This window comes from Bacillus sp. JJ1566 (assembly GCF_036962685.1).
Classification (GTDB): Bacteria; Bacillota; Bacilli; order Bacillales; family Bacillaceae_L; genus Ferdinandcohnia.
In genome coordinates this window covers 1-57,671 of record NZ_JBALOP010000029.1, presented here as the reverse complement: position 1 = coordinate 57,671, position 57,671 = coordinate 1, and the positions used below count along the sequence as shown (strand labels likewise).

The window sequence follows — 57,671 nt, the reverse complement described above, 5'->3', positions numbered from 1 at the left end:
TGTGGAAAAACCGAAACTACCGACATTCGTAGCTGAAAAGGAAGGTACGAAGGAAATAGATGTGATTTCTAGTCCAATCTTTGAAGTGAAGGAACTGAAAAAGTATTATCCTATTGGTTCTAGTTTCCTTAATCGTTCACCTAAATTTGTTCGTGCTGTAGATGATGTTTCTTTTACGATAGAAAAAGGTGAAACATTCGGTCTCGTCGGTGAATCAGGTAGTGGTAAGTCTACACTTGGTCGAGTCCTTCTCCAGCTAGAAAAGGCAACTGCAGGAAACGTCCAATTTGAAGGAAAAGATCTCGCTAAATTAAGTAAAAGAGAGCTACAAGCAACAAGAAGACATATGCAAATGATTTACCAAGACCCATATGGTTCTGTGAATCCACGTTGGAAAATTGGAGATATCATTGGAGAGCCTCTAACCGTCCATGAAGCATTAAGTAAACAAGAAAAAAGACAAAGGGTAGAAGAGCTCTTACAAGTTGTTGGACTTAATGCAAATGCGATTGAACGGTATCCACATGAGTTTTCAGGTGGTCAACGTCAAAGAATAGCAATTGCAAGGGCGATTGCACTCAATCCAAAATTTGTGTTAGCGGATGAAGCCGTATCCGCATTAGACGTGTCTGTTCAAGCACAGATTGTTAATTTAATGCAAGACTTACAAAGAAATCTTGGTTTAACTTATTTATTCATTGCTCATGGTCTTAATGTTGTCCGTTACATTTCAGATCGCATTGGTGTCATGTATTTAGGGAAAGTCGTAGAAATTGCTTCAAGTGAAGAACTGTTTAAACGACCATCCCATCACTATACGAAAGGATTACTAGAATCCATACCAGTAGCCAATCCTTCAGAGCGCAGGGAATTGTCAGCAATCCAAGGTGAAATTCCTTCACCAGCCAATCCACCTTCTGGATGCAGGTTCCATACACGCTGCCCTGCAGCAACAGAGCGGTGTAAACAAGAAGAGCCAGCATTTCGTGAAATAAGTAAAGGTCATTGGGTTGCTTGTCACGATCCAGCCTTTTCCTATTAATATCTTAATAATTATACGATAAGGAGAGTGCTTTTGAATGAAAACGACTGAAACGTTTAATCATGAGGTCAATTCCTATCAATCGGCGGTCCAATTAGAAGATTATGTCATTGGTCTGCGCAGAGATCTTCATCTACACCCTGAAATTGGATTACAAGAAGTCCGGACAATGAACGTTGTAACAGATGAATTAGAAAAGATGAATATCAAATATGAGATTGTGCAGAATGGTGGAATTATCGGATATATCGATGGTGAGCAAGAGGGAAAATCAATTGTATTACGTGCTGATTTGGATGCACTACCAATGAAAGAAGAAGAAACGAATTTAAATCAAAAGAAGAATGTCGTTTCTACAACTTCGAATGCCGCACATACATGCGGACATGACGGACATACTGCCATGTTATTGGGAGCAGCAAAAATTTTATCTGAAAACAAAGATAAACTAAAAGGGAAAGTGATCCTTGCCTTTGAGCAAGGGGAAGAAATGGGTGGTGGTATCTTCAACTTAATGGAACGATTGATTGAAATCGGGGCAGATGGTGTATGGGGAATCCACCTGAAATCAGATATCCCTTCTGGAAAAATCTCAGTAGACCCTGGTCCAAGAATGGCAAGTGCTATGCCGATTAATGTCATCATTAAAGGGACTGGAGGGCATGGTTCGCGTCCTGACCTCGTGAATTCGCCATTAGATTGTTTTGTGGATTTCTATAACAATATCAAACAAATGAGAATAGATTCGTTAGATCCTTTTAAACCGATTACATTATCAATTGGCACAATAAAAGCAGGTACTGTTGGAAATATTATTCCAGAAACCATTCAATTTTCTGGTAGTTTCAGATATTTGCATTATGATCAAGGAGTAAGAGCCGAAAAGGAATTTAAAAGACTACTAGAAAAAACATGTGCTTTACATGAATGTGAGTATGAATATGTAGGGAAAAACCAAGCTATGGGTCTGTTTGTATACAATCAAGAGGAGTGTGCAGAGATTGCACATGAAGCCGTTAAGAAATCGATCGGTGAAGAGGCACTTTATCAATATCCGGCATGGATGGCTTCTGAGTCCTTTAGTTTCTTCCAAAAATATTTCCCAGGGGTTTTCGCCTTTGTCGGCATTCAAAACGAGGAGAAGGGGACAGGGGCAGAGCATCATAACCCACATTTTGATATTGATGAAGATGTATTAAAACTTGGTGTCGCAGCTACTGTGCAATATACAATTGATTTTTTGAACAGTGAGAAGGAAATTAACTATGATACTGAACAAAAAAGCTTACAGGAAGTTATGAAAGAATTAGGCAATAAATAATATAAAACGGATTACTATAAGGAGGATTTTCAATGGGAGAACAAGGTTTATATCAAAGATCAAATATTCGTAGATTAGCAGAATTAGGCAAACTTACGCCAGAAACTTTTAGAGCTTTTTTAAATTTTGACAGGTTAGCCTTAGGAGAAGGACTTCTACCAAAGAAAACGAAGGAATTAATCGCCATCGCTGTTGCACATGTCACAGGTTGCCCTTATTGTATTGACGGGCATGTAACGGCGGCAAAAAAACTAGAGGTTTCGAAAGAAGAAATAATCGAGGCCGTTATGGTGGCTACTGCATTAAAAGCAGGTTCCGCATTTGCTCATGGATTCATTGCACTTAGTTCTTTTGATCAATCTACAGAAGAAGACCTATACGCACGTTCGAATACGGAGAAACGTCATGAATTAAAAGAACTACATCCGGATGCTGTTGCAGCTTTTGCAAAATTTGATGCCCAAGCAAGTAAGGCTGGCCTTTTATCTCGAAAAGAGAAGGAACTAATTGCGATTGCTGTGGCTCATGTGACGGGTTGCGCCTATTGCATCGATGCCCATGCCAAAAAGGGGAAACAATTAGGAATTTCACGTGAGGAAATGGCAGAATCCATCTTTGTTGCAACTGCATTAAAAGCAGGTTCTGCGCTTGCTCATAGTGTGAATGCTTTAAATGCATATGATGAAGTCTGATAGCTCGTCTAGGAAGGATTGTTCGATTACAAAGAACGAACTATACAGAAATAGCTCCAAAGAGCCATTGGCCTATATAAGGATGAAGGCTATCTGTAAGGATTAACGTTAATGGGGGCCAAAAGGGTGAAAATTCCAAAGACATTAGCTTCACTTGGGTATCGTGATTATCGTCTACTATGGTTTAGTTCTGCCTTAGCGAATTCAGGACAATTTGCCTTTACTATAGCGGCAAGCTGGCTTATTTTCTCGATTACCAAATCAACAGCATTAGTAGGAATTGCAATGTTTGCTACAATGATTCCCGGTGTATTATTTGGACCGATTATTGGTGTATTGGTCGACCGGATTCATCGTCGAAAATTATTATCGTTTGCCATTTTTGTAAACGCAACAAATCTGGGGACCTTGACCATCTTAAGTATAGTAGGCTTGGTCACACCTTGGGTCATAATTGCATGTGCGTTTTTATTAGGCATTTGTTTCAATATCCAAATGACGTGTACTAATGCGATGATGCCAAGTTTAATTCCTAAAGAAATTTTATTTAATGGGACTGCCTTACAAGGAACAATCTCACATGGGGCCGGTTTTTTAGGCTCAGCTATTGCAAGTCCGATTCTCGTCTTATTTGGACCCTATGCTGTATTTGGATTATGCTTTTTTCTTTATTTATCCGCTGGTATTCAATCGTTATGGGTCCACTTCTCACAATCTAGTAATCGTACTGATCGGTTAAATATCAAAAATGTGTTTAAACCTGTAATCGAAGGATTCGTTTATATTAGGAGAACTCCATTATTAGAATTAATGATTATGATGGTATTTTTCCATTGTATCCTGACAATGGCATATACCTCTCTTTTACCTGAATTTATTTCTACAGAAATAGGTGGAAATAGTGGAGTCTATGGAACATTAACGATGTTTATCGGTCTAGGTGCAATTATTGGTAACTTAAGTACAGCTGCTATTTCGACGATGCGAGGTCAAGGAATTCTTTATATTGTCATGGCAATCGCAAGTGGGCTCACTCTGTTCTTCTTAGGGTTAACCCAATCAGTCTTTATGGCATTCTTCATAGGACTTGCAGTTGGTGGCACACAAGCGGTCTTTATGGCCATTAATCTCGCATTTGTTTTACGATTTGCCAATGATGAATTTCGAGGTAGGGTCGCAAGTGTTAACTTTATTTTTGCATCAGGCGCTATGGCATTAGGTAATTTTTTATATGGAGCAATCAGTGAAGTCATCCCACCTAAACTAAATATGCTGACAACCGGAGGTCTATTTGTCATCCTAGTCGTCATTATGCTTGGGTTCTCATCAGGCTTACGTTCACTTTATCAAAAACGAGAACATTTCTCCCAGGAACAACAAATATCGGCAAATATGTAGTAAGAGAATCTACATTTAATAAAAAAGGTAGGAGGAAGAATAATGTCACAACTTCAAAAAGGTATGCAAGCACCCAACTTTTTAATTGAAACGCCGTGGGTTAAATCTAATCTTAACGATATCCTAGGTGATAAAACTACTATTCTTGTATTTTTAAGATATTATGGTTGCCCGCTATGTCAATTAGATATTCGCACATTAGCAGCTGGTTATGAAAAGATAAAAGAAAACAATGCACAGGTTCTCGTTGTCTTGCAAACTGAAGCAGATCTATTAAAAGAACAGATTGGCGATGATGAAATGCCGTTAACTCTTGTCGGCGACCCTGAACATGAAATTTTTAAACTTTATCATGTTCATCCCGGCAAGACTCAGGAAGATCTTGTTTCAGAAGAAGTACTTAAGAAAATAAATATCGCAAATGATTTGGGAATAACAAAATTGGAAAATAACGGAAAACAAAACGAATTACAGTTACCAGCGACTTTTATCATTAATTCAAATGGTGTTCTAGAATATGTACGGTATGGTACAAATGCAGCAGACATCCCAAGTATAGAAGAACTTGTTGATATAACAACCGTTACCACTCAATAAGTTGCAATAAGAAGACCAACAAGCGTGGGTCGTGTATCTTTAACTATCTCTATTACATTGACTCACGAATGATTTTAATCATTCGTGAGGAATCTGTTACAAAGCTATTTTTCGGTTTGATCAGCTATGATTTTTGATATCATAATATATTTTTGGAAATCTTCAGTTGAAAATTGTTCTAGGTTTTTGAGATGTTTTGCATATTCTCTTTTATCCAGTTCTTTATGAAAGTCATACACGACTTTTCCTTTTGGAGTTAATTCGATAATAAGCTCTCTTTTGTTATCCGGATTTTGATATTTTACAACCAATCCCTTTTTCACTAGCTTATCAACCATTTGTGAAACAGCACCTTTTGTACGATTGGTTAATTGGGCAATTTCAGTTGTTGTGGTTTGTCCTATATCGCCAATGAAATTTAGATTATGTGCTTCAACCATAAAGAGTTCATCATCAGTTCCATAAGTTCTCGGGATACTTTCATAGGAATGAATGACACGTGATATTTCATAAGCGGCTTCCATCAGATCATAAAATATTTTCTCTCTATCCATTCCTTCTTCACCTCCCTTTTTTTCCTGTTTTTTCTATTTTACCATATAAAAATGCTGATAAATGAAGAGAAGTAAAAAATTGTAAGATTTATAAAAAAAGACAATAAAAAACATTCAGAATATTATTGACAAAATAATAGTTTAGTTGCTAAACTGTTTATGAAAACGCTTAATTATTTTTTAAGAGAGGAGAAACATGATGAAATACGATTTTGATAGTATTGTCGATCGCAGAAATACGTACTCCTTAAAGTGGGATGGCGGGGAATTTATTAAGGCGGCTGGACTTACCGAAAGATATGATAATGAGACCATCCCACTATTTACAGCGGACATGGATTTGCCCATTCCACAACCTATGTTAAATGCACTTCACAGAACAGTCGATCAACGGATTTTCGGTTATTCTATTTTTCCAAATGAGTACTATGAAACGATTCAAAATTGGTTTAAGAGAAGACATGATTGGGATATTGAGAAAGAGGAAATTGTTTATAGCCCTGGTACTGTTCACGCCTTGAATATAGCGGTCCGTGCCTTAACTAAACCTGGTGATGGGATTATCATTCAACGTCCTGTTTATCCACCGTTTACAAACGTGGTTGTAAATAATGGTAGAGTCATTCGCAACAATATGTTGAATTGTGATGACGAAGGCTATTACTCTATCGACTTTGAAGATTTTGAAAGGAAGGCAAAAGAAGAAAATACAACGATGTTTATTCTTTGCAATCCGCATAATCCAGTCGGAAGAATTTTTACCAACGAAGATTTAAAGAGACTTTCAGATATATGTGCGGAAAACAACGTAATCATCGTTGCTGATGAAATCCATGGGGATTTAATTCGAAAAAATCAAACCTTTACGCCGATTGCTAAGGTGGCTAGCAGTACAGACCATATCATTACATGTACAGCTATCAATAAGACCTTTAATGTGGCAGGGCTGCACTGTACGAATGTAGTGATTACAAATCCGGAAGTGAGAAAAACCTTTAGTGAGCAAATGGGGATGCAATTGCCTTCACCATTTACGATTTCTGCTCTAATCGCTGCCTATAATGAAGGAGAAGATTGGCTAGACCAGTTAAAGGAGTATCTTGATAATCAGTTAGAATTCGTAAAGGATTTCCTAGCAAAAGAAATGCCTACTGTAAAGGTTCGAATTCCTGAAGGTACGTACGTGATGTGGCTAGATTTCAGAGGATATGGCCTCACATCGAAAGAGGTTCATGACCGAATCTATAATCAAGCAAATGTCATATTAGAAGATGGGGAAATGTTTGGTGAAGAGGGAACTGGTTATCAAAGGATCTGTATCCCATCACCTAGACCACTTATAAAGGAAGCACTAGAAAGAATTGCAGCACAATTCCAAGATGTTGAAGAAAAGTCCTATATAAAAGCAATAGACTGATAGCCAAATTGTCGTAAAAGGGGGAAAAGTAGATGGGAGAAAAACAACCTATAGTAGAGGCTCCGGTGGTAGAGAATCAGAGTTCAACAAAGGACTTAAAACGTGTTCTAGGTAGAGGGGACCTAATGGGTATTGCAGTAGGGCAAATTATTGGAGCCGGTATATTTGCCCTTACAGGTGTAGCGATTGCCATGACCGGAAAATCAGTAAACATAGCATTTATGGTAGCTGCTGTTTTTGTCATTATCATAGCCTTAACACAAATTTTAATAAGTGGAACAGTCCGACTTAGAGGTGGATTTTATACACAGGCGGCTCTTCTTGTAGGGGAGCGCTTCGCTGGATTTTGGACAATTATCTATATCGTATCGAATATTTCCATTGCGATGTACGCCTTATCGTTTGCTGATTATTTCTTAGCGCTCGTACCGGGTCTCAATTCTACACTAATAGCGGTGCTTGTCCTCACAATTTTTTACGTGATTAATTTATTTGGTGTGAAGGAAGCTGCACTCGTCCAAAATATCATGGTTATTACGATGGCATTAGCACTTACTGCCTTTATCGTTTATGGAATGCCACAGATTCAACCAGGCTATTTCTCAGGTGCTGACTTTATGCCAAGTGGAACGATGGCAATCTTCTCAGCAGCTGCTTTATTAACTTTTGCAACAGGGGGCGCCTCGGTTATTATGAACTTTGGGGCAGAGGCAAAAAATCCAACAAAGGATATCCCGTTTGTCTTAATTGTTTCCACACTAGCTGTTGCGTTAGTTTATGCTTTAATGGCTACAGTTGCTGCTGGAGTCCTTCCGATTGGTGATGTAGCTAATCAACCATTGACAGTTGTAGCTTTAGAAATTTTACCATATCCATTGTATGTATTCTTTATTGTCGGTGGTGCGATGTTTGCTTTAGCTACCACATTAAATGCCACATTTGGTTGGGTTACAAAGCCAGTTTTACAGGCGAGTATCGATGGGTGGTTGCCGAAACAATTAGGTGCTATTAATGAAAAGTTCAAAACGCCACACGTATTATTGACGATTTTCTTTGTATTAAGTTTAATTCCAGTTATAACAGGATGGGATATTAGTGGAATTGCAAACTTTGCTCTTATTTTAAATAATGTTTTACTTCTTGTTCTTTCTTTAGCTACGGTTCGATTACCAAAGGTTGTACCAGACTTATGGAATAAATCTAAATTTCGCATCTCCAATACGGCACTTTGGTTTGTCAGTATTTTGGCAACGGTCACTGCAGGCTTTCAAGTGTACTTATTAATGCAAGGTCTAACGACCACATTAGTAATTGGAAATATCGTATTATTAATCATTGGCGCTTTATATGCTTATTTCAGACATAAATCAGGTAAGGTCCAAATGGAAATTAGCTATGAAGAATCCTAAATAATAAAACGAGGAACACTGAACTAAGTACCTCGTTCTAGATAAACCGGCTCTCGTGTGAGTCGGTTTATTTTTTTGAGCAAAAACTCACTAAGTTGGGCTTAACGTCACTACCACTATTTTTGTAAGACCTTAATAAGGATATAAATCTTTGTTTTTTGTATATATATTACAAATGGTATGTTCAAGAATGTATAGAGACGGTAAGATTGACTTGAAGAATCAAATCTTATTAGAGGAGGCTTGCCATGAAAGATATCCTCATGAATTACATGGCTAAATATACATCGCTAAATGAAGCTGAACAACAGGCCATTATCGACGCTATACTAATAGAAAAGTTTGAAAAGGGGACCTATCTCATCAAACAGGGGGATACTCCAACTAAGAATTGTTACTTTGTATTGAATGGGTGTGTCAGACAATACCAAATTGATGAAGATGGAAAAGAGGTTACTTCCAATTTTTATACGGAAGATCAATTTATTCTGTTATTTAATATGGAAGAACCAGATCAATCATCCGTTTACTCATTAACATGCATAGAAGACTGTGTATTGGTTGTTGGTGACTTTAAGTCCGAACAAGAAATGTATAGTCAATATACGGAGCTTGAAACCATGACACGCCGCATGATGGAAAACTACCTTGTCCAATCTCAACATGAATTTGCAACATTTATTCGTTCTTCTCCAGAAGAACGCTATAAAACAATCATCAAAAATCGACCAGAACTCCTCAAACGTGTGCCTCAACATCAATTGGCAAGCTACCTTGGTATGACACCAGAGTCATTAAGTAGAATCAAAAAACGAATTCAATAAATAACCTTCCATCTTAACTTAAGTCAATGCCGCATTTACATTTTCCGATTACAATCATTAAAAAAGGGGTAAAAGGAGGACGGAGATGAGAGCAATTATCTCTGAAAGATATGGATCACCAGATACACTTAAACTACGTGAGGTCGCTACACCCACACCTAAGGAAAATCAAGTGCTAGTAAGGGTTAAAGCTTCATCGCTTAATTTTGGCAATCTGGTTTTATTAACAGGGAAACCAAGGTTAGCCCGGCTAGCGTTTGGGCTTATGAAACCGAAATACTCGATTCCTGGTGGTGATATGGCTGGAATAGTGGAAGCGATAGGTGAGAATGTTACCCAATTCCAGGTGGGAGATGAGGTATATGGAGACCTATCGAGCAGTGGCTTTGGCGCTTTTGCGGAATATGATGTTGTCGATGAAAAGACATTGGCTTTAAAACCTAATAATCTATCATTTGCAGAAGCAGCGGCCGTGCCCATGGCGGCTACCACCGCTTTACAAGCCATAAGGGACAAAGGGATGGTAAGGGCAGGACAGAACGTATTAATCTATGGTGCTTCAGGCGGTGTGGGAACATTTGCCGTTCAAATTGCGAAGGCATTAGGTGGCGAGGTAACAGCTGTAGTAAGTACTAGAAACGTAGATATCGCAAAGTCTATTGGTGCCGACCATGTGATTGATTATAAAAAAGAAGATTTTGCCAACCATGATCAGACTTATGATTTGATCCTTGGCGTGAATGGCGGTCAATCTATATCTACCTATAAAAGTAAGCTAAAAGAAAATGGTGTATTCATTCATGTTGGTGGCGAAATTAGTCAAATGTATCAGACGATGCTACAAAGATCTTGGTTTTCCATGACTGGAAAAAAGAAATTTAGTACGTTTTTGCAAAGGGCGAACCAAAAGGATTTAGTGGTAATGAAAGAGCTTATTGAAGAAGGAAAAGTAACACCAGTAATTGATAGACGCTATTCCTTACCTGAGGTTCCAGAAGCCTTTAGATATTTTGCAGAGGGACATTCGCAGGGGAAGGTTGTTATCACAATATAATATGGAAGCACAGAAAGTAATAATCCCCATGAATGTTGTTATATCAACATTTATGAGGATTTTTTATTTTTAATGAATATTGTTTATCGTCTTAGTTGTTGATTGGAAATTGAAACTTTTTAACGCTTGATTCGTAAATAAAATAAAGAATAGTTGGCAAGGTTCTAAGTGAACATGTAACAGTATGACAAAGAATAATCTTTACTGAGGTAGGAGGTGTTTTGTTGGAAAATCATGTTGATGATATAAAAGCGATTCTAAGAAAGCTCAGGAGTTCCATCAGTGAAGAAATTTCGAAAAAACTTAATTTAGATAAAAGTGAACGAGTGATTGAAAAGCTAGGTCCCTTATCGTCAAGCTGTGAGGAATGTCAAGAACAATTGCTTGAATTAAAGGATTCTTCCGTCCAGCTTGAAGCCAACGCAGACCGTATAGGGGATTCTGAAATTAAACACCATAAACAATTAATCACTGGGATTATTTCTCATCTCCAAAAAAAGCATCAATTCGTGACAGAGGGATTTTATCTTGGACTTTACATGTCCATAGGAATTAGCTTGGGTGTCGTGTTTGGATTGACTATTTTTGATAATATTGGGTTAGGAATACCGATTGGAATGAGTATAGGCATCGCAATCGGAGTAGGTCTCGATGCAGATGCTAAGAAAAAGGGTAAAACAATATAGCTTTATAATGAAAAGGTCATTTTTAAAATCATAAGGTATATTCAAAATCTTTTTGTAGTGGACGAAGAGAAAATAAAAGAATTTTTGAAGTACTTATAAATCGCAACGGTGGCAGGGGGGAACCTTTAAAGTTTCCAATGAATTAATGACGTTCTACCCTGATTACCGTATAGAAAAAGAGCTACATAGCATCCTAATAAAAGAAGGAACCAAGGCGGTTCCTTTTTAAATTAATGATTATTTGGGTTTTTTAGCTGAGATTTACTTCCACGCTTGGAGTTATATTCTTTTCCTTTATTATTATCCCCACTCGCCATCTCTTGACCGAATTCTGTTTCCAATTTTCCACCGCTGCTCGGAGAATTCTGGTTCTGACTACCTTTATTAACACGTTTTGTCATCATTTACACCTCCATTTCAATGCATTATTATCATGCCAAGCTTTTTATTTTTCATAACAACATCTATTGAAAAGATAGTCAGAGTAGAGACATAAAGAAAATTGATAGAAAGTAATATAGAAGCCGGAATCACATTAGTTTATAGAGAGAATTCAATCCACTAACGCGTCACTGATCCAAGAAGGATTAATGTACTTTTTTGTTGAAGTTAATATGCTAACAAGTAGGTTAGTATAACCAGTGTAGTCAAGAAGTCGAAAGGAGGATGGTTATGGTTTATATTGCTCTTCTTCGGGGAATTAATGTGGGTGGGAAAAATAAAATTGACATGAAGATGCTTAAACAAACGTTTGGACAAGCCGGGATGAATGATGTGGTGACATACATCAATACAGGTAATATTATTTTTTCATACGAAGGCCTATCCAAAACTGAACTATCACGTTTATTGGAAGAGGCAATACATAAAGATTTTGGATTACAAATTAAAGTAGTAGTGCGTAGTGTCGATGATGTTAGAGGAATCATTAACGCTATTCCTGACACGTGGAAAAATGACAAAGACATGAAAAGTGATGTTATGTTTTTATGGGATGAAATTGATGATGAATCTGTACTCGAAAATCTGGTCATTAAGACAAATATTGACACGGTAAAATATGTTCCCGGCGCAATCCTGTGGTCCGTTGATAAGAAAAATGTAACCAAAAGTGGAATGTCAAAGATCATTGGAACCAAGATATATAAGCAAGTTACGGTAAGAAATGTTAACACCGCTCGTAAAATATATGAACTGATGCAAGCGCAAAATAGTTAGTTCTAAGTAAATTTAATTGGAGGTATTATGATGAAGCCACGAATTTCAGTTATAACATTGGGTGTAGATGACTTGGAAAGGTCGTTGAAATTTTACAAGGATGGACTTGGACTACCCACAGAAGGAATAGTAGGTCAAGAATTTGAGCATGGTGCCGTTGCCTTTTTTGATTTACAATCTGGATTAAAACTTGCCATTTGGAAACGTAAGGATATCGCTCATGATACAAGCATAAACCAGACACCGGTTAGTCCAACTGAATTTACGATTGGGCATAATGTTGGGAGTAAAGAAGACGTCAATCTGGTATTGGAACAGGCAAGGAAGGCTGGTGCCACTATTACCGTACCAGCACATGATACCTTTTGGGGAGGATACTCTGGATATTTTCAAGACCCAGACGGGCATTTGTGGGAAGTAGTTTGGAATCCAGCTTGGGAATTAGCAGAATAAGAAATGATTATAAAGGGCTTAGAGAGGGAAATGGGTCAGTGGACCTGTCCCTCTGTCCCACTAGGTCAATAAATAAAAAGGAAGTCAGTCCCTTCGAACTAACTTCCTCACATATTGAAATCTATTAATAAAATCTCTTAAATCCTTCAAAATGATTTTTCCAATAAGAATCATTTACATTCGAAATAATAACGCCAGTATCTGAAGCATGAATGAATTCATTGTTGCCAATATAAATCCCAACATGAGAAATACCAGGCTTATAGGTTCCCTGGAAGAATACTAAGTCGCCGATAGTAGGTGTATTTACATAATAGGAGCGCATATGGTAGCCTTCGCTTGAATAGCGATTGGTATTTAATCCTGCTTCCTTATAAGCGAAATAAATAAACCCACTACAGTCAAATCCGTTAGGTGAAGACCCACCCCAGGCGTAGCTCGCTCCCAATTGATTCTTAGCCACTGTAATCAACTGATCAACATTATAGCTAATAGTTGTTGGTGGCGGTGTTTCAACTTTAGGAGTTTCTACTTTGACTCCATCACCGATATTTAGCTTTTGCCCAATATAAATCATATCTGATTTCAAGCTGTTCCATGTCTTAAGGTTTGCCACAGTCACTTTATATTCAAGTGCAATTCTTGACAAGGTGTCACCTGACTTAACTGTATAAATAGTAGCAGATAGAACCTGTTCTACCGGAGGCTTCTCTGTTTTCTCGGGAGTAGCGTTATTAGGTTGCTCTGTTTTCTCAGGAGTAGAGCTATTTGGTTTCTCAGTTGTACTTACAACAAACACATTTCCTGGAAAAATTAGAGTAGAATTCAAGTTGTTCCACTTCATTAGATCATTAAGTGAAATCTTATGCTTTATTGCAATGCCACTTAGTGTATCACCAGATTTTACCGTGTATGTAGATGCCTTTGATGGACTCGTATTTTGATTTTCTTTGACATGCGTAGGTTGCGTGCTGTTGTTTGTTGAATTGTTGGTGGAATTTCCTTCTGTCAGAAGAACTTGGTTCGGGAATATCATATCGCTTGTTAAATTGTTAAAGGACTTTAATTGTGTAACAGTAATATTATGCTTTTGCGCAATCTTCCACAGTGAATCACCACTCTGAACCTTGTATGTACTTGCTGCTGCAGTTTCACCCGCACCATATAATGCAGTGGCAATGAATGCAGCCGTAGTCACGGACATATATATTTTCTTATTACCCAACGTTTGTACCTCCTCACAAATCTACTATTCTAATCAATTATTATACTATAGTCTTGTCTAGATTTGTAGATTTTTGTGGAAGTAGAGGAATAGTTATCCATTCCTAAGTGTGAAAAAAATTTAAGCACAAAAAGATATTTGAAAATTTAAACAAGTGTGATAAACTAACTTTAGTTTAGAATATGAAAACTGAGTTTTATAATGTAAAACAAAATCTCCCTATTCTCCTAGTTAAGCCATACTCAAAAATCAAGCTCGATGAAGTTCCCGCATGAATTAGAAATGCAAAAACAAAGTGTTACGAAAAAATTTTATAAAAGGAGTGCGCTTATATGCAAACAGAAATGAAGGAAATAACGTACAAAAACTTTATTAACAATCAGTGGGTTGAGTCCGCATCAGAGGTAACCATCAAAAGTATAAACCCAGCAGATAAAGAAGAAATTGTCGGATATGTTCAAAGTTCCACGGTTGAGGACCTTGATAATGCTGTGAAGTCTGCACATCATGCGAAAAAGGGATGGAGGAAGCTAGGGCAGGCAGCAAGGGGGCAAATTCTATACAAAGTCGCAAATATTCTAGAAGAAAACCTAGAGGATATTGCTGAAACGATGACAAGAGAAATGGGTAAAACTCTTCCTGAGGCAAAAGGTGAAACGGCTCGTGGCGTTGCGATTCTTCGCTATTATGCTGGGGAAGGAATGCGGAAGGACGGCGATGTTATTCCATCATCTGATAAGGATGCGCTTATGTTCACCAAGCGTACCCCTCTTGGAGTGGTTGGCGTAATAACACCTTGGAATTTTCCAGTGGCTATACCAATTTGGAAAATAGCACCCGCTCTTGTGTATGGAAACACCGTTGTATTTAAATCAGCTACAGAAGCAGCAGTAACTGCCGCAAAAGTAGTCGACTGCTTTGCTAAAGCAGGACTTCCTGAAGGAGTAATAAATTTTATTACTGGTTCAGGTTCTGTCATTGGCCAGAAACTAATTGATCATCCGCTATTAAATGCTATTACCTTTACTGGTTCTGAAACTGTAGGTGAAAATGTCGCCAAATCTGCAGCAGCGAGAGGGATCAAGTTTCAGCTGGAGATGGGAGGAAAGAATCCTGTCATTGTTACAAAGGATGCCAATTTAGACAGTGCCGTAGAGGCTGTTATTAGCGGTGCCTTTCGCTCTACTGGCCAAAAATGTACGGCGTCAAGCCGTGTCATTGTTGAATCGGAGGTTTACGAAGCATTTAAAGAAAAGTTGATTCAAGAGACAGAAAAAATAACGGTTGGATCCGGATTAAAAGAAGGAATCTGGATGGGGCCATGTGCAAGTGAAAGTCAGTTCCGAACTGTAATCAAGTATATTGAACAGGGAAAAGAAGAGGGTGCTTCCTTGATTTACGGAGGAGAACCATTGACAAATGGTGAACATGCCAAGGGATATTATGTCTCACCAACGATTTTTGAACATGTAACACCGGAAATGAGTATAGCACAGGAGGAAATTTTCGGTCCGGTCATCGCTCTGTTTAAAGTAGCTAATTTAGAAGAGGCGATTGATCTTGCAAACGAGACAAAGTACGGATTAAGTGCGTCAATTTTTACCACGAATATTGGCTCATTGCTTGAGTTTATCGATGAAATCGAAGCTGGCCTTGTCCGAATTAATGCTGAAAGTGCTGGTGTAGAACTTCATGCGCCATTTGGAGGTATGAAGGCATCTAGCACCGGTTCACGTGAACAAGGAGAAGCGGCGAAAGAATTTTATACCTCCATCAAAACTGTATTTATTAAGGGGTAATCTAAACGAACAAAAGGGGGATTCTGATTATAGACCCCCCCTACGATTCATCCCCTAACGTAAAATATTAAAAATGGAAACGAGGGAATTTCAGATGAATGAATCCAGAGAGTTATTAGAAAAACTAGGTTATCCATCCACAGATTTAACAGAACTCCCTACATCCAATAAGAGATTTCCCGACGGGGCTCAATACCGAATTGAACTGCCCAGTGTGGAAGGTCCTGTTGCGTTAGAAGAAACGTTAAAGGAAATCGACCATTATGGGCTAACGATTCACCGCGTTTCACAAGGCAGCGGTATCATGTTGCAAACGGATGAGGAAATAAAGGAAATGTGCCGAATGACTGCTGAAAGAGGAATGGAGCTTAGCCTTTTTGTAGGCCCGAGGGGCACATGGGATATTAGCGCACAACCATTCACGAGTGCCGGGAAATCCATAGGTTTGCGTCATGAAGGGGCGGATCAGCTTGTCTATGCAATGGAAGATTTAAAAAGAGGAGCCAAACTTGGACTCAGAAGTGCATTAATTGCAGATGAAGGTCTATTGCTGCTGACAAAGGAAATGAAAAAATCCGGTCAACTACCAGAGGATTTTGTTGTAAAAGTGTCAGTGCAAATGGGCGCCGCCAACCCAGTTTCAGTTAAATTAATTCAGGACCTTGGGGCAGGAACATATAATGTGCCAACTGCGCTTACGCTTCATAAACTAGCTTCTATTCGTCAGACCATTGATATTCCGATTGATATCTATGTTGAGGTACCTGATAATTTCGGAGGTTTCCTTCGCTATTATGAAATTCCAGAAATCATTCGTGTATTGGCACCAGTGTATATCAAATTTGGTCTGCGTAATCATCCTGATGTCTATCCTTCTGGAAAGCAATGGGAAAGTACTAACATTTCATTAGTGAAAGAGCGTGTTCGCCGTGCAGCGCTGGGAATCCAAATGATCGAGCGCTATTACCCAGATGCTATAACATCCAAACTTGGTGCAAAAGGGCTGGGCATACCCAAAATGAATGCTGAGTCTGCAAAAATATAAAAGAATCAGTAATTTATAGTCTCACAGTCTATGATATTAAATTCTGGCACTCTCATTCCTTTAGGTACTTCTCCAGGTGTCGGTATAGGAAGGAATCTTTAAGTCTAGTTAAAAGAAGGGTCCAAATATCCATTCCTATTGAAAATATCGGAACCCTTCTACAAGATGTAAAACACAAAATTCTACCAATGAATAACTCTATTTTATCCTCCCAGTAGCATACTTCTATGGATAACAACATTTTCGATCATCTTGCAAACTATTATTCAGTCATATAAATGGGTTGATTCTGGAGGCACCATCAGAATCTATTAATAACGTAAATATGAAACGGAGGAATTCTATGAATTCTAACAACCTGGCTTATCTATTGGAATCAGGTGTTGTTGCAGTTGTCCGGAAAGTCAGTCGGGAAAAAGTCCTTCAGGTCGTATCCTCTCTTATAGCAGGGGGCATTACCGGCATTGAAATTACAATTGATTCTGAGGACGCATTGGGTGCTATTCGGGAGGTAAAAGACACATTTGGGGAAAAGGCTGTAATTGGAGCTGGCACTGTGCTCGACTCCCAGTCAGCCGAAATGGCGATTGAGGCGGGGGCAGAATTTATTTTTGCACCAACCTTAAAAAGAGAAACGATTGAGGTAACCAAAGGATACAAGAAAATAGTAATCCCTGGTGTTTTCACACCAACTGAGATTTTGCAGGCATATGAGTGGGGAGCAGATATTGTGAAGGTATTCCCGGCAAGTACATTGGGGGCAGATTTTATTAGACAAATTCGCGGACCTTTAGGTCAAATTCCAATGATGCCAACTGGGGGAATCACCCTTAAGAATACGAAGGATTTTATCACAGCGGGATCCGTTGCCGTGGGAGTAGGTGGATCGCTAGTGAGAAAAGACTTTATAGACACGGAAGAGTGGGGTGCATTAACCACACTTGCCCAGCTGTTTGTCCAAAAAGTAAAGGAAGCAAGAATAGAAAAAAATGGATAAAAATTCTACATAGATTATTGACAAGTCAGAAAATTTGAATTATATTACGTTTAGGTTAGTTTCACATTGTGGAATTTGGTTTTATATTATAAAACTAAATTGAAATTTGTTCGTTTTTTTCTTCAATATTCACAACTTAGTTTTACAATGTAAAACAATCTTAAGGGAGGTGAAAATTGGAGTTTTTGGTCATTGAACATTTTGATATCGCTTACATTTTATCCTGATTAAAAAAGGAGCTGGTAAGATGAATAAAAAATTTTCACTTATAGTAATTTTTATCCTCATTGCATCATTGTTCCTCACCGCTTGCGGAGGTACAGAAAAATCCGGTTCAGAACAAGGAACCGGCAATCAATCTAAAACGATAAAAGTAGCTCATTATTTTGCAGAAGATCATCCACAGAACATAGCCCTCAAAGAAAAATTCAAAAAAATGGTTGAAGAAGAATCGAAAGGAAGCTTGAAGGTTCAACTATTCCCGAATAGTACACTTGGTGCCGAAAAGGAGTTCTATGATGGAGTCCGAAACGGCACGATTGAAATGGGGATCCCTGGCTTAATTATGCAGGCAGACATTCCTAAAATGGCTGTCCCTGAATGGCCATTCCTGTTTAAAGATTTTGAACACGTAAAAGCTGTATTAAATGGTCCGATTGGCGAAGAATTAACGGCCGACCTTGAAAAAGAACATGGTGTAAGACCATTGGCTTGGAGTGCGAACGGCTTCAGAATGTTTTCATCAAATAAACCGATTACGAGCTTAGAGGAATTTGATGGACTTCGCTTAAGGATGCCAAATATTCCAAACTACATTACTCTTGGGCAATTGCTTGGAGCAAATGTTACACCTCTAGCGATTTCAGAAATATTTTCTGCTTTAGAACAACATGTTGTGGATGGGCAAGATAATCCGATTGCATCCCTTCGAGCATCCGGGTGGTATGAGGTACAGAGCGATGTTCTGGAATCTAAGCATATGTTCAGCCCGAATGTCTATATCATTAATAGTCAATTCTGGAACGGATTATCCAAAGAACAGCAACAAATTATTGAAAAAGCCTCAAAGGCTGCAGCAGAATATGAATTCGAATTACTGGAAAAAAGCTATGAAGAAGATAAGAAATTTCTCGAAGAAAATGGTGTCGAGTTTACGACTCCATCTGAAGAATTCTCACAGGATATGGAAAAGGCAGCCCAGCCTTTATACGATGAAATCTATCAAAAATACGATTGGGCCAAAGATTTGGTTGAAAGGATCAAAGCTGAAGCTAACTAAAGGAGGGAATTATTCATGCTACAAAAAGTCAACAAATTCAGTATAAAAGTCCTCAATGCAAGTATTTCTCTATCCTTGGCTACGATGTCTATTCTAGTTTTTGGAAATGTACTCCTCCGTTACATTTTCAATTCAGGAATTACATGGTCTGAAGAAATGTCTAGATTTCTGTTTGTGTGGATGGTATTTCTTGGTGCGATTGCCTGTCTGAAGGATAATATGCATCTTGGTGTCGATGTTGTTGTCAATGCGCTGCCGATAAAATTAAAGAAAATAGCATTCGTGATTAGTAATTTATTAGTGTTATATGTTTTATGGCTATTACTTGTAGGCAGCTGGAAAATGACATTGTTAAATATGAACAGCACCGCCCCAGCAACAGGACTTCCGCTTTCATTTATGTATGGAATAGGAGTTATTACCAGTATTGCAATGGCCTTGATTATTATCGTCAGAATGATTCAGGCATTTACGTCAAAGTCCAATTCACAATTTAGCATCATTTCTACTACTGAGGAAGTTATCAAACCTTAAAGTTACTAAACGAATAGAAATATATTTCCGAAAGGAGGCAAATGTATGGTTGCTGTTTTTCTTGGCTCGTTGTTTGGAACACTTGCACTTGGAGTGCCTATCGCCTTTGCATTAATTCTTTGTGGGGTTGCCATTATGTTTACTTTAAATATGATGGATGCACAAATTGTAGCGCAGAACCTTATCAATGGAGCAAATAACTTTTCACTTATGGCAATCCCGTTTTTTGTGCTAGCAGGGGAACTGATGAACGCGGGAGGTATTTCCAAGCGAATTGTCGAATTTGCCATGTCCTTGGTCGGCCACATTAGAGGAGGGCTTGGGTATGTAGCCATCATTGCAAGTATTTTGTTTGCCGGATTGTCCGGATCAGCAGTAGCTGATACTGCCGCACTTGGTGCCATTTCAATACCGATGATGATTGCCAGGGGTTATGATGTTAATCGCTCTACGGGACTCATTTGTGCTTCAGGAATTATTGCTCCCGTTATTCCTCCTAGTATTCCAATGATTATCTTCGGGGTAACTGCCGGTGTATCGATCACCCAGTTATTTATGGGGGGCATTGTTCCGGGTATCATGATGGGCGGGGGACTCATTATCGCATGGACTTTTATTGCCCGAAAAGATAAAAGTGAACTTCCAAAACGACAAACAACAAAAGAGATTTTAAAGTCTACAATAAAAGCAATCTGGGCTTTGTTTCTTCCTGTTATTATCATTGGCGGTTTAAGGGGAGGAATTTTTACACCTACAGAAGCGGCTGTGGTAGCTGCATTTTATGCCTTATTTGTCGGGTTTTTTATATACCGTGAATTGGAATTAAAAGATTTGCATAATGTCCTGGTTGCGGCAGCAAAGACGACTGCAGTGGTTATGTTCGTTGCAGCAGCGGCAATGGTTTCTGCTTGGATGATCACCGTAGCGGACGTCCCTGGACAAATGGCAGCAGCTCTTGGCGGGCTGATTGAAAGTCCTTTAATGTTGCTGTTATTAATTAATTTAATTTTATTGGCTATTGGACTTGTGATGGATCTTACACCCGCTATTTTAATCTTTACACCGGTATTCTTGCCCCTTGTAAAAATGGCTGGAATTGATCCTGTGTATTTCGGAATTATTATGGTCATTAACTTGTGTATTGGCTTAATTACCCCTCCAGTCGGAACGGTCTTATATGTCGGCTGCGGAATCAGTAAAATCAATATCATTGAATTGACAAAAGGAATCTGGCCGTTTGTCCTAGTTCATATTATTGTCCTTATTCTTTTGATACTATTTCCTTCTATTATTATGGTTCCGCTTGATTTCTTAACGTAATTTTATTGGAGGTGAAATTTTGGATAAGTTCAAAGTAGTGGTAACAGACTGGGAGTTTGAAGATCTTCGATTTGAGGAGGCGGTGTTATACCAAGCGCCGGAAATTGAAGTAATTGCTGCCCAATGTCGCACGGAAGAGGAAGTCATTCATGCCTGTCATGACGCAGACGGTATCATCAATCAGTATGCGCCGCTTAGTAGACGAGTGATTGAATCGTTGACAAAATGTCAGGTGATTACACGGTATGGGGTCGGAGTCAATACCATTGACTTGGAAGCGGCTACAGAGAGAGGAATCTGTGTAGCGAATGTGCCTGATTACTGTATGGATGAAGTTTCAGATCACGCCTTAGCCCTGATTTTATCATGGGTACGGAAAGTCGTAGTGGCAAATCAGCAGGTAAAAAACGGGAATTGGGACTTTAAAGTGACAAGACCGATTCATCGGCTGAATAACCAAACACTGGGCCTTGTTGGCTTTGGCAAAATTCCTCAATCCCTTGCCGAGAAAGCAAAACCACTTGGATTTAACATCATCGCTGCGGATCCTTATTTTCCGGCATCAGAGGCAAAGAGAAGGGGGGTTACCCTAGTCTCTCTTGCAACTCTTGTAGAACAGTCGGATATCATCTCTGTTCATGCCCCACTGAATCCGGCTACAAAAGGGATGCTTGGAAAAGAACAATTTGCAAGGATGAAAAAGAACCCGTTAATTATTAATACTTCCAGGGGACCTGTTATTGATGAAAGTGCTCTAATTGAGGCGCTTCAGCTAGGACAGGTAGCAGGAGCAGCTTTAGATGTAGTTGAAGAAGAGCCGATTGGAGCACAACATCCATTTCTGTCGATGGATCAAGTAATTTTAACACCACATGTTGCCTGGTATTCCGAAGAAGCCGAGGCGGAAATGAGGACAAAGGCAGCGGTGGGAATCACGGATGTGCTGATTGAAAAGAAGTACCCAAAATACCTGGTTAATATAGAAGTAAAGAATGATAAGCGTTTGAAGGAACAAGTCGGTCAAGAGACCATTCCAAATATAAAAGGAACAAGATAAGGGGGAAGTATAAATGAAAAATTGGCTTAAAAAATTGGGTGTTGGAATTATTATTCCAGGAATGTTACTGCTTAGTGCATGTGGTTCACCATCAACTGGAAACAGTGATGGAGGGAATAAGTCGGAAGGAATCCAGGAACGAACAATCAAAGCAGGAATTGGGTTGAATGAAGACCACCCGGAAGGTCTAGGATTAAAAAAGTTTAGTGAAATTGTTGCGGAAAAGAGTGGTGGAAAATTAACAGTAAAACCATTTTACAGTGCAACACTAGGCGATGACCAAAAAATGACTGAGGCACTTCAGGGGGGACTTCAGGAGATTACCATTCCATCCACATCGCCATTAGTAGGAATGATCAAGGAATTCGGTATTTTTGATTTCCCATTCCTGTTTAACACGGCAGAAGAGGCCGATGCGGTTCTTGATGGTCCAGTTGGCCAAAAGCTATTGGAGAAACTCCCGGAACACGGGCTCATTGGACTCGGGTACTGGGAAAATGGGTTCCGTCAATTGACAAACAGTAAACATCCTGTTGAAAAGGCGGAAGACTTCAAGGGGTTAAAAGTCAGAACCATGCAAAATGAAGTTCATCTTGATGCATTTAAAGAGCTCGGGGCAAATCCAACACCAATGGCTTTTTCAGAAGTTTTCACTGCACTTGAGAGCAAAACAGTAGATGGTCAAGAAAATCCGCTTGCAACTATTAAGTCAAATAAATTTAATGAGGTTCAGGATTATTTAAGTTTGACTGGGCATGTATATACGCCATTTGTATTCTTAGTTAGTAAGAAATTCTGGGATGGTCTTTCTGAGGAAGAGCAAACCATTTTAAAAGATGCCGCTGTTGAAGCAGGTAAGTATCAGCGTCAGATAAGCCGTGAAGAGGATTCTAAAGCGATTGAAGAAATAAAGGAATCAGGAACAAAGGTAAACGAAGTATCTAACGAAGAAAAGCAAAAAATGAAAGAGGTCATTCAGCCTATTATTGATGAGTACTCAGAAAAGTTTGGGCAGGACCTTGTAGACGAGATGATGAAGGAAATTGAAAAAGTACGCAAATAGGAATGAGATTCCGGGAGATGAGGGAACATGGAAATCATAAAAGAACTCCTGCGTGACATAGAAATTCCACGAATGATAAAGATAAGGCAAAATTTTCATGCTCCAGAAGTCAATAATGTTAAAGAGGCCGTTCATGAAGCGATTCGGACGGCCGGGGTACTTACTGGAGTTGACGCTGGAGACAGAGTAGCAATCGCTGTTGGTTCGAGAGGAGTCGCCAGTTTGCCTGAACTGGTTAGGGAGACTGTACATGCGGTGAAAAGTGTCGGTGGAAATCCGTTCATCGTGCCAGCGATGGGTAGCCATGGAGGGGCAACCGCCGCTGGTCAAGTGGATGTTCTTGAGCAATTGGGGGTAACAGAAGATGCAATTGGTGCCCCCATTCTAGCTACCATGGAGGTTGTAGAAATTGGAAGACTACCAAACGGTCTTCCAATTTATATGGATTATCATGCTTACAAAGCGGATAAAATCATTGTGATAAACAGGATTAAACCTCATACAGCTTTTCGCGGACCAGTAGAAAGTGGACTAATGAAAATGATTACGATTGGACTTGGAAAGCAAAAAGGGGCGGAGGCTGCACATGCATTCAGCTTCAAATACATGGCCGAGCATGTAGTGGAGATGGCGAAAATAGCTATTGAGCGTACGCCAATCATTTTTGGTCTAGGGTCGTTAGAAAATGCCTATGATCGACCTGCTAAGATTGTTGCGATTCCGGCAGAGGATCTTATCCACCGTGAGCCGGATCTCTTGATAGAAGCAAAATCATTAATGCCGACAATCATGTTTGATCCCATTGATGTTCTTGTTGTTGATGAACTTGGAAAGGACATTTCGGGAGACGGAATGGATCCAAATATAACTGGACGATACGCTACACCTTATGCGAGTGGCGGTCCTCAGGTAACTAGAATTGCAGTTTTGGGATTAACTGAGAAAACACATGGGAATGCAAATGGGATTGGGTTGGCCGATGTGTCTACTCAAAAGGTGATGGATCAAACTATTTTGGAAAAAGGGTATGCCAATGCGTTAACAAGTACAGTCACACAGGTCGTCAAGCTGCCGATGATTTTGGAAAATGAGGAATTAGCAGTAAAAGCAGCGATTAAAACCTGTAATGCTTTTGATTTAAGTAAAGCAAGGATCGTCCGGATCAAAAACACATTGGAAATTCAAGAGATATGGATATCAGAATCAATGTTGGAGGAAGCGAAAAGCTTAGATTCTATCGATATTTTATCTAATCCTGCTCCCATGAAATTGTCGATTTCAAACGTTGGTATATAAGTAGTTTAATAGAAAAATAATTCTTTTTAGGCTAATGATTTTTACCTTTCTTACATTAAATAGTTCTTTAGGGAGGGGTTTTTTATAAAAATCACATCTTTGACACTGTATAAGGTGCCTCCCCGTTGGCTATTCCTGAAGATTGATACAGACGAAGGGATTTCAGGATGGGGAGAACCGATTCTTGAAGGGCGAGCAGATACAGTAAAAGCCTGTGTGCAAGAAATCAGTGACTATCTTGTCGGAAAAGATCCATTCATGATCGAGGACCATTGGCAGGTTCTTTACAGAGGGGGATTTTACAGAGGCGGTCCGATTTTAATGAGTGCGATTTCCGGAATTGAGCAGGCGCTCTGGGATATTAAAGGGAAGTACTATCAAATTCCAGTCTACGAGATGCTTGGTGGCAAGGCTAGGGAAAAAATTAGGGTTTATTCTTGGATTGGCGGGGACCGGCCGACGGATGTGGCCAAAGCAGCCAAGGAAAAGGCGGCAGCCGGTTTTACGGCAATCAAAATGAATGCAACCGAGGAAATGGATTATATCGATACCCATACAAAGGTAGAAGCGGCCGTTCAAAGAATCGCTGCGGTGAGAGAAGCGGTGGGCAAAGAGTTTGGAATCGCACTCGACTTTCACGGCAGGGTTCATAAGAGCATGGCAAAAATTCTTGTGAAGGAATTAGAACCTTTCCGCCCAATGTTTATCGAGGAACCCGTTTTGCCAGAAAACAATGAGGCATTAAGGGAAATTGCCCGGCATACCGTTTGCCCAATTGCTACAGGCGAAAGGCAATATAGCCGATGGGGCTTTAAGCAACTTTTAATGGATGGGTATGTTGACATTATTCAGCCAGACCTTTCTCATGCCGGGGGAATCCTTGAATGCAAAAAAATTGCTGCTATGGCGGAGGCTTTTGACGTTGCAGTTGCCCCGCACTGTCCACTTGGACCGATTGCACTAGCTTCCTCTTTCCAACTGGATGCCTGTACACCAAATGTGGTGATTCAAGAACAAAGTCTGGGTATTCATTACAATCAAGGCAGTGATTTGCTTGACTACTTAACAGATCCAACTGTCTTTAAATATACAAATGGGTTTGTCGAGATTCCCGAAGGTCCAGGATTGGGCATTGATGTGAATGAAGAGGCCGTTTTGGCTGCAGCTGAAAAGGGTCATGATTGGAAAAATCCAATTTGGAGAAATGAAGATGGCAGTGTAGCTGAATGGTAAAAAAGGAGGTAGGTTTGATGTCAGTGAAATTCCCCTATATTGAGAATACGGTTAATCCTTATCGGGATAATGTTCAAGGGAAAGCAAATGAACCAATCTGTGTCGCTGGATTGTTGGACCGGTCCAAACAAATCCTGCAAACGGAATTGAAAGGGTTCCAACCGGATTGGTCGTTAGAAGAGATTTATGACCGGCTACATCATAATGCTCCAAGAATCGCGATAATAGGAGGTTCGCAGGATCATCCAGCCCATATCATGGACTTCCAAACGATTGCAAGGGCAGCCATCCGGATTTGGCAGAACGGAGGAGTTCCATTTCAATTTGCTACTCCGGTTATGTGCGATGGAACCGCCCAGAGTAACCAGGGGATGAGCTATTCCTTGCAAAGTCGTAATGCAGTGGCACAAATGGTTGTGAACCAGCTGGAAGCCCATAGCTATCACGGGGCATTTGTGATTCAGGGCTGCGACAAACAGCCACTTGGTGTCGTTAGTGCCTTGGCGCATCTAGATAGGGTTCGTAAATTCCGAAATGAAGCGCCGTTTTTTGCTACGTTTGCCCCTGCACATGTTCTTCAGGGTGGAACAATCCCAAGCGCACTTTTTACCGAGCTTGAAGAAGTGGCTCTCCTCGCAGAAGCGAAAGGAGCAGAGGACATTGCTTTTGACCTGCGCGATGCCCTTTCGTATATTTTACAATGCTCCTCAAATACAGCATTTCAAGGCGTACTTGAGCGCGCAAGGGAGCGTGGCATCATTACGAAGAATCAGCACGAGCTTTACGAAAAGAAATTGGCTGTTGCGACTTGTGATGGTCAGGGTGGTGTATGCGCTTTTAACGGGACAGGAAACAGCTCACGGCACCTGGTAGCGGGGATGGGACTTGTACATCCGGCGGTTGAACAGCTGACAGCTCCGCCAACACAGAGCGAGGTCAATGAAGCAGTCGATGCGCTTGCAGGTATGATAAATAATCCAGATTTTGGAACTTCTAACATTATGGCTGCCAATATTAGAAATGCGATTAGAATCCACAGTGCATCAGGGGGCTCCACTAACTTGATGATGCACATCGTTGCTGCGATGGTGTACGGCGGTTATAAATTTAACCTGTGGGATTATGACCAAATCCATCATGAGGTCCCTATTCCAGATTTGTTTAACTATAGCCTGACAGAGGGCAGAGATATTTTTGCGCTTGCAATGCAATGCTGCAGCGGGCAGATTAAAGGGATGGAAACACTCATCTATGAGTTGATTGAAAATGGCGTTCCAATGGATATAGATGCACCGACAGTGACCGGAACAACCTGGAGAGAGCGACTCTCGAAAACACAAGGTTTACCGGCAACTGGAGTAAAGGATAATCCTATTATTCTCTCAAAGCCAAGAAGGTCATTTAGCGGAGTAGACGTGTTAACAGGGAACTTTTTTGAAAGTGCTGTGGTAAAGATAAGCGGTATGACAACGGCTCAACTTGATAATTTTGATCAAAAGGCGTCATTTGTACTTTTCTATGATAATGAACATAGTGCCAACGAAGAACTGTTGGAAGAAAACCTATTAGAAAAAATAAAACAGAACCGAAGCTTTGATTATATAACGATGAAGGCGATGCTCAAACACAATGCACCGGAACTGTTTGAGACCGGTAGAGATATGGAATATGATCAGTTATTTGACTATATGGCTGCCGAGGGTGCATTAAAAATCTCTGTGATTGTGTCTGGGCAGGGGCCGGAAGCATTTGGAATGCCAGAAATGTTTACGCCAATGCAGCATATAAACGCGAACCGAAAGCTGAAAAGATTGGCAACGTTAATTAGTGATGGTCGCTACTCTGGAGTAACCTATGGAGCTGCTATCGGACATATGACTCCTGAGGCAAAAAATGGTGGAGGTATTCTATACCTGAAGACAGGAGATATCCTTTATCTACAGCTTCGTAACAAAAGAATCGACTATTTAGATGAAGGCGAATTCCAAAAAGGGAACCTTGTGTTTCAGTTTGAAGCTGCTAAAGAGGCTAGGTTAGAGCTGGGGGAAGCGAGACTAAAAACGATTCGCCAGCGACAGCGTTTGGTAGCTGCAAGTAACCGGATGGCAGGACATACGGATGCTGCCAATGGTGTTGTTCCACTTGAGGTGGCAGAAGATGCTGTATACGACTATCGGGCGGATTTAGCTGCTTATTCAATCAATCTTTCAGAAAAAACACATTAGAAACCAATTGGGAAAACAGGGGGCTAACGTATGGATGTAATCACATTTGGTGAAACAATGGTTTTGTTTACCCCAATAACACCCGGCCCCTTAAGGTTTACCAGCAGTTTTCAAAAAACAATTGGGGGAGCAGAATCGAATGTTGCAATCGCCTTATCGAGACTCGGTCATCAAGTCGGATGGATTGGAAGACTTGGTAAGGATGAGTTTGGCATTTACATTCGCAACTTTATTAGGGGAGAAGGCGTGGATACTTCGGGAGTCATTTTTGATGAAAATAACCCTACCGCGGTATTTTTTAAGGAAATGCGTCCAATGCAGGAACCCAATATTTTATATTACCGGAAAGGCTCTGCTGCTAGCAGGATGATTCCAGAGGATCTAAACGAAGAGCACATCAAAACGGCAACGTTCCTGCATGTAACCGGCATTACTCCTGCGTTAAGCCCATCTTGCAGGGAAACCGTCATGCATGCCATTTCATTGGCGAAAAAGAATAAAGTGAAGGTAGTCTTTGACCCGAATATCCGTCTGAAGCTTTGGAGCAAAGAAGAGGCGTACGAAATATTGAACGACATCGCCGCGCAGTCTGATATCGTTCTTCCCGGTCTGGAAGAAGGGATGATCTTAACAGGAAAGAAACAACCGGCCGAAATCGCCTCCTGTTTTTTAGAGAAAGGCGCAGAAACAGTCGTCGTAAAGTTGGGGGACAAAGGTGCTTATTTCGCAACGAAAGCAGCTGAAGGATTTGTTCCAGGCTATACGGTAAACCGAATTGTTGATCAGATTGGTGCAGGTGATGGGTTCGCAGCCGGCTTACTATCTGGATTGTTAAGAGTATGGTCATTGGAAGAAGCGGTCCGCCTTGGAAACAGGGTAGGAGCATTTGCCTTGACTACAGCAGGCGATGTAGAAGGGTACCCGTTTTGGTCTCAAATTAGTCAGGATGATTTAGATACTGAAGTTCTTCGTTAACAGCAAGAATACATATTACTAATCTACTTATTATGGTAAAATGTATTCATATTTAGGACTTTAGAAGGGTGAGAAAAATGCTTATCATTCAATCAGTAGATCGTGCCCTCCGTATCCTCGATTTATTCGATGAATACGAACAAGAAATGAAAATCACTGAAATTAGTGAGAAAATGCAACTTCATAAAAGTACAGTGCACTCCCTATTACAGACACTGAGGCAAAGAGGATATATTGAGCAAAACCCTGAAAACGGTAAATACCGCCTTGGAATGAAATTATTCGAGCGTGGCAATGTTGTTATTCGAAGACTTGATCTACGAACAGTTGCTAAGAAGTATTTAATTGAGTTGTCAGTAAAGTCGGGAAATACAGTCCATCTTGTTATTCGAGACGGCAAAGAAGGGATTTATATTGATAAGGTTGAGGGTCCTTCCGCGACAGTTCTGTACTCAAGAATTGGAAGAAGAATACCGCTGCATAGCAGTGCAGTCGGAAAGTCGCTTATTGCAAATAAATCCAGTAAAGAGCTTCAAGAAATCCTTAAAGACTATGAATACGTTCAGCAGACTGCTAATACAATCACAGATGAAACTCTGTTTTTGGCTGAACTTGATAAAGTAAGAGAAAAAGGCTATTCGATGGATAAGGAAGAAAATGAACCAGGTATCGCCTGTGTTGCAGTTCCCATCTGGGATCACTCTGGAACAGTTGTAGCAGCGATGAGTATGTCCCAGCATTCAGCAAGTATCGACCAAGAAAAACTACAGAGAACAGTTGAGATGTTAAAAGAAGCTGCGATGAAAGTTTCTAGAGAATTGGGCTATGAAATGCATTTACCGATCAAATAGCGTCAAGGATTTTTATGGCTTAGTACATAAAAATCCTCGACCTTATTCAATATGTTGCATCTGAAGTATGGTCATATTTTATCTAAATTACAAAACTGAGTTTTACATTATAAAACAGGAGGGGTATACATGAGAATTATTCGTTTTGTAAATAATCATTCAGCTGTTGTACTTGGAGCGTTAACGGATCAGGGAGACATTTATTCCTTGCCTTATTCGGATTTTATGGAATTGGTGAACCAAGCGGAATCCGCTGGGGTTTCGACACTTAGACTGGTTGAAAACTCTATAGCAGGAACGGAACCTATTAGAGAAAGTCTTGAAGAGTTAGAATTGTTAGTTCCAATCGTTGCCCCAGAGGTATGGGCTTCTGGAGTCACCTACGAGAAAAGTAGGGATGCAAGAAACTATGAAACTACAAGTGGAAACAATGACGAACAAACATGTTATGACAAAGTTTATGATGCTGAGCGGCCAGAGCTATTTTTAAAATCAACGGCTGCCAGAACCGTGGGTCCGAATACTCCCGTTTACTTAAGAAATGATTCCAATTGGCAGATTCCCGAGCCTGAGGTTGGTCTTGTCCTCACAAAGGATGGCCGGATTGTTGGCTATACAATCGGCAATGATATGAGTTGCAGGGACATCGAGGGCGATAACCCACTTTATTTACCACAAGCAAAGATTTGGAAACATTCATGTGCGATTGGACCAGCTATTCGCCTTGCAGAAACGGTAGAAGACCCGTATAATTTCCAGCTTAGCTGCCGTATTTTCAGAGACGACCAATTGGTCGTAGAGGGAACCGCGAATACAGCGCAGTTAAAACGACGATTTGATGAACTAGTCTCGTTTTTGATTCGAGACAATGAAATCTTTGAAGGTACGGTTCTATTAACAGGCACCTCAATTGTACCGCCAAACGAATTTACCCTTAAAGACAACGACCAAATCGAAATTGAGATTTCCTCAATTGGTATTTTAGCGAATCCTGTAAAAGTACAGTTACCTAGTGAACAAGTTTTGTAACCGGATTCACGTTCTCCTCCATCCAAGAGATGGGGGAGAGTTTTAAACTTCGCAAAAAGGGTGATGATGAGTGGAACGAGAAACAGGTAAGTTTCATGGGATAATCTCTCCCGTTGTCACATTATTTAATGAGGATGGGGATTTTAACTGGGAAGCCAACAAACAGTTAACAGATTTTCTCATTGATAAAGGGGTCCACGGGATCTTATTTATGGGAAGTACTGGGGAGTTTTCTTCTTTATCCATAGATATGCGTAAGCGATTCATGGAGGATATGATTCCTTATGTGAATAACCGGGTTCCTGTTCTTATTGGTACAGGGTCTACTTCTTTAGCGGATACAATCGAATTGTCCCGTCATGCGCAGGATTGCGGAGCCGATGGGGTGCTCGTCGTAAGTCCGTACTATTGGAAATTTACAGAGAATCAACTCTTTGACTATTTTACTTCTGTGTCTAAAAGTATCGATATTTCTATCTTAATTTATAATATTCCCATGTTAACAGGACAGAGTCTGTCACCACAGCTCATTGCAAGGCTTGCCGAAAGCTATGACAATATTGTTGGGATTAAGGACACGATTGATAATCTTGGACATATTAGAAAGCTCATTTTTGAGACGAAAAAAAAGAGAGAGGATTTTGCTGTTTTCGCAGCTTTCGATGATTTAGTCCTCCCAGCGCTACAAATAGGAGCAAAAGGCTCGGTCCACGGGACCTCTGTTTTCGCTCCTGAACATTCCGTTAACCTATATAATTGTTTTAAATCTGGAAAACTAGAAGAAGCACTAGATCATCATCAAAAGATAATCTCCCTTATGTCGGTTTATGAACTTAGCGAACCGCTCTTCCTAGCAATCAAAGAAACTGTACATCAAACTGTCCTTGGTTATAAAACAGCTAATCTTCCTCCAGCCTTCGCAGAGGATATTACATTAAACGAAAAGGTAGGATTATTTATTAATTCACATCTAAAGTAAGTAACAGGAACCTTCTTATTCGTCCACAACAGACTTTAATGAAGATGCCTGTGATAATTTAAAAAGCGTTCCACCGATGGGTAGTAGTTTTCATAATCAAACTGCTACCTTTTTTGTTACAAAAATATAATTATTTAAGAATAACATCAGTTTATTGACGTCACGTTTGAAGCATACATTTCAGTATCTGGTTATTCAAAAAATGGAGCTGTCGATGTGAGTTTTGAGGTGGAGGTTATACAAGGTGTGGCCTTCACACCTTTACTGGAAATAATCAATAGTTTACTAAAATAGTATTTTAATGATAAAATCCAAGTAGTTCATTTTTTATGCTTAATCTTTATTTTAGAGCGGGGGACCCAAATTTTGATGCGGAAACGTTCCGCTATTGGTGAATTCTTTATAAAGAAGGGGCTTATTGTTTCCCATAGTCCTAACCTGAAAGCTAACCTCGTAAGCAATTTAGTGGAAACGAAAGCGATAGACTAGTAGGGCACACTAGCCTTTTTTTGTGTTCTTTATCGTATTCATTTGTTTCCCTTACCTAGGCATAGGTCTAATCAAAACATCAAGAGGGTGAGGTAATTTATGAAAAAGTTCAAATTAAGTTTAGCTACTCAAATTTTTATTGGTTTAGTATTAGGTATTATCGTCGGTGGGATATTCTATGGAAATCCAACGGCACAGAATTTCTTACAGCCATTCGGTGATCTTTTTATCCGATTAATTAAAATGATTGTTGTACCAATCGTCCTTTCAAGTATTATTGTCGCCATTGCCGGTGTTGGTGATTTAAAATCTGTTGGTAAATTAGGTGGTAAATCCCTTACGTATTTTATTGGCATGACTTTGGTTGCGATTGCAGTTGGCCTTATTGCTGCCAATGTATTTCAGCCAGGTGCAGGTCTAAATATGGACAAGCTAGAGCAAAGTGACATTTCAAACTATGTCCACACATCAGAGGAACAAGAAGGCAAATCAATTGCCGACACATTACTTCATATTGTTCCAACCAATCCGATTCAAGCTATGGTTGAAGGGGATATGCTAGCGATTATCTTCTTTGCAGTTGTCTTCGGTCTAGGAATTGCAGCGATTGGCGAAAAAGGGAAACCCGTTTTACGTTTCTTTGAAGGTATGGCAAATGCCATGTTTTATGTGACGAACTTATTTATGAAGTATGCCCCAATCGGTGTGTTTGCATTAATTGGTGTAACCATTTCTAAATATGGTTTTGCATCACTTATTCCATTAGGGAAGCTAGCCCTTACTGTATACGGAACGATGATTTTCTTTGTAATTGTTGTTTTAGGACTGCTAGCAAAATTCATCGGATTAAATATCTTTAAATTATTGAAGATGATTAAAGAAGAGTTAATCTTAGCCTTTTCAACAGCAAGCTCAGAAACTGTCCTTCCGAAAATTATGGACAAAATGGAGAAAGCGGGAAGTCCAAAGCATATCGCTTCCTTCGTTATTCCAACTGGTTATTCGTTCAATCTGGATGGATCTGTTTTATATCAAGCAATTGCATCCTTATTTATTGCCCAAATGTACGGAATTCACCTAAGCATTGGTCAACAAATTACACTTATGTTAGTCTTGATGGTAACCTCTAAAGGTATGGCAGGAGTACCTGGTGTATCCTTTGTCGTGCTATTGGCGACATTCAGTACAATTGGTTTACCGGCTGAAGGATTAGCCTTTATTGCGGGTATTGACCGTATTCTAGATATGGGACGTACTGCAGTTAACGTAGTAGGAAATTCATTAGCAGCACTCGTTGTTGCAAAATGGGAAGGTCAATATAATCCTCCTGCTGAGGTCGAGACCATGAGAGAAGCGGAAGCTGTATAAAACGAAGACATCTTAAGACTTTCAACGATTATGTTGAGAGTCTTTTTTTAGCCTAAAATGTTTGGATCGAAATGACACTATTGTCATCCATAGAATGAAAAAAGAGACCGGGACTTGAAACCATGCCCCCTATATGATGGAAGGTTATCTTGCCAAAGTTCAAATGATTTTGCGAAATGAAATTCGTTCTTCCACAGAGGAACGTCTAAAACGATCATCCAAAATCGACCGAGAACCCAACTTAGCAAGTAAAGGATACGAGATAAACAAATTCATTTTTGAATAAAAACCCAAGTGCCAATTGGGACTCTAGATGATAAATCTAGAACATCATGATTAAACATTCTAATACATCCATGTGAAACACTTTTACCGATTGAGGCTGGGTTATTTGTTCCGTGAATACCGTAATGAGGTCTTGAAAGACCCATCCATAGCACTCCAAAGGGTCCTCCGGGATTACGTTGTTTATTGATAATTGTGTATGCCCTAGTGGGCGTTGGGGTTACCATTTTTCCAACGGCAATTGGGTAAACCTTTATCAGCTTGTTTCCATCAAAAAGTTTTAATTGATGTTTTGATGTAGAAATGATGATCCATTTCGCCATGTAAATCCACTCCATTTTTTGAATATCCTATGAAGTAACCCAGGCATTTGTTAATTACAGAAGCTGGCTAGATAGAGAGATTCCTTAATGATGGATTTATCAATAAATCCATAATGGGTTCCGTCGCAAGAACCAGCGTAGACGGAAAAACTCCGCTTAATTGGCAACTTTTCTCAAAAAAGGCTAATATAGAAGGAAAAATTCCGTCTATTATCGTAAAAATTGCAAAAATGGTGGATTTTTCAATGCATAGCCGGAAAACCTTCCCTTATTTACCCCGAAGCGAGCTCCATTTTGCAATTAACGGTAGAATCTCCGCTTATTTTTTTGCTGGTTACTCACTTTAGTACAAGGAGTGAGTATTAACAAAAAAAGCCAAGTGAACCTCATTTTGAAACATTATGGTGAACTAAATCATAAGTAAGGATTTTGTATTCCCGATAAAGAAAATCGCCAATTACTATGGTGAGTTTTACTTTTTTGTTTACCAATAACTATGTCAATACAACTGTCATCGGGAAGTATTTTAAGAAAAGCACCTCAAAAGGAACAGTTTATAAAATGGTAGTCACCTCTCTTTGTTTAAAAAAGCTCTATTTATTTCGTTAAACCTAAAACTAACTCTTTATAGATATCGAAGAATGCAAAGTAGTAATCCTTGTAGACATATTCGTCTGTTTTGTGTGCCATTTTTGTTTCTCCTGGACCAAACATCATGAATGGGAAGTTATCATCTTTACCTCGTAATAGGTTTGATGCATCTGTTACCCCTGGTGAACCTTTAAGAGAAATTTCTAAATCTAAATATTTTTTACTGAGTTCTTTAGCAAGAGTAACCATTTCATTCTGTCCTGAAGTGAAAACACTTGGTAATGACATTGTCACTTCAACATTGATATTAGAGCCTTCTTTATTGTATTTCTTAGCTGTTGTGTTAAATAAGTCAATCACTTCATCGTTATCAAATTCTGGAATAGTGCGCACGTTTATTTCAGCAACTGCTTTTTCTGGAATTGAGTTTACTTGGTTCCCTGCATTAAAAATTGTTGTACTCATAACCAATTTATCTAGAACCTCATTTTTACGATCATCGCCATTCAATTTTTTGTCTATTTCTAATAGATATGCCATTAATGGATTAATCGCGTTATAACCTTGGTCAGGCATAGAGCTGTGTGCTGCCTCACCAATGGACGTTACACGTAAGTTAAGTGAACCTTTGTGAGAGTATATAATCGTGTCATGAGAAGGTTCAGCTACCCATAAATAATCTACATTATCCATATAGCCTTCTTCATATAATTTTTTTGAACCTGCGCCACCGACTTCTTCTCCAGTCGTTGCCATAAAACGGACAGTACCATTTTTTAGTTCATTATTTTCTTTCAGTTCAATCATGACTAAAGCAAGGTTTACTAAACCTGCTTTCATGTCATTTGTTCCACGTCCGAATAATTTTCTGTCTCTTTCGGTCAATGTGAACGGATCTGAAGTCCACTCACTTTCATCACCAGGAGAAACGACATCCATATGTCCAGAAACGCCAATGACTGGACTTCCGCTTCCAATTTCGGCCACTAGGTTAACACGAGTGTCTGTAACTGGAACAATTTTCGATTCAATGCCGTATTCGGCAAATAAATTTTTCAAATAATCTGCAACCTCGATTTCGTTTTCATTAATTGATTTAATTGCTATAATGTCAGATAAAATCTGTATCTTTTCTTCCTCTGTAAAATGCTTCATACTAAATCCCTCCAAAATCCGTCTACCCTTAATGAGAATACAACTGTATTTTACCCAAAAGTCCATTACTGAAGTAAAAGTATGCATTTCAATAAGATAACATCTACCCACAGTGGTATGAAGTTTTTTATTTGCAAAGAAAATGGCGAGAAAATTGTGTGGAGAAATTAAATGGCATTTTTGCATTTGCATTATGGGAGCAGGGGCAAGAAAAGCTTTTAATGGCAAGATACCTGTTTGGGGTGAAGCCATTATTTTATAAGCTAACAAATCATTTTCACCACATAAAGAAATGCGAATACATTTTCGATGAGTCGCCGCCATCTACTCCGATCAACATAGATTGCACGTGACTAAAACAACAATCATTTAGAATAAAGCCTAACAAATAGTCCCAAAGTCATCACTAAGTCAATATCGTACCCCCTATCAGTCAATATTGTTGCCTGTATTATGAGGATGTACCAGTTATAATACAGGTAAGCGGTTTCAAAAGTGAGGGGGTGGTGTAAATGGAGACGAATACTGAAGTAGAACTGAAACGAAAGCCGGAACTCGGGGCCAAACGAAAGATAAAGTGGAAAAGTGTATTAACCTATGCTGCTTTTGTTGGACCTGCATTATTGTTTTTTGTGATGATTCAAATTATCCCCTTTATAATGGGGATCTATTATTCATTTACATCCTGGAACGGGATTAGCTCAGCGGTGGAATGGATTGGATTTGAGAATTATAAAAAGATTTTTACAAACGATGCAAAGTTTTTCAATTCCTTCTGGTTTACAACGAAGTTTATGTTTGCGGCTGTGATCATTAGTAATTTGATTGGATTCGGATTAGCGCTATTGTTAAATGGCGCGTTAAAGACGAGGAATATTTTACGAACGGTCTTTTTTATGCCAAATGTGATTGGTGGACTTTTACTTGGGTTTATCTGGCAGTTCATCTTTGTGAAGGGGTTTGCGTCGGTAGGGAAATATACCGATATTGGGATTTTTAAGCTTGCATGGTTAGGTGACGAGGCTACTGCCTTTTGGGGAATTGTCATTGTATTTGCTTGGCAAACGGCTGGTTATATGATGATAATCTATATCGCTGCCTTGCAGGGAGTGGAGCAATCCTATATTGAGGCTGCCAGAATTGATGGGGCTTCGAATTGGGATGTATTAACGAAGATTATTATGCCGTTAATTCTACCAGCGTTTACGATTTGTTTCTTTTTAACAATCTCGATGGCATTTAAGATTTTCGACATTAATATCTCGTTGACAAACGGGGGCCCGTTCAACTCAACAGAGTCTGTTGCGATTAATATTTATCGGGAAGCATTTCAGTATAATAATTTCGGTCTAGGTACCGCTAAAGCAGTCTTGTTCTTTGTGATTGTGGCAGTCTTTACGACTGTTCAAGTTGTAATGACGAAGAAAAAGGAGGTTGAGGCATAATGAACCGAAAATATACAAAGAGGACCTTTCTTTTAGAGATATTTGGAATTTTGCTAGGTCTCATTTTTCTCATCCCATTTTACTTTGTCATCATTAATTCTATGAAAGCTTTTTCTGAGATTTTAATAGATGCGGCTGCATGGCCAAAGGAATTTCTATTTACGAATTTTGTGAAGGTATGGGACATTATTCATTTTCCAAGAGCGTTTTGGAACTCATTGATTATTACAGTTGCCAGTAATATTGGAATTGTCGTGATTAGCTCGATGGCAGCGTGGAAATTGGTCAGAACCGGTGGAAGGTTTAGTAACTTCCTATTTATCTTTTTTGTCGCGGCGATGGTAATTCCCTTCCAATCTGTCATGATACCGCTCATGAAGCTTGGTGGAATGTTAGGAATCGTCAATAGTATTCCAGGGATTGTGATCATGTATTTTGGATTTGGCGTACCACTGTCCTTATTCCTTTTTCACGGATTTGTGAAGACAGTACCAGTTGAAATAGAGGAAGCAGCGAGAATAGATGGTTGTTCGCAGTTTGGCGTCTTTTGGAGAATTGTTTTTCCATTATTAAAACCAATAACTGTGACGGTGATTATTTTAAACACATTATGGATTTGGAATGACTACTTACTGCCTTTACTTGTGTTAACAGATGCAGAGCTACGAACCATTCCATTAGCAACAAGCTCTTTCTTTGCTCAGTATACAAAACAATGGGATATGGGATTAGCAGCGCTTGTTCTCGGTATCACACCGATTATCATTTTCTTCTTGTTTTTACAAAGGCATATTATTAAGGGAATTGCTTCAGGGTCTATTAAATAGGGTTATACGTTTTTGTATAATATAAAATTTCACATGATAAAGGGGGAAACAAGTTAATGAAACGCAAATTGCTTTTGTTAACAATGGCTTTGTTTTTAACTATCCTTGGCGCTTGTTCGGATAAGGAGAAGACAACTGGTAAGGGCGATGGAGGAAAAGAAGGGGAGACCGTTACTCTAAACCTGATGCAGTTCAAGGTTGAGATTGCCGATCAGCTACAAGCGATGATTGATGAGTATGAGAAAGAACATCCAAACATCAAGATTAAGCTTGAAACAGTTGGTGGTGGTGCTGATTATGGTGCTGCGTTAAAAGCAAAATTTGCTTCAGGCGATGAGCCCGATATTTTTAACAATGGTGGATTTAAGGAGCTAGAGCTTTGGAAAGAGCGCTTAGCAGATCTTTCAGATGAGCCATGGGTAGAGCATGTCTTACCAATTGGTAAAGTTCCAATGACAGATACAGATGGTAAGCTATATGGGATGCCTGTTAACTTAGAAGGTTATGGCTTTGTGTATAACAAGGATTTATTCGAGAAAGCTGGCATTACAGAAGCTCCGAAAACATTCTCAGAGTTAGAAGAAGCTGCAGTAAAGCTTAAAACAGCAGGGATTGTTCCATTCTCAGCTGGTTATGGAGAATGGTGGGTAATTGGTCAACATTTACTCAATATCCCATTTGCCCAACAGGATGATCCTGTTAAATTTATCGAAGGGCTTTATGCTGGAACAGAAAAAATTGTCGGTAATAAGCATTTTGAAGATTTTAAGAATGTACTAGATTTAGAGTTAGAATATGCAAATGATAATCCACTTACAACCGATTATAATACTCAAGTTACCTTATTTGCATCTGGTGAAACGGCAATGCTACAACAAGGGAACTGGACAGAAAACATGATTTATGAAATTAATCCTGAAATTAACATGGGCTTCCTTCCAATTGCAATGACGGATGATGAAGCAGCAGCAAATCGTCTACCAGTAGGGGTTCCAAATAACTGGGTTCTTAATAAAAATTCAAAGAATCTACAAGAAGCAAAGGATTTCTTAAATTGGATGGTGTCTTCTGAAACTGGTAAGCGTTTTATAACAGAAGAATTCGCGTTTATCCCTGCATTCGATAACATCGAACCGACAGGATTAGGTGATCTTGGTCTTTCAATCCTGGAATATTCTAAGGATGACAAAACAGTTCCTTGGACTTGGTTTAGATGGCCAGATGGTGCAAATATGGAGAAAGCAGCAGCTATCCAAGAATATGCAGCAGGAAAAATTGATTACGATGAATTATTAGCACGTTTCCAACAGACGTGGGATAACTTGAAGTAATCGATAATCGCTAGGAATTTTTCAGTGATTGCTCCCTTTTTTGTAGAAAGCATGTCTATACTAGACGTGCTTTCTATTTTATACTAATAATGTATATATTTAGGGGGAGATGCCCTTTTGTTTAAGAAGAGTATTCGAAATAGGCTGATTGTGTTATTGCTACTAACAACAATCGTGCCGTTTGGAACGTCAATTGCGATTACATATTTTCATATTAAAGAATCTTTAAAGGATCAGGTCGTTCAAGAGAATAAGAGTCTCTTATATCAAGGCAAGGAAAATCTTACGAGCTATATCCGAGAGCTTAATGGACTATCGCTCTCCCTCTATAATAACCCTGATATTGTGAGTTATTTAAGGTCATCTTATAAGGAAAATCATTATCCGACCTTGGATACGCTGAAGGATGTTTTGCAAACGATTTTATATGCGGAAGAGAATATTGAACGGGTCTATATTACTTTTTCAAATGATGACCGAATTATCTCTATTTCGAAGCAATCAGCGGTCGTATTTGCCAATAAGGTAGGGAATGGTAATGAGGAGGTCTTCGAAAAAGCCAAAAATAGCCCGGGTAATATGTATATTGAACCTATACATATGCAAAAGAATTTGGACAATATTGTAACTGTTAAACGGCCGAAAACAGTATTATCGATTCATCGTTCTTTTATCAATTCACCGTCTAATGACGTTCTTGCTTTTGTCACATTGGAAATTACACCAGATAAAATCCTTGAATTAAGTGAAAATCTATATAACGAAGAAAATGAGGAATTTTATATCGTTTCAGCTGAAGGAGATTTTATCTATCAATCCAAACAAAAGGAAAAGGCAGATCACAAAGAGTGGATTGACACATTAGTCCATACAAATGAAGAGCAGGGGACCATGGAGTGGAGTGATGATTCATTTAATGGTGTCATGGTCTATAATAAGCTCCCAGAGATTTCAGGGAACTGGATGTTAGTAAAAAGAATTCCGTATACCACTCTATATGAAAGTGTTAATAATGTAGCGATTATTAACATTTTATTTGGGGTCGTTGGATTAATTTTAGTTGTACTAGCGACTTTATTCGTCTCCTTTAAAATAACCTCACCGATTCGAATCCTTTTACACAATATCCATCAGGTTGAAGAAGGTAACATGGATGTGAATTTTCAACCACTTGGTGAGGATGAAATCGGGGTGTTAGGGAATCGCTTTAAGCAAATGATTGAAAAAATTAATCATCTTATTAATAAGGAATATAAGCTTGAATTAGAAAACAAAACCAATCAATTGCGTGTACTTCAATCGCAAATTAATCCGCATTTTTTATACAATGCACTTCAATCGATAGGTACACTGGCGCTAAAAAACAATGTGCCACAAATTTATTCATTAATTACTCAGCTTTCGAAGATAATGAGATATGGAATGAATATGGAAGAAGACATCATTCCATTGATTAAAGAAATAAATTATATAAAAGCGTTTCTGCTTTTACAGAAAGAAAGATTTGGTGAACAATTAGAATTCATCATTGATGTGGATGAAAGTGCTCAAAACGTGAAGGTTCCGAAAATGATTCTGCAGCCTATCATTGAGAATTACTTTAAGCATGGATTCGATGATCGGACAGAAGCGGGTAACATCAAGATAACATGTACGGTTGAAAATAATAAGCTGTTCATTGCCGTAAAGGACAATGGAACGGGAGTATCTGAAGAAAGACTGCAAGAAGTTTATTCGTATTTTCATAGTGAAACGAGTTTGGGCGAGGGAACCAATATCGGACTTAAGAATGTATATTCAAGACTAAAGCTTTATTATCATGACCAAGCAACTTTACAACTTCAAAATAATGAGGAAGGTGGTCTACTCGTTACGATGAGACTCCCGATGGATGTGAAAGGTGATGATTATGAAAGCAATCATTATTGATGATGAAAAGCATGTGCGTGAAGGACTTCTATTACTAGCAGAGTGGAAAAAATTCGGGATACACACGATTTTTGAGGCAAAAGACGGGGAAGAGGCGATGCAGCTCATCTCGAAGCATCAGCCTGAAATTATTTTTACTGATATGAGAATGCCCAAAAAAGATGGAATCAGTCTTTTGAAATGGATACGTTCATCCGGGATTTTGAGTAAAACAATTGTCGTAAGCGGTTACGATGATTTTGAATATATGAGGAATGCGATCTACTATAAAAGCTTTGATTATTTATTAAAGCCAATTGAGCCAGACGTGCTTAATGAAACATTAGAAAAAGCTGTGAACGAATGGAAGGAGCAAGCTCTTCACGAAAAGACATTGGTCACGACCGACATCCAATTTCAGAAAGAGAAAACGGGAATCCATTTAATCGAAGAATACATAAAGCAAAATTATCAAACAGAAATCAATTTACAAGATTTAGCCGAGCGTTTTTTCTTAAGTAGGGAGTATATTTCAAGGAAATTCAAGCAAGAGTTTGACGATACGATTACTGATTATGTGATGAAAATTCGAATGGAAAAAGCAAAAGAATTATTAGAAAATCGAGATCTGAAGATATACGAGATTGCAAATCATGTAGGATATCAAAATGAGAAATACTTTAGCAAACTATTTAAGAAATTAATTGGCGTAAGGCCGAATGAATATCGAAATAAGAAAGTGAAGGTAAAATAATCAAATTGGAGGACAACTCAATGCTACAAGTCACTGTTTGGAATGAAAATCGCCATGAGCAGAAGGATCCGTTTGTACGGGAGATTTACCCGGAAGGAATTCATGGGGCCATTGCTACCCTTTTAAAGGAAGAGCAGCTCCACGTTAGAACAGCAACTCTTGATGAGCCAGAGCATGGTTTAACAGATGAGGTACTTGCCGAGACAGATGTTTTAATATGGTGGGGCCATCTTGCTCATCATGAGGTAACTGATGTGATTGTTGAGAAGGTGAGGCAAAGGGTTCTTGATGGGATGGGGCTCATTGTTCTTCATTCAGGTCACTTCTCGAAAATCTTTAAAGCCTTGATGGGAACCTCTTGTGATTTAAAATGGCGAGAAGCGGATGAAAAAGAAAGAATTTGGATTGTCGACCCTAGTCATCCGATTGTGGAAGGGCTAGGTGAATATATCGAGCTTGAAAAAGAAGAGATGTATGGGGAGCATTTTGATATTCCTGCACCTGATCAGCTAGTAATGGTCAGTTGGTTTGAAGGTGGAGAGGTATTTAGAAGTGGGTGCACGTATCAAAGAGGGAAAGGGAAAATTTTTTATTTTCGCCCAGGACATGAAACATACCCAACCTATTATCATAAGGACATTCAACAAGTAATCCGCAATGCAGTCAAATGGGCAAAGCCTACTAAGCTACCAAAGCCTATTTATGGGAATGCGAAACCGCTTGAAGAAATTAAAGCACATAAATAAATACATAGGGGAGGAAAACAGAGATGAGTAAAGTAAAAATTGCTGTGATTGGATGCGGGAGTATCGCCCAGCACCGTCATTTACCAGAATATGCGATGAATGAAAATGTCGAAATTGTAGCTGTCTGTGATATTGTCGAAGAACGTGTCCAAAAGGTCGCGAGTGAGTATGGTGTTATAGCCTATACAAGCTATGAAGAACTACTTTCAGATCCTGAGGTGGAAGCGGTAAGTGTTTGTACACCAAACTATTTGCATGCGCCGATCTCGATTGCAGCATTGGAGGCAGGAAAACATGTGCTTTGTGAAAAACCGATGGCTACTTCTACTGAAGAAGCAATGAATATGATTGAAGCAGCGAAGAAATCAAACAAGAAGCTAATGATTGGCCATAATCAGCGATTTGTTGCCTCCCATCAAAAAGCTAGACAGATGATTGAAGCTGGTGAATTAGGAAAAATTTATAGCTTCCGTACAGCCTTTGGACATGGCGGGCCGGAAGGGTGGAGTGTGGACGGAACAGAAAGCTGGTTTTTCAAGAAGAATGAAGCGTTTATTGGGGCAATGGGAGACCTAGGTGTCCATAAATCAGATTTGCTACGTTTCTTGTTGGGTGAAGAGTTTGTTGAAGTTGGGGCATTTATTGAAACAAGTGCAAAGGAAAACGCAGATGTAGATGATACAGCGGTCTGTATTTTACGAACAGAATCTGGAATTATCGGAACATTAGCTGCGAGCTGGTCCTACGTGTCAAAAGAGGATAACTCAACCATTATTTATGGAGAAAAGGCGATTTTACGACTAGAGGATGATCCTGTTAATAACCTCATTATTCAATATAAAAATGGCGAGGTTGTGAAATGTGAATTAGGCGGTATTCAAACAAATGAAGATGGCGGGCAGACAAATTCTCACGTTATTTCTCATTTTGTGCAATCGATTGTTACCGACACAATCCCACCTGTACCAGGGGAAGAAGGAATGAAATCGTTACAGGTGATATTGGCAGCACTCGAATCAAAAGAGACAAAGAAGATAGTCTCGATCAACTGAGGTGTAAAACGTGAATAAACTACGTATTGGAATCATCGGAGTTGGCGGAATCGCACAAGCACGACATATACCTGCGTTCCAACAATTATCCGAGCATGTCACAATTGAAGCCATTTGTGATGTGAATGAAGAGTTAGCAAAGACTGTTGCAGAAAAATTCCGGATTTCTAAGATTTATACAAGCTATCAGGAAATGTTTGCTGAAGTTGATGCCGTTGTTGTGTGTACCCCGAATAAGTTTCATGCTGAGATTTCAATTGCTGCACTTCATGCAGGGGTCCATGTTTTATGTGAAAAACCGATGGCGATGTCGACGGAAGAATGTCAGGCGATGGTTGATGCTGCTAAAGGCTCCGGAAAAGTGTTGGCGATTGCCTATCATTATCGTTTTCTCAAAGACTCACAGGCTGCCAAACGGTTAGTTTTAGAAGATGAAATCGGTGAGCCTATCGTGGCAAGGGTCAAAGCATTGAGAAGACGTAAGGTTCCGGGCTGGGGTGTTTTTACCAACAAAGATCTTCAAGGTGGAGGAACCCTTATCGATTGGGGCTGTCATTTCTTAGATTTATCCTTATGGTTACTAGGAAATCCAGAGCCTGTTGAGGTAATGGGCACAGCCTATAACCGCCTCAGTAAGCTTCCGAACCAGGTCAATCAGTGGGGAAGCTTTGATTCGGAATCCTTCAATGTTGATGATCATGTGACTGCCTATATTAAATTTCAAAATGGTGCTTCGATGCTTTTTGAAACGTCATGGTCAGCCAATATTCCGAAGGATGAGGAAGGGGTTAGCATTTCGGGGCTAAAGGGTGGAATTGATCTTTTTCCTCTTCAACTCAATCAAGCGAAGCATGGAATGCTATTGAATACAGTAGCGAACTGGGTACCTGGTGAAGACTCTGCCGATCTGCCACAAGCGAAAAACTTTGTTGATAGCTGTCTAGGATTAGATGAACTAATCGTGAAACCAGAGCAAGCCTTACAAGTATCCAAAATCATCGATGCGATTTATAAAAGTAGTGAAACAGGAGAAAGCATTAAAATTTAGTGGGAGGGAATCGAATAATGAAACTAGGAGTATTTACCGTTTTATTTTCAGAAAAGAGCTTTGAAGACATGCTTGATTATGTAGCTGCCTCTGGACTACATGCAGTTGAGATTGGGACTGGTGGATATCCGGGCAATGCCCATTGTGATCTCGACGCATTGTTAGAGAGTGAAGAAAAACGAAACGAATATATGGATAAAGTGACATCACGTGGACTACAAATAAGTGCGTTCAGCTGTCACGGAAATCCTATTTCTCCAGATAAAAAATTTGCCGACGAGTCTCATCAGGCTTTGGTGAAAACAATTAAGCTTGCTAGCTTACTAGGTGTTCCAGTTGTGAACTGTTTTTCAGGAACTGCAGGAGACCATGAAGGTGCGAAATTTCCAAACTGGCCGGTTGCTCCATGGCCAAATGAGTATAGTGATATTTTAAAATGGCAATGGGAGGAAAAATTAATTCCGTATTGGAAAGAGTGGGGCCAATTTGCAAAGGATCATGATGTGAAGATCGGGCTTGAGCTACATGGTGGGTTTTTAGTCCACACTCCTTATACCTTGCTTAAATTGCGAGAGGAAACATGTGATGCAATTGGCGCAAACCTCGACCCAAGCCATTTATGGTGGCAAGGAATTGATCCAGTTGCAGCAATCAAAATCCTAGGTAAGGCAAATGCAATCCATCATTTCCATGCGAAGGATACATACATTGATCAAGACAACGTCAACATGTATGGGTTAACAGACATGCAGCCATATGGCGAGGTTCAAACGAGAGCATGGTCGTTCCGCTCTGTCGGCTGTGGTCATAGTTTACAAGAATGGTCAGATATGATGAGTGCACTACGAACATATGGATATGATTATGTTGTAAGTATTGAGCATGAAGATCCCATCATGTCTATTGAAGAAGGATTTAATCGTGCTGTCCGAAATTTAAAGTCAGTCTTACTTGAGGAAGTACCAGGGAATATGTGGTGGGTGTAAAAAAGTAAATTCTGGTGCCTGGCCCCTAGTACGGTAAAGTATTACCGTACCGGGGGTCAGGCGCTTTTTCAATTAATTGTAAGAAAGATTTCATTTACCGCTAAGCACCCGACTAGTTTATAATTAAAAGTGTTAAAAATGGATTAGATTCCTATGAATCCACGAATATGTAAGTAGGTGAGTTCAATCGATATTATTGAAACACGGGTGAGAGGGTTTATTACAGATATTCAGCACCCTAAACAAAAAAAGAAGATTAATATAAATGAGTTAGAGCTTCAGTTGCGAAGGATAATCGACGATTATTTTGAAATGGACGGGTATGCTCTGTTTTATTCTGCGATTCAAAACCTACAAGCTGAAGGACAATTGACTCCAATTCAAAATAAACAATACAACGGAAGGTCACCGGCACTTCCACTATTTTTTTGGGTAAATATAAAGGTTCAGGAGGATCAATGGGATCGTCTTGAGATGATGAAGATAAGTGATACATTTGACTTTTCCTTTTATGAACGTCATCCGGAATGGCAGACGAAAGAGGAATGGGCACGAATCCAGAAGCTATACGATTTTCTTCAATCCAGTCAGGAACGGGAAATCGTGTCAGTTGAAGAAAGAAGCCTTGAGCTCTTTGGCTATGAAAAATTCTTGCTAGATAGTGAAAGCTTTCCTGAAGGAAGTGGCTTTTTAGCTAGAATAGGAGTAGCAGAAGAACAGTTGAAAATGGTGCACTACGGTGAACCATTTGTGTTTTGGATGAAACAAGGGGTAGAAATGAACGATATCCAGAGAGTCCTGATTGTCGAAAATCTATCTTTCTTTCATACCTCCATACAGTTATTGGAGGCAGAGAAATTAGATTATGAGCCTGAGTTGATTATTTATGGGGAAGGGACAAAGATTGAACGGAGCTTTTCTTTTTTCTTCCGAATGTTTCAAGCTAAAAACTATCTTTTCTATTACGCAGGAGATCTAGATGCTGCGGGATACGGTATTATGGTCAGACTGATTGAAAAATACCCAGATTGCAGTATTCAGCCCGCCTTAAAGATTTATCGCAAAATGCTTGAATGTGTGGATCAAAAGAATACGCAAAAACGTGGACAAGCACAAAATATCACCTACCGTGATTCCTTTTTTCAGTGGTTTACGGAGCCCGAGCAAGCAATACTTATGGATTTGTGGCAGGAAAATATGCGAATCCCGCAAGAAGTCTTAACAATCGAAACATGGAGGAGATGGATGTGAACGAATCATGGGAAGGGTTTGCCCAGCGCATGCAACGGTTAAATCCACTGTTTGAGCTTGGGAGGGGAATGGAAGTCGGAGAGTTAAAGCCTCATATCCAAACGATTCTCATGCATGTGTTAATCACCATCTTTTACCGAGAGTTAAATGATGATGATAATAGACGCAAAACAGATATTAAGTATATGGTTGATGATTCAATCAAACAAATGAAACTATTAGCAGACGAAAAGCAAATAGAACGGATTACAAGTGGGCTTTTGTACCAGGGAAAAGAAGAATTTAGCCAACCGTTTGAAGCCCTATATTACGATGAAATTAGGCAATCGTGGGAGACTCAAGTCTTTCGCTATGTCACAATGGATGAATTATATACGAATTTGGAGATGGGCGGACAGGTAGTATATAAGCTGACCGATGTCGCTCAGGAAATGATTTTTATGAGCAGGGAAATGGCTGAGGAATTTTCGATCACGATTGAACAGCTCTATAGTATGCAGTTAATTAAAAACGGTAATTTCAGGAAAGCTACTCGAAACCTCGATCACCTCATTTCACGGGTTAACCGCTTAATGGCAAACGAATTCTCCTTTCAAAAGGAAATGATCAACAATCCCAAAATTTTATTGATTGAAGAGGAATGGCAAAGGGCAGACAATCGTGTTGAGATTGAAAAGCAATTTGAAGAAGAAAAAAATCACTTTCGCACCATCACGAGCATGATTGAAAAATCCAAACGAACCAATGATGAAGATGATTATATCCAAAAGGAATTGATTCTTCTTCAAGAAAAAATTGGTCATACAAGGCAATTACATGATCGTTTTGCCAAGCTTGTGATCCAAAATATTTCATATGAGATGAAATTAAAGGTAGAGAACCCATCATTGTTTTGGGAAAATAGTTTGGTTTCATTCCGCGAACATTTTTATGAAGATTGGATGATGAAAGAAGGAGTTGCTTCTTTTACAACCGTTGAACAGATATTATCGCCTTTGTTTTCACCGAAAAATGAATTTATTTTGCCCCTTGATTGGATTTGGGGAGAACAAGAATTTGATGGAATCGAATCAGATGATGAATTAATTGAAGATGAGGAAGAAGAAAATGTGACTGCGAAGCGGGTAACGGACTGGGATTCGGTTATTTCGGCATGGAGTTACGTGTTTCAATACTTACAAACATATGGAGAGTTTTCGCTAACTGATTTAAAGGACCTGCCACTTGAAGTACAGGATTTATGGTTTGAAGAGTCAGAAACGATTGATTTATGGATGATGTTTGATAAAAAACCGCTAAAGGTTCAAGTGCTTAATCGAAAGGAAGAAACCTTAAGTGATGAGAGGGAAATTCTTCTTTATAAATTAATGAAGGAATATCCTCAATTTCAAGTGTTTGAAGGATTGAAGATCTATACAAAGTTTGATCATCGTGCCAAGCCTTTCCAATGGTATCGAATGAAAATTACCCCATTTAAAATCTGTGTAGAGGAGGGGAAGTAAATGGATGCAGAAATCGTCAAAAAGGCGTCCGCTGTCTATTTTACATTATTAAAAGAGAAGGTTATTGATGAAAACAGTGAGCACTTCCAAACGTACTTTGAGCCAGAAGTAAGACAGACCGTTCTCTTATTAGCAGACGAATCTGGTACCTATATCATTGAAGCACCGAAACGCATTCAGTTAGTGGTCCAGCCTACCGGTTCAGTGTTTGCAACAAATTTCACCCATATGAAAGACAAGCACAAGCAAATTGAAACGAAAAAACACTTTCATTTGATTAGTATTGTGATTATGGCATTTTTGGCAACAATTGACCGCAACCAGGCTGCTAAAATTCGTACAAAACGTGAAGGAATAAGCTTCTACGCATTAGAGCGGCAAGTGAATGATCTAATCGTGAATTGGGAGAGCATTCTAAAATCTAAGCCTGCCTTCGGAGAAGAAGAACGAATTGATATGAAGGAAGTTGTGACCACATGGAAGTACATGGAGGTCGACACCGAGAATTACGGGCTAAAAAAGGGAAATCGCCGAACAAGAATCGGGTTAATTGCAAGTAGCATGCGCTTATTAGAAACAGAGGGGCTAATCGTCATTCTGGACCGTGATGATATACCAAAGGTGTTTCCAAAGAGTGAGCTTTTCGAGCGAATTGAATACTTGTATCACGATTACGATCGGTATGAAGTATTTAAGAAATTAATGACAGCTGAGGAGGATGAGCATGCCGAAAATCTTTTCGATTAGAATTGCGGGCCTGAAATATGATGGCATGCAAAAACAATATAAAGATACCATCTTCAATTTCCATAATGATGAGACCTCAACAAATGGTTTGATTGCGATGATGAATGGCGGCGGAAAAGGTGTGTTCCTGCAAACGATTTTCCAAATTCTTAAGCCCGGAACGTCGTGGGGAAAACAAAACAATCGTTATTATCAACAATTCTTCTTTAATAATAAAGAACAATTTATACCTTATACCTTTCATGTCGCCATTCAATGGGAATTAGACGGTGCTGATCATCGTCATTTGATTACAGGTGGAATGTTCTCAGCCGAGCAGCGAATCTCAATGAATGATGAAAGTGGAAATGAAAATAAAACACTGGAACAAGAAGCGAAAATATTGCCTGATATTACTTTTTATACAAGGGAATTCGACCGGAAAGAGGAAGCTGCCCTTGATCATATTCCACTTTATGAAAATGATGAGGTAGCGCAAAACGAGAGCCTGAAGGATTATTTAATGTGGAATGGATATGACGTCTACCGGGACACGAAGAAGCACTACCGCATCCTTGATACATACGGAATTAACCGTAAGGATTGGGATATTATGAAGGATATCAATAAGGATGAAGGCGGGGTTGGAAAATACTTCGAGGGAGCTGAGGATGATCATTCCCTGTTTCAAAAACGAATTATTCCGACTGTTAGTCAAGTTTTGCATAGGACCGAGCATCAAAAAAACGATCTAGTGGAAATTTTTAAGAGCCAGGCTAGTATTGCGAAGGACCTCCCTGTTCTTTTAAAAAGAGAACAAGCCCATAAAGAGTTTTTAGAAGACATTGTCCCATTCGAAGAGCATGTTGCAATTGGCGTCGAGCATAAAGAAATAGCAAGTAGCAGTATCAAGATTGGAAGACAGCTACTTGGTGCGTTAGAGCATGTAAAGCAAATTGAAGAGGAAACTCAGCTTACATTAGCTGGTGAGATGGAGAACCAAACCATAAGGCAAGAAGAGTTACGCTTTCAAAAGGATAATTTGGAGTATTCCAAAGCTCACCGAGAGCTCATGGACTGGGAAAAGAAATTAGCTACGGAAAGAGAGAAGCACACTTCCCTTCAGGAAATTGTGAATGAGAAACAGGAGCGTAAGGAACAACTGATTTTTCAGCTCTTATTAAAAGAGTGGAGTGAAAACGAACAAAGCATTCGTGCCCTGTCACAGCAAATTATGACATTGGAACAAAACAGTGGCTTAGAGCAAGTGAATCAACGAATGGAAGAAATCAAACAGGAAGCTCTAAAGCAATGGGAATCCTCCTATCAATCACTCCAAGAAGCTGTTAAACAGTATGTTGGGAACCAAAAGTTCTTAACTAAAAAGGAAAAAGAACTTTCTCGACAGGATAAGAAAATGACACAGGAATTAGCGAAGCTTAGTACGGAAATCGATAATCTTTATACACAAATGCATAACTTTGAGTCTAAGGAAGCTGAGCTTATCCAAGAATTTGGAGACCGATTAACGTACGACTTTCAGGGCTTGTTGGGTCACATTTCTAAACAAATCGAGGATAAAAAGGCTAGATTAGAAGACTTAGAGGCCAAAGAGAAAGAATCGAATGAAACCCAAAAACGTCTTGCCACTACTCATGGTACGCTTGACCAATCGATTTTATTTATAGAAGAAAAATGTGAGGCACTCAAAGCATCAAAAGAAGAACAAGAGCATAAAGAAGCAAAACTAGCAGACAAGCTTTATGGATTAATAGATGAAATCACGACACCATTTACACATTCGCTATTATCGAAATATGCCATTCAAATAGAAGGATTACTTGACGAGAACCGAAAGCAAGCCGAACAAATTAAAAAAGAACTATGGGAAACACAAATCGACCATTCATTAAATGATGAACCCTTCTGGATTCCGAATAAAGATGTGAAAGAATTAAAGGAATGGATTGATGAAAAGACTGGTATTGATGTGTTTTACGGAACTCAATATCTACAATCCTTAACGAAAGAGGAGATGGAAAGCATTGCTCTAACGTATCCGCTCCTTCCTTATGGATTGGTCGTAAGTGGTCAGCAATGGCAAAAAATTAATACGCAGGTCCTTTCAGGAAGAATGTTTAAAAGCCCTGTTCCGATTTTCCTGCGGGAGGAAATGAGCAGCGAAAAACAACAATTATCGTTTGTGGTCATTAACGGTACAGAGCAAGAGCTATTAACAGATAAAAATCAGTTTACCAAATGGAAAATTCAAATCGCCAAATTAATTGAAGACAAGAAAGACACCCTTGGTGAAATGGAAAAGACAGAAGGATCACTACGTCGCATTTTACAAGAAATCGATCGATTTTTATCAGGGGAGCTTTCGAGTGATATAGAAAAAACACTCCATCAAGAACAAAATGCTCTACTATCAAAAAAATCGAACTTACAGGAAGTCATCACACAAGAAGCAAAGGAAAAAGAACTCCAGCTTCAGCTAAAGGAACAGCTAGAAAAGACTACTGGAAAGATTGAAAAGCTTAGAAATGATGTGGAAGTATTAAAGGAGTTTGAAAAGGAAAAATCTCTTTATCAAGAAAATAAACGGGTGAAAATAGAAAAAGAAAAACAAAAGGAAGCCTTAAATCTTGAGCAGCAAGAACTAGGTGACAAGCAACAACAGATTTCCCAGCTCCAAACTAAGTGGAACCAAACATATGTAGAATGGAAGCTTACAACCGAACAAACGATTAAAGAAATCGCCACCTTTATTAGTGAAGCGGTGTTTCCGAGCGATGAGAAAGCGGATGAGTGCGAAGAGGTACCACGCCTATCCCTACATTTGCTAGAAGATCTAAAAGGTAATATTGAAGAGCTTAAACAACTCCAGAAATCAAAAGAAGAACAGGCTCATGAATTACTCGTTATTCAAGCGACCAGAGAAGCCGAACAAAAGCAGCAAATGAAACTGGAGAAAAAACTAAATAGCCAGAATGAGGAATGGAAGCAAGCTCCAGAACCGGATGAACCATTAAGTATATTGGAAAATATGATGCAATCTGCACAAAAGGATGCAAAGACGGCGGAAAAAGCAGAGCGGGAACAAGCGACTGCTGTAACAGTAGCAGAAACATCCTTAAAGCACGCCAAAGAACAACGTGTCAAAGCAGGAAAAAAGGTCAAAAAGTATGATAAACAGCCTGAAGAATGGGAAGATCTTGATTTAGAAGTTAAGGAAATTGAAATCAAGGATCAAACGAAAGTAACAATTGAGGAAATCAAGAAGATTGAGAAACGTCAAAAAGAAACAGAAACGCTAATTGCGGGTTATGAAGGAGATCTGTTAACTCTTTCTGTTATCTTAAAAGAAGAAGCGGCCGTCTTCACGGATCAAGATGTGGAAAAAATCAGGACTCAAGGAAAAACCTGCATTTTATCCTGGTGTGAAGAACATCAAGCGATTCAAGATGAAGGGCAAGAAAAGCATGCGAAAATCGACCAATCCTTAAGGAACTTAAAGCTGGCTATTGAAGGAAAGGATTGGGAAATACGTTTTAAAAACGAAGTGTTAACAACACTCGACCATTTGGATACAAGGCATTATGCCCATATTCAAAGCATCGTGAAAAACATGAAACGTTTTTCGCAAAGTGGATTAGAGCAATTAGAGCGTGACAAAGAACGTGCTGAAAAAGCCCAAAGCTTTTGGGCTAGCCGTGCCAGCATGAAAGTGATGAGCATTTCAGAGGCGATTCGTTCGATGATCGCGAAAATGAAACTGAAAAATGAACGAGGGACTTTTCCACTCGTCCAGTTAAAGGATGATATTTTACCTAAAAAGGCGGACGAGATCGAACCACTTCTGAAACAGCATTTTGTCGCAGCCATTAACAAAATTACAAAGAAATTTGATATTATTGATGACAATAATCGTGCGTTAGACCAAGAAATAAAGGAGCTCATAAGTGATGAGCAAATATTATTTGTTTCACTTCGAAATCGATACCCCGAGCTTCTTGTCTATAATATGCGAACAGATAATGCCTTTATGTACGGGAAACCACAAAGGGAGCATTATTCAACCTGGCAAACGATTAATCAAGGTTCTAGAACGAAATCCGATGGTAGTGGTGGACAAAAATTATCAGCCAGAATGGTGATGATGATGATGTTATTATCTGTGAAAAGTGAAACAGACCAAAGCTGGGTGCCATTGGTCTGTGATAATCCGTTTGGACAAGCGGCATCGGCACACGTCCTTGACCCAATCTTCGCCGTTGCTGAAAAACTAAAGTTCCAATTCATCGTCGTTACTCCGCCTGAACTTGTGAAGACGGAAATCAGTCAACGATTTGATGCCTATTATAAATTAGATTTCATTCGCGAAAAAGGAAAAGAAATTGTTTCGGATACAATTGTTCCAGCGTTTAGGATTTATCAATAGATGGGACAGGAATTCTGGCGTCTGCCCCCGTGTGCGGTAAGAAATATTGGGGCTGGCTCCTTTTTCTAATCATATAGTAAGGAGTAAACCATGACGATTATCGATAAATTAAATCTTACAAAGTATACTAACATGGCTGTTATTAATCAACCGAGTGATTATGACGTTTTTGTTGGTTACAAAACGTCTCTATCAGGGAAACATGATGCGATTTTCATTTTTGTTGAAACAATTCATGAGATGGTCCAGCATACACAGTATATTATTAAGGAAAATCACTTACTTGAAAAAGGGTATTTATTTTTTGCCTATCCGAAGAAAGGGAATAAGAGATATCCTACTTTTGTTCATAGGGATGAAATATTTCCAAGCATGAATGTGGGTGAAGATGGTTATGTGCAGGATAGTGACATGAAATTTTCTCGGATGGTAAGCATGGATGATATTTTTACAGTTGTTGGTCTAAAGCGTGAAAAGAAGAAAGCGACAAAATCATCTGCAGCAAGTCAGAATGTTGCTGATTATGAAGCAAATGTAGGTGATGTCGAAAAAATATTAACTGACTATCCAGGTGAACTGGCATTCTATCGACAGTTAACACCGGGTTATCAAAGAGATTGGGCTCGTTATATTTTTTCTGCAAAGCAACAAAAAACACGTGAAAAACGTCAGGAACAGATGATTGATATTTTGTCGCAAGGCTATAAAACTGTTGATTTATATCGCCAGAAAAAGAAGTAAACGTAAATTAAAAAGGCAATTCCCTTGGAGTGGTAAAGCGCCAATAGAGGAATTGCCTTTTTTTAATGTGTATTTGGGACAAGGGACCTGTCCCTCTGTCCCTCCTGTTTACTAGATTCAATTGTCTCGATAAATTTGTCGATGGTTGGTGTTAAGAAAGTGTCGGCTCTTCTGACGAAAACCGTTTTGATTTTACTATATTGCTCTGGTAGATTATGAAATTGAATGAGTCCGTCCTTTTCCAATTGTTTAACCTCTGACTTTGGAACGAAGGCAATGCCAAGTCCCATAGCCGTACTCCGTAAGATCGTTTCTAATGTACCGAATTCCATGATTTTTTTGGGGGACAGGTTTTGGTCTTTATACCATTCAGCTAGACGTGCCCGATATCCGCAACCTTTACTAAAGCATAAAATAGGTTCTTCGACTAACTCATCAAGACTAGAAACGCGATTATCAGAAATGAGCACGAGTTCCTCTTGAAACACTTCATAAGACACAAGGTCAGGGTGGGAATCTGTTTCTGTAATGAAGGCACCATCCAGCCGATGCTGTAATACGTCCTCTACTAATGTGTTTGTTACCCCAGTAAATACAGATAGATCAACATCTTTATATTTTTTTACATAGCTTGATAGGATTTTAGGTAAATGAATAACAGTTTCTACGGTACCAATTTCTAATTTTCCAGACGGTTCCTTATCGGTTTGAACGGCTTGTTTCATTTCTTCTGTTAACGCTAATATTTTTTGACTATAGGTTAATAGTTTTTTTCCCTCTGGTGTTAAGCTCATCCCTCGTCGATGGCGATTAAACAATGGAGTATTCATTTCAGCCTCTAGCTTACGAATTCTGGATGTAATATTCGATTGCACGTACTTCAAGTCTTTCGCTGCCTCTGTAATGGTTCCTTTTTCCGCAACCAACTGAAAAATCTCTAAGTCTTTAAATTCCACTAATAATCCTCCCCATCGTGATTATTCTCTACATTTATGATATCACGAAAAATGATAGTAGTTAATCATTATTATTCATTTTACAAGATATCAAAATGGGGAGATAATCAAGGTTGCCAATTATATAGGGGAGGCATGAGGGGAAATGAGAAACAATGTTCTATGGGGAGCTGTTTTGTGTTTTATTGCTGCGGTTTCATGGGGGGCCATGTTTCCTGTTGCACATGCAGCTTTTAAACATATCGATCCTTTTTATTTTACAATCATTCGTTACGGAGCTGTAACGATTATTTTAGTTGCGATGCTTTTCTGGAAAGAAGGAAAACAAGCGTTTCGATTTGAAGGCAAAGGCCTACCATTATGGTTCTTTGGGACAATGGCGTTTACAGTCTATAACCTATTTATCTTCTGGGGAGAAGATTTATTGGGTGAGCCCGGGGTAATGGTTGCATCCATTAATGAGTCATTAATGCCGATGATTTCGATTGTGATCGTTTGGATGTTTTATAAAAAACGACCTCATTCATTTACTTTGGCATGTGTAATCTTGTCATTAATCGGTGCGATATTCGTAATTACAAAAGGGGATATTCAATCTTTTCTAAGTGCAACAGATAACTTAATTCCTTCGATTCTTATCTTCCTTGCCGTTGTTGGATGGGTCATTTACACAATGGGGGGAAGCGAGTTTAGCGGTTGGTCTGTTTTACGGTATTCAACATTAAGCTGTTTGCTTGGAACGGTAACAGCGGGTGTGGTTGTAGCAGGTGCGACGCTGGTTGGATATGTCTCATTCCCAACCGAAGATGTGATCATCGCAACAGGTCCGCATTTACTGTTCATGATTATTTTTCCTGGTCTGATTGCACTGCTAGGTTGGAACGTTGGGGTAAGTATTTTATCACCAATTAATGCCCTTTTATTTATTAATTTTGTTCCAGTTACTACTCTTTTAGTTTCGATTTATCAAGGTTATGATGTGACGATGTTTGATATTCTAGGCACTGTCCTGATCATTCTTTCACTTTTGGCTAATAATCTGTTTGTAAGATGGCAAAAGAAAGAATACAAGCCGGTTGCTCAACCAAATTTGCATGAGCGGGCATCCTAACTAAGATTAACATTAACGGAGGATTCTTCCGTTTACATAAAAAAGAAGCCAAGCATGCTGCTAAAAGGATCCGTTTTCGGAAGCTTTCTTATAAATGACACAACAATTGACGTATGAATTGACATACGTCTTTTTCTTAATTTATCAAGGTTTCTGCGGAACTTCTTAAACTTTGACATAGCAATTGGCATCATTATAATAATAGACACTAAGTATTGTACAATTAAAAAAGAGAGTCAAAACTTCTGTCAATTTCAGTACAGTTTTGAGTACCAATATTATTGATCCTTCTCAACTAAGGGCAGGTTAGTTTAAAGACGATACACAATAGTATGGGTGACTGGAAGGATATTATTTATTGCAATATGCTTGGTTAAAACTGAGTAAAATGAATAAAACTAACCAGATAGGTAACTCAATCTAGAATAATAATGGGGTGATTTTATGAGTAAAGCTAAAGGAAAAGGTGGAACAGGGAGAGGAACAGACAAGAAGGGCTGGAATCGTTGGCAATCTAGTGCAAACAAAAAAAAGAGTGCAAAACCTTATATAAGTAAAGGTATGAAAAAAACGAATGTTGAAAATGACCCAACGAGCAAGAGTTAAAGTCACTTTTCCAAAAAGGAGATTCGCTTATTCTTATTCAAGTAACGGAGCGGATTAGTCGAAGAAAAAGAAAATAAAAAAATGGATGAAAAAGTATAATTTTGCTACAACCATTCGTCTTATTAATGTAAATAGATTAGAATGGTTGTGGAATGAAAAAACATTAAATAGTGATCTCATTGTAGATACAAGAAAATTGAAAAATGATTATGAGGAAATGATTCAGCCTTATTCTTCAAATCTCTGGAACTATTGCAGGTATGTTACGGGCTAAACCTGGGATGGAGAGGACCTTTTTCAAGATACTCTTATTAAATCCTCTGGATTACTTCCACAACCATGGGATAAAGTCATCCCTCCAGTAAATTGGGGTTAAGTGCTAGCGTATGATTTGCAGAAATAAATACATATCCCATCTTATTTAAGCGTTAATCAATGAAGTGACCCCAAAAAG

52 protein-coding genes and 1 riboswitch (1 of these 53 running past the window's edge) are annotated in these 57,671 nt (G+C 39.1%); of the genes, 46 read left to right on the top strand and 6 right to left on the bottom strand.

The genetic code is table 11. The features are described from left to right. The 5 genes from V7112_RS13050 to V7112_RS13030 form a co-directional block, all read left to right on the top strand. Positions 1–1,042: the 3' portion of a dipeptide ABC transporter ATP-binding protein gene (locus V7112_RS13050; protein WP_335420270.1), read on the top strand. 1,007 nt of this gene lie to the left of the window's left edge; 1,042 of the gene's 2,049 nt are visible here — the last part of the coding sequence; the start codon falls outside the window, past its left edge; it ends in the stop codon at positions 1,040–1,042. A gap of 37 nt (positions 1,043–1,079) precedes the next feature. Then, positions 1,080–2,363 carry an amidohydrolase gene (locus tag V7112_RS13045; RefSeq protein WP_335420267.1) on the top strand — a complete coding sequence of 428 codons (1,284 nt, stop codon included), beginning with the start codon at positions 1,080–1,082 and terminating at the stop codon, positions 2,361–2,363. A 32-nt stretch (positions 2,364–2,395) separates the two neighbouring features. Continuing rightward, positions 2,396–3,055 (top strand): carboxymuconolactone decarboxylase family protein, encoded by a 660-nt coding sequence (locus tag V7112_RS13040; protein WP_335420265.1) that lies wholly within the window; start codon positions 2,396–2,398, stop codon positions 3,053–3,055. 126 nt (positions 3,056–3,181) lie between these two features. Continuing rightward, on the top strand, positions 3,182–4,453 hold the full coding sequence (locus tag V7112_RS13035; protein ID WP_335420260.1) for an MFS transporter: 1,272 nt from the start codon (positions 3,182–3,184) through the stop codon (positions 4,451–4,453). 42 nt (positions 4,454–4,495) lie between these two features. After that, positions 4,496–5,050, top strand: a complete 555-nt coding sequence (locus V7112_RS13030) for a redoxin domain-containing protein (protein ID WP_335420257.1) — start codon at positions 4,496–4,498, stop codon at positions 5,048–5,050. 104 nt (positions 5,051–5,154) lie between these two features. Here V7112_RS13030 and V7112_RS13025 read toward each other — a convergent pair whose 3' ends face one another. Continuing rightward, positions 5,155–5,604 (bottom strand): MarR family winged helix-turn-helix transcriptional regulator, encoded by a 450-nt coding sequence (locus tag V7112_RS13025; RefSeq protein WP_335420254.1) that lies wholly within the window; start codon positions 5,602–5,604, stop codon positions 5,155–5,157. A gap of 199 nt (positions 5,605–5,803) precedes the next feature. Here V7112_RS13025 and V7112_RS13020 point away from each other — a divergent pair, with 199 nt between their 5' ends. From V7112_RS13020 to V7112_RS13000, 5 genes are all read left to right on the top strand, one after another. Continuing rightward, positions 5,804–7,021 carry a MalY/PatB family protein gene (locus V7112_RS13020; RefSeq protein ID WP_335420251.1) on the top strand — a complete coding sequence of 406 codons (1,218 nt, stop codon included), beginning with the start codon at positions 5,804–5,806 and terminating at the stop codon, positions 7,019–7,021. A 32-nt stretch (positions 7,022–7,053) separates the two neighbouring features. Continuing rightward, positions 7,054–8,430 (top strand): APC family permease, encoded by a 1,377-nt coding sequence (locus V7112_RS13015; protein WP_335420249.1) that lies wholly within the window; start codon positions 7,054–7,056, stop codon positions 8,428–8,430. A gap of 248 nt (positions 8,431–8,678) precedes the next feature. Beyond that, positions 8,679–9,254, top strand: coding sequence for a Crp/Fnr family transcriptional regulator (locus tag V7112_RS13010; protein WP_335420246.1), 576 nt, complete (start codon positions 8,679–8,681; stop codon positions 9,252–9,254). Between the two features lie 85 nt (positions 9,255–9,339). Continuing rightward, positions 9,340–10,308: an NAD(P)-dependent alcohol dehydrogenase gene (locus tag V7112_RS13005; protein ID WP_335420244.1), complete on the top strand. Its 969-nt coding sequence runs from the start codon at positions 9,340–9,342 to the stop codon at positions 10,306–10,308. Between the two features lie 224 nt (positions 10,309–10,532). Beyond that, positions 10,533–10,994 (top strand): hypothetical protein, encoded by a 462-nt coding sequence (locus V7112_RS13000; protein ID WP_335420242.1) that lies wholly within the window; start codon positions 10,533–10,535, stop codon positions 10,992–10,994. A 230-nt stretch (positions 10,995–11,224) separates the two neighbouring features. Here the strand turns inward: V7112_RS13000 and V7112_RS12995 are convergent, their stop codons facing one another. After that, positions 11,225–11,398, bottom strand: coding sequence for an imidazoleglycerol-phosphate dehydratase (locus tag V7112_RS12995; RefSeq protein WP_335420239.1), 174 nt, complete (start codon positions 11,396–11,398; stop codon positions 11,225–11,227). Positions 11,399–11,666: 268 nt separating this feature from the next. Here V7112_RS12995 and V7112_RS12990 point away from each other — a divergent pair, with 268 nt between their 5' ends. Together V7112_RS12990 and V7112_RS12985 are read left to right on the top strand one after the other, a co-directional pair. Next, complete coding sequence (locus V7112_RS12990; protein ID WP_335420236.1) at positions 11,667–12,212, top strand: DUF1697 domain-containing protein; 546 nt, start codon at positions 11,667–11,669, stop codon at positions 12,210–12,212. A gap of 30 nt (positions 12,213–12,242) precedes the next feature. Beyond that, the gene (locus V7112_RS12985; RefSeq protein ID WP_335420233.1) at positions 12,243–12,665 is read left to right on the top strand and encodes a VOC family protein; all 423 of its coding nucleotides are present in this window, start codon (positions 12,243–12,245) and stop codon (positions 12,663–12,665) included. A gap of 124 nt (positions 12,666–12,789) precedes the next feature. Here the strand turns inward: V7112_RS12985 and V7112_RS12980 are convergent, their stop codons facing one another. Further along, the gene (locus V7112_RS12980) at positions 12,790–13,890 is read right to left on the bottom strand and encodes a C40 family peptidase (protein WP_335420231.1); all 1,101 of its coding nucleotides are present in this window, start codon (positions 13,888–13,890) and stop codon (positions 12,790–12,792) included. A 332-nt stretch (positions 13,891–14,222) separates the two neighbouring features. On the opposite strand from V7112_RS12980, the gene gucD reads away from it, so the two are divergent. From gucD to V7112_RS12900, 16 genes are all read left to right on the top strand, one after another. Then, positions 14,223–15,689: an alpha-ketoglutaric semialdehyde dehydrogenase GucD gene (gene gucD / locus V7112_RS12975; RefSeq protein WP_335420228.1), complete on the top strand. Its 1,467-nt coding sequence runs from the start codon at positions 14,223–14,225 to the stop codon at positions 15,687–15,689. A gap of 94 nt (positions 15,690–15,783) precedes the next feature. Then, positions 15,784–16,734 carry a U32 family peptidase gene (locus V7112_RS12970; RefSeq protein WP_335420225.1) on the top strand — a complete coding sequence of 317 codons (951 nt, stop codon included), beginning with the start codon at positions 15,784–15,786 and terminating at the stop codon, positions 16,732–16,734. Between the two features lie 343 nt (positions 16,735–17,077). Further along, positions 17,078–17,731, top strand: coding sequence for a bifunctional 4-hydroxy-2-oxoglutarate aldolase/2-dehydro-3-deoxy-phosphogluconate aldolase (locus tag V7112_RS12965; RefSeq protein WP_335420222.1), 654 nt, complete (start codon positions 17,078–17,080; stop codon positions 17,729–17,731). Positions 17,732–17,978: 247 nt separating this feature from the next. Continuing rightward, positions 17,979–19,010, top strand: coding sequence for a TRAP transporter substrate-binding protein (locus tag V7112_RS12960; protein WP_335420219.1), 1,032 nt, complete (start codon positions 17,979–17,981; stop codon positions 19,008–19,010). Positions 19,011–19,025: 15 nt separating this feature from the next. Next, entirely contained in the window at positions 19,026–19,544 is a 519-nt protein-coding gene (locus V7112_RS12955) for a TRAP transporter small permease (RefSeq protein WP_335420216.1), read from the top strand. Positions 19,545–19,589: 45 nt separating this feature from the next. Continuing rightward, positions 19,590–20,864 carry a TRAP transporter large permease gene (locus V7112_RS12950; RefSeq protein ID WP_335420214.1) on the top strand — a complete coding sequence of 425 codons (1,275 nt, stop codon included), beginning with the start codon at positions 19,590–19,592 and terminating at the stop codon, positions 20,862–20,864. Positions 20,865–20,883: 19 nt separating this feature from the next. Further along, positions 20,884–21,921 carry a C-terminal binding protein gene (locus V7112_RS12945; protein WP_335420212.1) on the top strand — a complete coding sequence of 346 codons (1,038 nt, stop codon included), beginning with the start codon at positions 20,884–20,886 and terminating at the stop codon, positions 21,919–21,921. A 13-nt stretch (positions 21,922–21,934) separates the two neighbouring features. Beyond that, on the top strand, positions 21,935–22,984 hold the full coding sequence (locus V7112_RS12940; RefSeq protein WP_335420207.1) for a TRAP transporter substrate-binding protein: 1,050 nt from the start codon (positions 21,935–21,937) through the stop codon (positions 22,982–22,984). A gap of 27 nt (positions 22,985–23,011) precedes the next feature. Further along, the gene (locus tag V7112_RS12935) at positions 23,012–24,280 is read left to right on the top strand and encodes a lactate racemase domain-containing protein (protein ID WP_335420204.1); all 1,269 of its coding nucleotides are present in this window, start codon (positions 23,012–23,014) and stop codon (positions 24,278–24,280) included. An 84-nt stretch (positions 24,281–24,364) separates the two neighbouring features. Beyond that, complete coding sequence (dgoD, locus tag V7112_RS12930) at positions 24,365–25,513, top strand: galactonate dehydratase (RefSeq protein WP_335420350.1); 1,149 nt, start codon at positions 24,365–24,367, stop codon at positions 25,511–25,513. Positions 25,514–25,530: 17 nt separating this feature from the next. Then, entirely contained in the window at positions 25,531–27,738 is a 2,208-nt protein-coding gene (locus tag V7112_RS12925; RefSeq protein ID WP_335420200.1) for a dihydroxy-acid dehydratase domain-containing protein, read from the top strand. Positions 27,739–27,768: 30 nt separating this feature from the next. Next, positions 27,769–28,713 carry a sugar kinase gene (locus V7112_RS12920; protein ID WP_335420197.1) on the top strand — a complete coding sequence of 315 codons (945 nt, stop codon included), beginning with the start codon at positions 27,769–27,771 and terminating at the stop codon, positions 28,711–28,713. Between the two features lie 77 nt (positions 28,714–28,790). Then, positions 28,791–29,564, top strand: a complete 774-nt coding sequence (locus V7112_RS12915; protein WP_335420194.1) for an IclR family transcriptional regulator — start codon at positions 28,791–28,793, stop codon at positions 29,562–29,564. A 129-nt stretch (positions 29,565–29,693) separates the two neighbouring features. Next, positions 29,694–30,593 carry a fumarylacetoacetate hydrolase family protein gene (locus tag V7112_RS12910; RefSeq protein ID WP_335420191.1) on the top strand — a complete coding sequence of 300 codons (900 nt, stop codon included), beginning with the start codon at positions 29,694–29,696 and terminating at the stop codon, positions 30,591–30,593. 70 nt (positions 30,594–30,663) lie between these two features. Next, positions 30,664–31,572, top strand: coding sequence for a dihydrodipicolinate synthase family protein (locus tag V7112_RS12905; RefSeq protein WP_335420187.1), 909 nt, complete (start codon positions 30,664–30,666; stop codon positions 31,570–31,572). Positions 31,573–31,892: 320 nt separating this feature from the next. Further along, a riboswitch (cyclic di-AMP (ydaO/yuaA leader) is annotated at positions 31,893–32,047 on the top strand. 113 nt (positions 32,048–32,160) lie between these two features. After that, positions 32,161–33,429, top strand: a complete 1,269-nt coding sequence (locus V7112_RS12900) for a cation:dicarboxylate symporter family transporter (RefSeq protein ID WP_335420184.1) — start codon at positions 32,161–32,163, stop codon at positions 33,427–33,429. Between the two features lie 272 nt (positions 33,430–33,701). On the opposite strand, the gene V7112_RS12895 is transcribed toward V7112_RS12900, so the two are convergent. Then, positions 33,702–34,037 carry a L,D-transpeptidase gene (locus V7112_RS12895; RefSeq protein WP_335420181.1) on the bottom strand — a complete coding sequence of 112 codons (336 nt, stop codon included), beginning with the start codon at positions 34,035–34,037 and terminating at the stop codon, positions 33,702–33,704. Between the two features lie 597 nt (positions 34,038–34,634). After that, positions 34,635–35,783 carry an ArgE/DapE family deacylase gene (locus V7112_RS12890; RefSeq protein WP_335420178.1) on the bottom strand — a complete coding sequence of 383 codons (1,149 nt, stop codon included), beginning with the start codon at positions 35,781–35,783 and terminating at the stop codon, positions 34,635–34,637. A gap of 131 nt (positions 35,784–35,914) precedes the next feature. Between V7112_RS12890 and V7112_RS23825 the strand changes: the two genes are divergently transcribed. The 15 genes from V7112_RS23825 to V7112_RS12815 all read left to right on the top strand — a co-directional run bounded on the left by V7112_RS23825 (position 35,915) and on the right by V7112_RS12815 (position 54,544). Beyond that, positions 35,915–36,136, top strand: coding sequence for a hypothetical protein (locus V7112_RS23825; RefSeq protein ID WP_438823890.1), 222 nt, complete (start codon positions 35,915–35,917; stop codon positions 36,134–36,136). Positions 36,137–36,295: 159 nt separating this feature from the next. Next, positions 36,296–37,228, top strand: a complete 933-nt coding sequence (locus tag V7112_RS12880; protein WP_335420175.1) for a carbohydrate ABC transporter permease — start codon at positions 36,296–36,298, stop codon at positions 37,226–37,228. Beyond that, a complete protein-coding gene (locus V7112_RS12875; protein WP_335420170.1) occupies positions 37,228–38,055 on the top strand; it encodes a carbohydrate ABC transporter permease in 828 nt (275 codons plus the stop codon). Before V7112_RS12880 ends, V7112_RS12875 begins: the two co-directional genes overlap by 1 nt. A 56-nt stretch (positions 38,056–38,111) precedes the next feature. Next, complete coding sequence (locus V7112_RS12870) at positions 38,112–39,386, top strand: ABC transporter substrate-binding protein (RefSeq protein WP_335420168.1); 1,275 nt, start codon at positions 38,112–38,114, stop codon at positions 39,384–39,386. A gap of 117 nt (positions 39,387–39,503) precedes the next feature. Continuing rightward, entirely contained in the window at positions 39,504–41,315 is a 1,812-nt protein-coding gene (locus tag V7112_RS12865) for a sensor histidine kinase (RefSeq protein WP_335420165.1), read from the top strand. Beyond that, complete coding sequence (locus V7112_RS12860; RefSeq protein WP_335420162.1) at positions 41,296–42,048, top strand: response regulator transcription factor; 753 nt, start codon at positions 41,296–41,298, stop codon at positions 42,046–42,048. Before V7112_RS12865 ends, V7112_RS12860 begins: the two co-directional genes overlap by 20 nt. A 20-nt stretch (positions 42,049–42,068) precedes the next feature. Further along, positions 42,069–42,794, top strand: coding sequence for a ThuA domain-containing protein (locus tag V7112_RS12855; RefSeq protein ID WP_335420159.1), 726 nt, complete (start codon positions 42,069–42,071; stop codon positions 42,792–42,794). 23 nt (positions 42,795–42,817) lie between these two features. Next, complete coding sequence (locus tag V7112_RS12850; RefSeq protein WP_335420156.1) at positions 42,818–43,846, top strand: Gfo/Idh/MocA family protein; 1,029 nt, start codon at positions 42,818–42,820, stop codon at positions 43,844–43,846. 10 nt (positions 43,847–43,856) lie between these two features. Continuing rightward, the gene (locus tag V7112_RS12845; protein ID WP_335420152.1) at positions 43,857–44,894 is read left to right on the top strand and encodes a Gfo/Idh/MocA family protein; all 1,038 of its coding nucleotides are present in this window, start codon (positions 43,857–43,859) and stop codon (positions 44,892–44,894) included. 17 nt (positions 44,895–44,911) lie between these two features. Next, positions 44,912–45,880: a sugar phosphate isomerase/epimerase family protein gene (locus V7112_RS12840; RefSeq protein ID WP_335420149.1), complete on the top strand. Its 969-nt coding sequence runs from the start codon at positions 44,912–44,914 to the stop codon at positions 45,878–45,880. 177 nt (positions 45,881–46,057) lie between these two features. After that, complete coding sequence (locus V7112_RS12835; RefSeq protein WP_335420147.1) at positions 46,058–47,131, top strand: Wadjet anti-phage system protein JetD domain-containing protein; 1,074 nt, start codon at positions 46,058–46,060, stop codon at positions 47,129–47,131. Next, positions 47,122–48,633, top strand: a complete 1,512-nt coding sequence (locus tag V7112_RS12830) for a hypothetical protein (protein ID WP_335420145.1) — start codon at positions 47,122–47,124, stop codon at positions 48,631–48,633. Before V7112_RS12835 ends, V7112_RS12830 begins: the two co-directional genes overlap by 10 nt. Beyond that, positions 48,634–49,380 (top strand): DUF6063 family protein, encoded by a 747-nt coding sequence (locus V7112_RS12825; RefSeq protein WP_335420142.1) that lies wholly within the window; start codon positions 48,634–48,636, stop codon positions 49,378–49,380. It abuts the gene before it with no gap. After that, a complete protein-coding gene (locus tag V7112_RS12820; protein WP_335420138.1) occupies positions 49,358–53,803 on the top strand; it encodes a hypothetical protein in 4,446 nt (1,481 codons plus the stop codon). The genes V7112_RS12825 and V7112_RS12820 overlap by 23 nt, the downstream gene beginning before the upstream one ends. Positions 53,804–53,893: 90 nt before the next feature. After that, entirely contained in the window at positions 53,894–54,544 is a 651-nt protein-coding gene (locus V7112_RS12815) for a YdeI/OmpD-associated family protein (protein WP_335420135.1), read from the top strand. 62 nt (positions 54,545–54,606) lie between these two features. Here the strand turns inward: V7112_RS12815 and V7112_RS12810 are convergent, their stop codons facing one another. Beyond that, complete coding sequence (locus V7112_RS12810) at positions 54,607–55,500, bottom strand: LysR family transcriptional regulator (protein WP_335420132.1); 894 nt, start codon at positions 55,498–55,500, stop codon at positions 54,607–54,609. A 145-nt stretch (positions 55,501–55,645) separates the two neighbouring features. On the opposite strand from V7112_RS12810, the gene V7112_RS12805 reads away from it, so the two are divergent. From V7112_RS12805 to V7112_RS12795, 3 genes are all read left to right on the top strand, one after another. Beyond that, positions 55,646–56,611 carry a DMT family transporter gene (locus V7112_RS12805; protein ID WP_335420129.1) on the top strand — a complete coding sequence of 322 codons (966 nt, stop codon included), beginning with the start codon at positions 55,646–55,648 and terminating at the stop codon, positions 56,609–56,611. Positions 56,612–57,055: 444 nt separating this feature from the next. Continuing rightward, on the top strand, positions 57,056–57,217 hold the full coding sequence (locus V7112_RS12800; RefSeq protein ID WP_335420126.1) for a DUF3934 domain-containing protein: 162 nt from the start codon (positions 57,056–57,058) through the stop codon (positions 57,215–57,217). An 85-nt stretch (positions 57,218–57,302) separates the two neighbouring features. Next, the gene (locus V7112_RS12795; RefSeq protein WP_335420123.1) at positions 57,303–57,491 is read left to right on the top strand and encodes a hypothetical protein; all 189 of its coding nucleotides are present in this window, start codon (positions 57,303–57,305) and stop codon (positions 57,489–57,491) included. Positions 57,492–57,671: the final 180 nt, after the last annotated feature.

Excerpts from the sequence above, each read along its gene's own strand:
- V7112_RS13025 (WP_335420254.1), bottom strand. The coding sequence starts at position 5,604 with ATGGATAGAGAGAAAATATTTTATGATCTGATGGAAGCCGCTTATGAA.
- V7112_RS13010 (WP_335420246.1), top strand. The coding sequence starts at position 8,679 with ATGAAAGATATCCTCATGAATTACATGGCTAAATATACATCGCTAAAT.
- V7112_RS12795 (WP_335420123.1), top strand. The coding sequence starts at position 57,303 with ATGAAAAAGTATAATTTTGCTACAACCATTCGTCTTATTAATGTAAAT.
- V7112_RS12995 (WP_335420239.1), bottom strand. The coding sequence starts at position 11,398 with ATGATGACAAAACGTGTTAATAAAGGTAGTCAGAACCAGAATTCTCCG.
- V7112_RS13015 (WP_335420249.1), top strand. The coding sequence starts at position 7,054 with ATGGGAGAAAAACAACCTATAGTAGAGGCTCCGGTGGTAGAGAATCAG.
- V7112_RS12965 (WP_335420222.1), top strand. The coding sequence starts at position 17,078 with ATGAATTCTAACAACCTGGCTTATCTATTGGAATCAGGTGTTGTTGCA.
- V7112_RS12800 (WP_335420126.1), top strand. The coding sequence starts at position 57,056 with ATGAGTAAAGCTAAAGGAAAAGGTGGAACAGGGAGAGGAACAGACAAG.
- V7112_RS12805 (WP_335420129.1), top strand. The coding sequence starts at position 55,646 with ATGAGAAACAATGTTCTATGGGGAGCTGTTTTGTGTTTTATTGCTGCG.
- V7112_RS12940 (WP_335420207.1), top strand. The coding sequence starts at position 21,935 with ATGAAAAATTGGCTTAAAAAATTGGGTGTTGGAATTATTATTCCAGGA.
- V7112_RS13020 (WP_335420251.1), top strand. The coding sequence starts at position 5,804 with ATGAAATACGATTTTGATAGTATTGTCGATCGCAGAAATACGTACTCC.
- V7112_RS12900 (WP_335420184.1), top strand. The coding sequence starts at position 32,161 with ATGAAAAAGTTCAAATTAAGTTTAGCTACTCAAATTTTTATTGGTTTA.
- V7112_RS12880 (WP_335420175.1), top strand. The coding sequence starts at position 36,296 with ATGGAGACGAATACTGAAGTAGAACTGAAACGAAAGCCGGAACTCGGG.
- V7112_RS12960 (WP_335420219.1), top strand. The coding sequence starts at position 17,979 with ATGAATAAAAAATTTTCACTTATAGTAATTTTTATCCTCATTGCATCA.
- V7112_RS12910 (WP_335420191.1), top strand. The coding sequence starts at position 29,694 with ATGAGAATTATTCGTTTTGTAAATAATCATTCAGCTGTTGTACTTGGA.
- gucD (WP_335420228.1), top strand. The coding sequence starts at position 14,223 with ATGCAAACAGAAATGAAGGAAATAACGTACAAAAACTTTATTAACAAT.
- V7112_RS12830 (WP_335420145.1), top strand. The coding sequence starts at position 47,122 with ATGGATGTGAACGAATCATGGGAAGGGTTTGCCCAGCGCATGCAACGG.
- V7112_RS12870 (WP_335420168.1), top strand. The coding sequence starts at position 38,112 with ATGAAACGCAAATTGCTTTTGTTAACAATGGCTTTGTTTTTAACTATC.
- V7112_RS13040 (WP_335420265.1), top strand. The coding sequence starts at position 2,396 with ATGGGAGAACAAGGTTTATATCAAAGATCAAATATTCGTAGATTAGCA.
- V7112_RS12855 (WP_335420159.1), top strand. The coding sequence starts at position 42,069 with ATGCTACAAGTCACTGTTTGGAATGAAAATCGCCATGAGCAGAAGGAT.
- V7112_RS12935 (WP_335420204.1), top strand. The coding sequence starts at position 23,012 with ATGGAAATCATAAAAGAACTCCTGCGTGACATAGAAATTCCACGAATG.
- V7112_RS13045 (WP_335420267.1), top strand. The coding sequence starts at position 1,080 with ATGAAAACGACTGAAACGTTTAATCATGAGGTCAATTCCTATCAATCG.
- V7112_RS12850 (WP_335420156.1), top strand. The coding sequence starts at position 42,818 with ATGAGTAAAGTAAAAATTGCTGTGATTGGATGCGGGAGTATCGCCCAG.
- V7112_RS12955 (WP_335420216.1), top strand. The coding sequence starts at position 19,026 with ATGCTACAAAAAGTCAACAAATTCAGTATAAAAGTCCTCAATGCAAGT.
- V7112_RS12925 (WP_335420200.1), top strand. The coding sequence starts at position 25,531 with ATGTCAGTGAAATTCCCCTATATTGAGAATACGGTTAATCCTTATCGG.
- V7112_RS12820 (WP_335420138.1), top strand. The coding sequence starts at position 49,358 with ATGCCGAAAATCTTTTCGATTAGAATTGCGGGCCTGAAATATGATGGC.
- V7112_RS12875 (WP_335420170.1), top strand. The coding sequence starts at position 37,228 with ATGAACCGAAAATATACAAAGAGGACCTTTCTTTTAGAGATATTTGGA.
- V7112_RS12840 (WP_335420149.1), top strand. The coding sequence starts at position 44,912 with ATGAAACTAGGAGTATTTACCGTTTTATTTTCAGAAAAGAGCTTTGAA.
- V7112_RS12920 (WP_335420197.1), top strand. The coding sequence starts at position 27,769 with ATGGATGTAATCACATTTGGTGAAACAATGGTTTTGTTTACCCCAATA.
- V7112_RS12915 (WP_335420194.1), top strand. The coding sequence starts at position 28,791 with ATGCTTATCATTCAATCAGTAGATCGTGCCCTCCGTATCCTCGATTTA.
- V7112_RS12895 (WP_335420181.1), bottom strand. The coding sequence starts at position 34,037 with ATGGCGAAATGGATCATCATTTCTACATCAAAACATCAATTAAAACTT.
- V7112_RS12970 (WP_335420225.1), top strand. The coding sequence starts at position 15,784 with ATGAATGAATCCAGAGAGTTATTAGAAAAACTAGGTTATCCATCCACA.
- V7112_RS12860 (WP_335420162.1), top strand. The coding sequence starts at position 41,296 with ATGAAAGCAATCATTATTGATGATGAAAAGCATGTGCGTGAAGGACTT.
- V7112_RS13030 (WP_335420257.1), top strand. The coding sequence starts at position 4,496 with ATGTCACAACTTCAAAAAGGTATGCAAGCACCCAACTTTTTAATTGAA.
- V7112_RS13005 (WP_335420244.1), top strand. The coding sequence starts at position 9,340 with ATGAGAGCAATTATCTCTGAAAGATATGGATCACCAGATACACTTAAA.
- V7112_RS12985 (WP_335420233.1), top strand. The coding sequence starts at position 12,243 with ATGAAGCCACGAATTTCAGTTATAACATTGGGTGTAGATGACTTGGAA.
- V7112_RS12825 (WP_335420142.1), top strand. The coding sequence starts at position 48,634 with ATGGATGCAGAAATCGTCAAAAAGGCGTCCGCTGTCTATTTTACATTA.
- V7112_RS12890 (WP_335420178.1), bottom strand. The coding sequence starts at position 35,783 with ATGAAGCATTTTACAGAGGAAGAAAAGATACAGATTTTATCTGACATT.
- V7112_RS12990 (WP_335420236.1), top strand. The coding sequence starts at position 11,667 with ATGGTTTATATTGCTCTTCTTCGGGGAATTAATGTGGGTGGGAAAAAT.
- V7112_RS12950 (WP_335420214.1), top strand. The coding sequence starts at position 19,590 with ATGGTTGCTGTTTTTCTTGGCTCGTTGTTTGGAACACTTGCACTTGGA.
- V7112_RS12815 (WP_335420135.1), top strand. The coding sequence starts at position 53,894 with ATGACGATTATCGATAAATTAAATCTTACAAAGTATACTAACATGGCT.